This is a genomic window from Micromonospora tarapacensis (genome assembly GCF_019697375.1).
In the GTDB taxonomy this organism is placed as follows: domain Bacteria; phylum Actinomycetota; class Actinomycetes; order Mycobacteriales; family Micromonosporaceae; genus Micromonospora; species Micromonospora tarapacensis.
The window spans coordinates 5,598,988-5,641,280 of record NZ_JAHCDI010000004.1; the positions used below are offsets into that span (position 1 = coordinate 5,598,988).

Here is a 42,293-nt window from a genome sequence, read left to right on the forward strand (position 1 = left end):
GCCCGTTGTACTCGCTCGCGGTGCCGCTGACCCGGATCCGGTCGCCGATCGCGACGGACGGGTGGTTGGCGGTGTTGGTGGTCAGGTAGACGAAGATGCCGTCCGAGGCGGTACCGCCCGCGACGGCGCGGTCCCCGCCGCTGCCCGCCGTCTGCACGTACACCCCGTTGTAGCCACCGGTGCGGTGGTCGGCGGTGACGATGCCCTCGACGGTCACCCGGGTGCCCGCCACCGGTGTGGCGTTGCCGGTGCCCTGGACCTCGGCGATGGTGTGGTCCACAGTGACCGTGCAGCCGGTCGGGTCGGGATCGGGATCGGGATCGGGGGTGCCGTTGCGGACACCGAAGCTGTGCGGCGCCGCGGTCTGCCAGTTGCCGTCGACCCGTTGCAAAGAGTGGCCAACCGGAGTCGAGGCGGTTTCCTGCGCGCCCAGGGCGGCGCCGGTCCGGCCGTTCGCCGGCCCGCCGACCGCGGTGAAGGTCCCCTCGTAGCTGAGGAACTCCGCGACGTCGCCGCCGGGCGCGACGAGCGCGATGCCGTCGGGCGCACCGTTCTGGATGCCGTTCGTCGGGTACGACTCGACGACCACGCCCGCCGCCGGAACCACGCCGCTCAGCGTCCTGGTGCTGTAGGCCGTGCCGTTGGCGCCGTTGTAGAGGACGATCTGCCAGCCGGTCAGGTCGTACCCGGCCGGCGCCTCGACCTCGACCGCCTCACCCGTGTCCGTGCCGGCGTTGTCGTAGTGGATCTCACTGATGAACGGCGTCGTCGACGCCGGCTCGGCGACGGCGGCGGTGCCGCTGGACAGGGTCAGCGCGGCGGCGGTGACCAGTACGCCCGGGATCGTGACTAGTCGTGTGCTTCTTGTTCGCAACATGTAAGCGGCCTCCGAGGGAGTAGACCGCTGGAGGATAAGCGGCAGCGGTGTCCAGGCGGGAGCCACCGGGTGTACCTAAACCGGCATTCGTCGCGACGAGCGGATGTCCGGCCGGCGGTTCAGCTGCCCCGGGCCACCGGGCCGATCAGGTGCCGCTCGGTGCCGGTCATGCTGAGCATCACCCACTGCACCTTGCCCTTGGTGATCAGACCGACCATCTCCGGGTGCAGCTGGGTGAACCAGTTCTGCACGCTGACCAGCCCGAGGGCGGTCGCGGCCGTGGCCGCCTCGGCGGCGGTGAGCCGCTGGAGCAGCACGATGTCGCTGCGTACCAGCACCTCGACGTCCCAGCCGGCCAGATCGTCGCGGACGACCAGGGTGGCCCGCCAGGGTGCGCTGAGACTGGTGTCCGCGCCGGCCACCGGGCCGGTGTCGATCACCACGAGCTGAGGTTCGGTCGGGGTGGCCGGGACCGGGGGAGCGACCCCGGGCGGCAGGAAGGAGGCGATCTCCCGGCCGATGACGCAGCGCCGCAGGTAGGCGTCCCACTCCTGTTCCCGGGCGGTCTGGATGAACAGCCGGGTGCCCAGCGCCAGGGACCGGAAGGCGAGCAGTTCGGCCGCGCGTACCCCGCCGGTCAGCATCAGCCGGGTCGGCTCGGCCCGGAACATCCGCAGCCCCACCGGCTCCTGCTGCCGGTTGCGGCCGACCACCAGGCCGCCACCCCCGGCGACCAGGTTCAGCCCGGCGACGGTGGCCCCGTCGGCGACGTGCAAGCCCATCCGGCTGGCGGGAAAACCGACGCTGTTCACCGCAGGAAGCCTCCGAACGGCAGGGTGGCGGCCACACCGTGGGCGTGCTCGCCGTCGAGTCGTTGCAGGCGACCGCCGTGACCGCGGATCGCCTCGTCGAGCGCCCGATCGGCGGCGGCGAGTGCGGCGGCGTCGGCTCCGATGAGCCGGAACGCCACCTCCACCACGGCGTCGTCGACACCGGGCCGATCGTTCTCCCGCGCGACCGCGATGGACACCACGCCGGCCGCGGCGGGCAACCCGCGCAGCAGTGGGTCCACCTCCCACGGCTGACCGGGCCAGGCGCGCAGGCGGTAGCAGCTCTGTGGGGTGCCCTGGGCCGACCAGCTCCGCCAGTTCTCCCGGGCCAGCGGCCGATCCGCACCCATCACCGGGCCCAAGGTGAGGTGGGCCAGGTGTGCGACGGCCGCGAGCACCTCGTCCCGGTTGAGCAGGCGGGCGGACGCCCGATCCTGGCGTAGTTGACGGCGGGTCCGGCGGATCGCCGCGGTGAGCGCCGGACGCAGGTCGCGGTCGGCGTGGAAGTCCGTCGTACGCGGAGCCTGGAGCACCACCCACGCCTGCCGGCTCGCGGGCACCACCCCGTTGGTCAGTTCGCGGTATGCCCGGTCCACGGCCGCCGAGCGGGCGCGCGGCGCCGGGGTGACCTGGACCAGCACCTGCACCGTCACGGCCGGCGTCTTCGCGTCGGCGGCGGGCAGCAGCGACACCGCCGACGGCAGGGCCTGCGGCGCGCCCATCAACAGGGCGCCCTCGGTCGGGTCGACCTCCAGCACCGCGCTGAGCCCGCTCCGGTGGGTCAGCAGCACGGCCGGCTGGTCGTCGATCTCGACCTGATCCAGCTCGACGCTGCTCTCCAGATGGGTCAGCAGTTGCCAGGCGGCATCGGGCCCCGTTGCGGCAAGCTGGCGGCGTCGCCCCCGGTAGGCCCACCAGACGGCCAGCCACTGGTGGAGCCACCGCCCCCGGTGTCGCAGCGCCGTCGGTGCGAGCAGCAGCACCACGCCGACGGCCACGGCGACCGTCAGCGGCGCGCCGTGCGGGGTGGCCGCCAGGACCGCTGCCGCGCCGGCCTGCCAGGCCACGAGTTGGGCGACGTGGATGCCGGCGATCCGGAGCTGCCGCCGGTGCGGGCGTACGGCCGGGTTCGCCGCGGCGGCCTCCGCCGCGGGCTGGGCCTGAGCCGCGGGTTGCGCCTGCGGCGCGGGCCGGACCTGCGCGGCACGGGCGACGGGCACCGGTGCTGCGCTCGGTGCCGCGGCGGCGACCTGGCTGGTGTACGCGGTGCCGACGGTGGCCCGTCCCGGTCCGCGCTGGGCAGCCCAGCTGTGCCCCGGCCCGGTCCCGCCCAGCGTCGGAGCCGGCACGCCGGCCTGCTGCGGTGGCTGCACCGTCCGTTGCTGCGGCGCGGGTGCCGTCCCCTGGTGCTGCTGCCAAGCCGGCTCGCCCGGCTGGGCCGCACCCGGATGCGTCACCGTACGTCCCTCTCTGACCGGCGCGGCATCGTCAACGTCCGATCGCCGCACGCACGTCGGCGACGGTCACCGTACGCAGCTCGTCGAGGCTGGGGCGCTGGCCGGACTGCCGTAGCCGCTGTGCCTGCGCCTTGCGGACACCCTCGAACAGCTTGCGGGCCTCGCGGGCGTTGCCGAAGTTCTGGTCCCGCTCGACGGTGCCGAAATGCTCCCGGAGCACCTCGGAGACGCCGTCGGCGAGCAGATACTCGTCACCGCCGGCCATCCGCTCCACGATGACGACAAGTTGCTCGGGCGAGTAGTTGCCGAACTCGACGGTCTTGGCGAATCGGGAGGCCAGACCGGGATTGGCGTCGAGGAACTGCACCATCTCGCCGGTGTAGCCGGCGGCGATCACCGCGACCTCGTCACGGTGGTCCTCCATCAGCTTGACAAGCGTGTCGATGGCTTCCTGGCCGAAGTCCCCCCCGCTGCCGGAGGCGCGCGACAGGGTGTACGCCTCGTCGACGAAGAGGACGCCACCGCGCGCCTGCTCGAACGCTGCCGCGGTCTTCTCGGCGGTGTGGCCGATGTACTGGCCGACCAGGTCACGCCGGGACACCTCGCGAAACGCGCCGCCGGGCAGCGCGCCCAACGCCGCCAGCAGGTCACCGTAGACGCGCGCCACGGTGGTCTTACCGGTGCCGGGGGCGCCCGCGAAGATCAGGTGGTGGCTGACCGTGCCGACCGGCAGGCCGGCAGTGCGCCGCCACTCGTTGACCTGGATCTCGTCGATGAGGGCCCGGACCTCGTCCTTCACCGACTCCAGGCCGACCATCGCGTCCAGCTCGGCAAGCAGCTTCTCCACCCGGGCGGTGTCCTGAACGGTGGCGGCGCGGGCGGCGTCGGCCCCGAAGGCGGCCTTCCGGTTGGCGGTGCCCGCCACGACGGTCGGGTTGGCGCCCTCGGCGACCTCGATCGCCGGCTGGGCGGTGTTCTCGGTGGTGCACTCCTCGACCGTGCCGTGGCAGCCACGGGCGAAGGAGACCGCGGGGCCACCGGTGTCGCGGATCCGGCAGCGGCGGAGCACCGGTGCGCTCTGGTGCACCACCGCCACCCCGGCGTGGGTGGTCTGGGAGATGTCGCAGGCTTCGATGATGGGCCGGCCGTACTGATAGACGTAGATGCCACGGTTGCCGCAGCGGGCCACCGTGCTCGTCCGGATCGTCGGTGCGGCACCGATCCGCACGATGATGCCGTCCTCGCTGAGATCGGTGAACTCGCACCCCTCGACGCTGCCCTCGGAATCCTCCACCACCAGGCCGTAGCGCCCACCAGCCACCCGGCAGCGAGTCAGCACGAACTCCGAGCGGCCGGTCACCTGGATCGCCGCGCCGAAGCCGGCGGTCAGCCCGCACCCGGTCATCGTGAGCTTCGCCCGGTCGGCCACCACGACCGGCGCGTCACCCGCCTTGAGGGCGAGGTCGCGCAGCTCCAGCCGCCCCGAGTTGCAGGAAACCGTCGGATACGTTCCGGCGGAGGCGTCGATGGTGACCGTGCCCGTGCCCTGCGCGGCGACCACGGTGACGTCGCGGTCGTTGACGAACAGCGCCTCGTGGTAGGTGCCGGGGCTGACCGACACGACGGTGCCGTCGCCGGCCACCGCCAGCGCGTCCCCGATGGACGGGAAGGCGCCGGGCTGGTCCGGGGAGACGAGAAGGGTGCGCGTCATGGCTCCGGCTCTGAACGGCAAAGAGGGCTGGACCCCGACGATATCCCAGCCCGACCACCCCACGTGAGCCCCAAAATGCGCCCCACCCCAAACTCGCCGATCATGCAGTTGTGGTAGGCGCCATCACCGCATTCGCGGCCTTTGTGGGGTGCCACAACTTCATGATCGGCGCAATGGGGACGGGGCCCGGTTCGCGGGGCGGATTGGTTAGGCTCGTCGGGGGAGCTTCGGCATTTGGGAGGACGGATGGCGCAGCTGCGGGTGCTGCCGCTGGCGGCCGGTGCGATGCTGGCCGAGGGCACCGTCCACACGCACACCTCGGTACGCGGCGACGTGGCACCGGACCTGCACCCGGTGATCCGGCGCTTCCTGCACGGGCTGCCCACCGCCCAACGCGAACGCTTCACCGGCTGGTGTGCCGAGCCGGTGCTGATCTCCGACCGGTTGTACGCCGCCGAAGCCGATGGCCCGCCGCTCGATCCCGCCCGCGCCCGCGCGTTGCTGTGGGGCGCAAAGATCCGGGTGACCGGAGTGCGCGAGGAGGGCGATCCGCGCCACGGCGCGGTCCAGGCACCCTGCCGCTCCTGCGCGGCCCTGCTCGACTGGTTCGGCATGGAGGCGCTGACGTGAGCGAACGCTTTCCACGCCCGGTGGCCGACGCCCTCGCCGCCGCCGGCTGGTCGCCCGGACGGCGCGACGAAGGCCGGGGCCGCGAGTGGGCGCTGCGGATCGCCGCCCACGCCGCGCCGGACGGCAGCCAGCACACCGTGACGGCCGCGGCGATCGAGGCGTACGCCGAGTTCGGTGGGTTGCGGATCCGCCCGCAGGACGAGGGCGAGCAGATCGCGCCGAGCGACGTCCACCTCGATCCGTTCCTGGTGCGACATTCCGTGGCGACGCTCGCCGAGCTGGCCGAGGCGACCGGAGCGCCACTCAGCCCGCTGGGCGAGGAGGGGAGCGGACGCGGCATCCTCGCCGTCGACGAGCAGGGCCGGGTGTTCGTGCTGGACCACACCGGGGACTGGTTCCTCGGCGGGAGTCTCGACGAGGCGCTCAGCACGCTGGTCCTCGGTCGCCATCCCCGGCGGGTACGCGCGGACGGCACCTGGTGACCGGCTGGCAGCCGAGCACGGCCACGGAACGCGCTCTGCTGACCGCCGTCGACGCCGACGACCGGGAGGGCTTCCTCACCGAACTCGCCAGCGGTCCACTGCTGGTGCCGGTGTCGGCCGGTGCGGCGGCGGGACGGGAACCGGCGGCCTGGCCGACGGGCAACCACGACGGGGTGACGCACGTGGTCGCGTACACCTCACCCGCGGCGATCGCCGCCGGCCTGCCCGGACAGTCGGTCAGCTACCGGGTGTCGGGGCTGGCCGACCTGGCCGTCGACTGGCCCGACGACGACTGGGTGCTGGCGATCGACGCCGGGCTGCCGATCGGCGTCCGGCTCACCGCCGACGAACTGCGCACGCTCGCCGCGCCGACCGTGGAGGCCGAGCGGCCACTGCGCGAGGCCATCCTGCGGCAGGACCCGGACGTCCTGATGTCCGTGCTGCTACGGGCCGAACTGGTGCTGCCGCTGAGGCCGGGCGGTCCGGCGACACGGGACCTGTCCGACCCGGAGTTCCCGTGGTGGACCCTCCCCGACGAGCAGGGCCGGGTCAGCCTGCCCGTGTTCACCTCGGAGGCGCGGCTGCGGCAGTCGCTCGGCGAACGGGATCTGGTGCTGGTCAGCAGCCTGCAGTTGACCGATCGCTGGCCGGACCTCTCCTGGCAGTTGCTGCTCAACCCGGAGACGCCGCTGGCCGCGGCGCTGCCCGGCGAGGCGCTGTTGACGTTGCGCGACTGGCTGGGCGAGCTGCGCGAGGTGGTCACCGAGGCGGCCGAGCAGGAGCAGCGCCGCCGCGAGACGGCCGCCTACGCCGACCCGTCGACGGTGGGCGTACCGGCGCAACGGCCGGCAACGGAACCCGCCGACGACGACGGACCCGACCCCGGCGTGCCGCTGCTGCTGCAACTGGTCATCCCGCACCGCTACCTGCCGTCCTACCTGGACGACGGCTACGACCGGGCGGCCGGGCTGGTGCACTCCTGGCACGGCCCGGGGCGGGACACCCCGATCCGGCTCTACCGGCGACTGGGACTGCTCGGTGCGGGCTCACCCTTCGAGGAGTCCGACGAGTGGGTGGCGGTGCTGCGCTGGCCGCCCGGCGAGGCCACGCCCGAACAGTGGGGCCAGGGTCGACCCCGGATGGAGTCGCTGGTCGTACCGGACGGCACCGAGCTGCGCTGCCTGCACCAGGACGGCCGCGACGAGTTGCTGGCCCGCTTCGACGCGACCGCCCGCCACTGGTCCCCGGCCTGACCGGCGGCACCGGCCTTGCGGACCGCGCCGCGCGGCGGCGGCCGGGCGGGTCAGCGGCGGCGGCCGGCGAACCAGGCGCGGGCCGGTGGGCTCTTGATCAGAGCGAGCGACATACCGGCGAGCCCACCCACGACCAGTGGCGTCACCATGGTCGGGTGGTAGCCCAGCTTGCCCTGCGCCAGCAGCGTGACGATGACGACGACGAAGAGTCCGAAGGTGAAACCCGCCGGCACGGCCAGTCCTGCCGCGCTGTCACCGGTCCAGGCCATGAGGATCCCGAGCGATGCGAGCAGGGCCACAAGCAGGGCGATCGCGAGCGCCCCCGCGCCGATGCCGACCACCAGGATCTTGCCGAGCCCGTCGCCCTCGGTGTGCAGCATCGCCCGGAAGAAGGCGATCCCGGCGATCAACCAGATGACGATCGCGGGCAGCATCAGCAGGATGGCGAGGGTTACGACGACCGGTCGCCGCCGCGGCGCCGGTGAGGATACGGCAGTCGGTGCCGTGGGCTGCATGGATCTCCTTCGACCGCGTTGGTCACTCCGCCGGGCGGCGCCAGGCCGCGTCGTCGGTCGGAGCGGGAGCGGCCGGCCCGTCAGGCGCGATCCGAGCTGGCTGTCCCGCGGCACCGGCGTTGGTGAACGCGGGCTCCGCCGCGGTGCTTGCCAGCCGGCGCCGACGTGCGCGACGGCGGAGCTTGACCACGGCCACCACCCCGCCGACGAGGATGGCGAGGATCGCGGCCCACACCAGCACCACGATCACGATTTCCTCGATATCAGGGCCGTCGCGCCCCGCGGCGCGGGCGGCGGCGAGCGGGTCGTCCAGGTCGGGCTCGCCGGTGGCCGCGGTGCGACTGCCGCGACCGTCGGGCTCGCCGGTCAGCGCCTCGCGCAGGTCGAGTACGCCCCAGCCGTAGTAGTCGTCGTGGCCGGGATCGCCGGCGTCTCTGCTCGTTTCGAGCAGGCGCTGGAACATCTGGTACGCGCTCAGGTCGGGGTACTCGGCCTTGATCAGGGCCATCGCACCGGAGACGATGGCGCTGCTCGTGCTGCTGCCGGTCGCGGTCCGGTACCGGCCGCCGGGGGCGGCTATCACGATGTCCTGGCCGGGCGCGGCGATGCTGACCGGTAGGTCCGGAGTCCCCGGCACGGACGCCTTCTCGCTGATGACGCCCTTGCGATCGATGCCGTTGACGGCGATGCTGCCGGGATGCGAGGCCGGGCTGCCGACCAGGATCTGATCCTCGTTGCCGGCGGAGGCGACCACGATCACGTCGTTCTGGTAGGCGCGCTCGACCGCCCGGTTCAACTCCTCGTTGAAGCTGCTGGACAGCGACACGTTGATCACGTCGGCGCCGGCGTCGATCGCCCAGTTGATGCCGGCGGCGAGCGCCGTCGGCGCGGTCACGGCGCTGCGTTCGCTCTTGATGGTCACCGGCAGGATCTTGGCCTTCGGCGCGATGCCGAGCACCCCGTCGCGGCCTGCGGGGCCGTGCCCGTGACCGGCGATCAGCGAGGCCATTCCGGTGCCGTGTCCCTGCCGGTCGACGCGGCCCTCGGTGTCGTCGTCGTAGAGGTCCATGCCGGGCAGGACATTTCCCCGCAGGTCGGGATGCGTCGCGTCGACCCCGGTGTCCACCACCGCCACGATGACGCCGTCACCCTGGGTGATCTTATGGAGTTCGGTCAGCTCCAGGGCCTTCACGTGCCACGAGTCGTCGCGGACGGCATCCGCCAGGGCGGGTGCGGCGGGCAGGGTGAGGGCGGCCAGCACGCTCGCGGTGACGAGCGCGGCAGCGGTAGCCGATCGGGTGAGGACACGCATGCCCGTCAACCTTCCTCTGTGGGTTGTCGCGTCGGACGGCCGGGGATGAACGGTAACCGCATGGTACGGACCGGACACCCAAGGTGGGGTGACCGGCCCGCTCCTGGTCAGGCTTGGCCGAGCGTTCTGCCCTGCTCGCCGGGCCGGTGTTCCGCGGGTGCCTCGACCACACCGGCGGCGGACGACTCGGTGACCCACAATTCGTCGTCACCGTCGCCGTACTCCCAGGTCTCCTGCTCCCCGTCGCGCGGGGCGCCCTTGCGCGGGACCGGCGTGGCCGGTCCGCCGCGTCGGCCGCCCAGCGACGGGGCCGGCCCGGTGGTGGGCGCCGGGCGGCCGGCGCCGGCTCCGGCACGCCCGCTCAGATCGGGTCGCGCACCGGCGGCCCTGGGCTTGGCGGCCGGCGGCTGGCCGGACCGGCCGGTCACCGGGGAACCCGCCCGGGGCGGGCCGCCCGGCGCGGCACCGCGCTGGCCGCCGAGGCTCGGCGGTGGCGCGGCCGGACGACGTCCCGGTGCGGCACCGGGGCGGGGTCCGGCGGTGGAGCCCGGCAGTCGCGGGCTCGACGGTGGCGGGTGGCCGGGGTGCCCGGCCGGGTTCCGGTGCCCGGCCGGCCCCGGCCGCCGCCAGGCGTCCCGGTGCCGGTGTTGCCGGGCAGGGTCGGGCGGTTCGGCGCGGAGCCGCGGCGGCCGCCGCCCGGCGCTCCGGACCCGCTGCCCGGGCCGCCGGCGCCGGGGAGCGTGGGACGGTTCGGCGCCGGGCCGCGCGGACCGCCGGAGCCCGGCAGGGTCGTCCGTGGCGCGTTCGGCCGCGCTCCCGGGTTCGGTGCGCTCCGGCCAGGGTGACCGGCCGTGGCCCGGGCCTGGTCACCGGCGGCACGGCCGGACCGGGCGTCGCCGGGGCGTTCGGTGCCGTGCTGACGGGCGGGGCGGTCGGCGGTGGGGCGACCGGCGCGGCAGCGCCGCCAGCGAGACCGACGCCCTCCGGGAGGTTGGCTGGCGGCGGGGCCGTCGGTCCGGGCGGTGTGGCGTCCAGGTCAGGTCGGGTTGGCAAATCCGCGCGGGGCGGCATGCTCGGCCGGTTCGGCCCGGCGACGGCCCCGGGTGCGCCCGGTGGGGGTGCTCCCGGAACGCCGGGGCCCGGCACGTTCCCGGGGGTGTTGATGACCGCGTCCGTCGGGCCCTTGAACTTGCCGCCGCGGGAGATGTTGGAGATGTACACGTCGATGTAGAGGTCGGCCAGCGGCTTGGCGATGTTCTTGGCGCGCTGGTGGAACTCGCTCTGCACGTCCTCGTACGACCTGCCGTCGTTCCCGTTGATGCCGGGCATCCAGTCGACGAGGTCGGGCGCCTGGAAGCCCTCGTCGTCCGACCGGCGCTCCCCCTGCCGGGTCTGTTCGGCCTGGTACTCCTGCCAGAGCGTCTTCATCTCCCGCTGGGCGGTCTCGATCTTGCTGGCGACCTGGTCCAGCCCGGTGGCGTTGTTGGTGGCCACGTCCTTCCACTCGTCGAGCGAGTGCAGCGTCGCGCCCACGCGGGACATGAAGACGCGTGCCGCGGGCGACTGCCACCGGGCGTCCAGCGAGTCGGCGTGCCGTTTGAGGTTGTCCCGGGTGGCCTGTAGCAGGCTGGCCGCCCGCCGCCACATGTCGGCGAGCGCCGTGGTCCGTTCGTCGCTCTCCTTGCGGACGTACTCCCACATCTGCTCGATGTTGACCGAGTCCCACGCCGTCGGCTCGTACGGCGTGGCCTGGGCGGCCCGCTCAGCCGCGTAGTCGTCCGACACGCCCGAGTACATCTGGTAGCTGTTCGGCTGCCAGCCGTAGTAGTCGCCGGTCATCCCCGCTCCTCAGTCCCGCCCGTGCCGCCCGTCAGCGAAGATCCGACTGGTCGAGCCGTAGCCCATCGCCGTGCATGTGCTCACCGTCGCCGTGGATCAGATAGGCCCCGGAGCCCTCGCCCACGACCTCGGCGCCGGCCCACTCGGGAGCCTCCTCGCTCTGGTCGCCGGTCGGGCACGAGTCCATGCCGTAGTAGGGGTTCATCGGCTCGGGGTTCAGCGCCGCCTCGGGCACCGCGTCCGTCGGGCTCTCCCCACTCTGCTCCCACTGCCCGCTCAGGGTGTCCTGGCCGTCGACGGCGAAGAACGCGTTGTACACGTCCTCGTTGGTGGCCTGGGCCAGCGCGTCTCCGGTGAGGTACTCGGCCGAGATGGACGTGGCGGCCACGCTCAACGTGGCGAGGCCCTTCATCACGTCGCCCATCAGGTGGGACACCGCCATGCGGCTCTCGTCGTGTCGGCCCCGGAAGAACGCGGCCTCCTTCAGCCCGCCGCCGCCGAACGGTGTCTGCACGGTCAGCATGGGCCGCAGGCCGTTGTCGAAGCTGGGCCGGAAGTTGGTCTCCAGCTCCTTCTGGATGGCCAGCGCGAAGTCCTTCAGCTGCTGGATGTCGACGTCGACCTGTTCGTCGACGAGCCACTCGTCACCCATGTCCGTCCCCCGATCGCTCACACGATGCCGGCGCGGCTGGTTCCTTCCTCGACGGGTCGGCGTCCGTGGCCGCGCAGCGTGAGTCCACTCTGGCCGACGGTAGCCGCATCGGGCAACCCCGAACCGCCTCACGAGCGCTGCGGAAGGTGCACCAACTGCACCAGCCGGGTGCCACCACGCCGGGACACCAGCCAGCCCCGGCCCGGTGGCAGCGGCCCGGGCCGGACGGTGCCGAGCAGCACCCCCTCGTCCCGGTTGCCGGACATCACGATGCCCGGCGTGCTGATCTCACGCAGCCGCATGAGCACCGGCTCGTACAGCGCCCGGCTCGCACCGCCGGTCCGCCGGGCGATGACCAGGTGCAGGCCGATGTCCCGGGCCTGGGGGAGGAATTCCAGCAACGGGGTCAGCGGGTTGCTGCCGGCGCCGGCCACCAGGTCGTAATCGTCGACCAGTACGTAGAGGTCCGGGCCCTTCCACCAGTCACGCGCCCGCAGCCGCTCGGCACTGATGTCGGGCGGCGGTAGCCGGTCCCGCATCACCGTGGCCACCTCGGTCACGATGCTCTCGGTGACCTGCGCCGTCGAGCCGTACCCGATCAGGTGCGGCGTGTCGATGTCGCCGAGCAGGCTACGCCGGTAGTCCACCAGGACCAGCCGCGCCTCGGTCAGCTCATGGCCGTCGACGATGGCCTGGGCCAGCGCCCGCAGGAAGGTGCTCTTGCCCGACTCACCGTCGCCGAACAGGATGAAGTGCGGGTCGGCGGCGAAGTCCAGGTGCACCGGCTGGAGGTCCACCTCGGCAATGCCGATCGGCACGCCGGGGCGTCCGGTGCTCGGCAGACTGCCGTACGGCACCACCGGCGGCAGCAGCCGGATCGGCGGGGCCCCGGGGCCCTGCCAGGCGGCGGCCAGATCGGTGACCAGCTTGCGCGCCCCCTCGGACAGGCTCTCCGCCTCCTGCGCGCCGTCCGCCCGTGGCAGCGCCGCCAGGAACTGCTGACCGGCCGGCGTGATGCCGCGACCCGGCGACTTCTCCGGCACGTTCATCGCGGCCCGGCGGTCCAGGTTGGAATCGCCGGCGTCGGCCAGCCGCAGTTCCAACCGGGTGCCGAAGACGTCCCGGACGGCCGGGCGCAGGTCCATCCAGCGGCCGGCGGTGACGATCAGGTGGATGCCGAAGGAGAGTCCCCGGTTGGCGATGTCGTTGACGGTGGGTTCGAGGTCTTCGAACTCGCTCCGCAGCGTCGCCCAGCCGTCGATGACCAGGAAGATGTCGCCGAACGGATCGTCATTGTGCTGGCCGTGCCGCCGAGCCCGCCGGTACTCGGTCATCGAGTCGACGCCGCGCTCGGCGAACCGCCGTTCCCGTTCGCCCATCAGCAGTTGCAGCTCGGCGACCGTACGCCGGACCAGGCCGGCGTCGAGGCGGGTCGCCACCGAGCCGACGTGCGGCAGGTCGCGCAGCGAGGAGAGCGCGCTGCTGCCCAGGTCGAGGCAGTACACCTGGGCCTCCCTGGGGGTGTGGGTCAGCGCCAGCGACGTGACGACCGTCCGCAGTACGGTGCTCTTGCCGCTCTGCGGGCCGCCGACGATGACCGCGTGGCCGGCCGAGCCGGCCAGGTCGAACCAGAGCACGTCCCGGCGTTGCTCGAAGGGCTTGTCGACGATGCCGACCGCCACCTGCAACTCGCCCAGCAGCCCGGCGTGCGCCACGGTCACCCCCCGGCTGGGATCCGCGGTCATCGGGGGCAGCAACTGGTCGAGCGTGGGCGGCTCGGCCAGCGGCGGCAGCCACACCTGGTGCGCCGGCTTGCCCCGACCCGCGAGCCGGCCGACGAGAATGTCCAGCACACTCTCGCCGATCCCGTCGACGGGCTCGGGCGCCTCCTCCTGCTTCGGTGCGCGGGTCACCGGCGGCGCGACGTAGGTGGTGCTGTACTCGCGTACCCGGTCCTCGCCGTCGCCGGCCGCGACCGCGGCGGCGGTCCTGCTGCGGTAGGTGCCGGAGACGTAGGCGGCCTTGAACCGCACCAGCGGCTCGGTGCCGAAGCGCAGGTAGCCGTGCCCCGGTGAGCGGGGCAGCTCGTACGCGTCGGTGGCACCGAGCACCACCCGGGACTCCATCGCGGAGAACGTCCGCAGGCCGATCCGGTACGACAGGTGGGTGTCGAGTCCCCGCAGTCGCCCCTCCTCCAGGCGCTGGCTCGCCAGCAGCAGATGCACGCCGAGCGACCGGCCGACCCGACCGATCTGGACGAACATGTCGATGAAGTCGGGCTTCGCGGTGAGCAGCTCGGAGAATTCGTCACAGATGATGAGCAGGCTCGGCAGCGGAGTCAGCGGGGCACCGGCCGCCCGGGCCTTCTCGTAGTCGCGCTGCGAGGCGTAGTTGCCCGCCGCGCGCAGCAACTCCTGCCGGCGCACCAGCTCGCCGTTTATGGAGTCGGTCATCCGGTCCACCAGGGGCAACTCGTCGGCCAGGTTTGTGATCACCGCGCTGGTGTGCGGCAGGCCGTCCAACCGGGTGAACGTGGCACCACCCTTGAAGTCGACCAGGACGAAGTTGAGGCTCTCCGACGAGTGCGAGGCCGCCAGCGCGAGCACCAGCGTGCGCAACAGCTCCGACTTGCCGGAACCGGTCGCGCCGATGAGCAGCCCGTGCGGGCCCATGCCGTCCTGCGCCGACTCCTTCAGATCCAGTTCCACCGGCCCGCCGTCGGTGCCCACCCCGATCGGCACCCGCAGCCGGTCGCGATTGGGGCGCGGTTGCCACGCCCGGTCGACGTCGAACTCGTACGGATCGCCGAGGTCGAGCAACTCGGCGAGGCCCAGCTCGGTGGTGAGCGGGGTGTCGCCGCTGCCCCGGGAGGCGGCCGACAGGCGCAGCGGGGCCAACTGCATGGCCATCGCCTCGATCTCCGCCACCTGGCACCCGTCGGCCCGACCGATCTCCGCCGGTCCGTCCACAGTGGTACTGCGCAGCCGGCGGTCCGTCGTGACGTCCAGCACCAGCCGCGCCCGGTCGAGTACGCGGGGCGCCGGGGTGGACAGGTCGAGCAGGGTGACACCCTCCACTCCGCCGTCGGTCATCAGATGGTCCGAACCGGCGGTGTCGCCACCGTCGATGACCACCAGCACGTGCGGCCCGCCGACGTGCGGTGCCCCACCTGAGGCGTTGAACCGGGGCCGGCTGGCCAGCACGTCGTCGAGCATTGCTTCCAGGCCGGTCACCGAGGGCGCCACCAGGCGCAGCTGACCGAGCGCGTCGGTGCGCGACGGGTGCAGGGCGTGCGGCAGCCACTTCGTCCACTCCCACTCGGCCCGCCGGTCCGGCGCCACGCAGATCGCGACGAGCATGTCGTCCGGCGCGTGGAACGCCGTGGCCTGGGCGAGAACCGCGCGGATCATCCCCCGGGCGGCGTCGGCGTCGCCGCGCAGGTGCACCCGGGCGAATCCGTTCAATGCCATGGTCACCGGCAGGTCCGGCACCTCGCCGTAGGTGGTCAGGAACCGGCGCAGCGCCAGCGCGCACATCGGCTCCAGCTTTTCCAGCGACGTGGCCGGCGGCGGCACCAGCGGCGTGGCCAGCTCCTGCGGCCCCAGCCCGATCCGCACGGTGGCGAAGTCCACGTCACCGCGTCGGCGCTCCCACAGCCGTGGGCCCAGCGGCAGCGACCAGAGACTGTCCGGATCGGGGTGCCGGTAGAAAGCGGCCTCGCGCTGCTTGCGGACCGTCTTGAGCACCCGGCGGCGCTGGCGGGACAGGTGGGACATGTACTCGCGGCGTTTCTGGAGCATCTCCTGCTTGCCCGGGCCGCCGGAGTTGTTGGTCAGCTGGGAGCCGAGCATGCCGATGGCAGAGAGCCCGAACAGCCCACCGGTGACGTAGCCGAGGGTCGAGCCGCCCCGGCCGGCGAACATCAGTGCCATCGCGAAGGATCCGGCGAGCATCGGCAGCATCATCATCATCTGCCCCCAGGCCTTGCCGCTGGGTGCGGGCACCTCGGGCGGTGCCTCCAGCAGGACCTCGCCGGAGGGATACTCCGGTTCCGGCTGCCGGGCGGGTCGTTTGACGACCACCGTGCTCACGTGACAGACCTCCGTCGCCTTTCGCGGGTCTGGTGCGCGCCGCGGTGAACCGCCCCCGCGTCACCGGCACATGGTAGGTAGCCTTTGCCCGTCAGGACAGTGGCGGGCCGCCGGCCCGCTCCTCGTACCGAGGGGTCGTCAGTGGTCACCCAGGCCGGAACCGGACTCGCGCGTATCGCCGTCGTCGCACCCAGCCGCCGGCTGGATCTCGCCCTGCCCGAGCATCTGCCGCTCGTCGGGCTGCTCCCCGCTGTGCTTCGTCAGGCCGACGAGGAACCGTCGGACGGCACCAGCCACGGCGGCTGGATGCTGCGGCGCGGCGACGGCAGTGCCATCGACCTGGCCCGTACGCTCGCCGCCCAGAACGTCCGCGACGGCGAGACGCTGCACCTGGTGCCGCGGCGCACCGAGTGGCCGGAGCTGACGTACGACGACCTGATGGAGGCCGTCGCCGACGGCGCCCGGCGGCGCGGCGTGACCTGGACTCCCTTCGCGACCCGGCTGACCGGCCTGATCGTGGCCGGGGTGCTGTTGCTGCTCGGCCTCGTCGTGATCGTCACCTCCAGCGAGCCCGGCTGGCTCGGTGGGGTGGTCGCCCTTGGCGCGGCCGGGATGCTGCTGATCTGCGGGATCGTGCTGTCCCGGGCGATGGCCGACTCCCTTGCCGGCGCCGTCGTCGCCGCCGCCGGCCTGCCCTACGCCTTCGTCGGCGGCGTGCTGGTGATCGGCACGGGCGAGTCCGTGTGGGCACTGGGCGCCCCGCACGTGCTGCTCGGGTCCGCCGTACTGCTGCTCTCCGGGCTGTTCGGTCTGCTCGGCGTGGGCGATGCGACGCGGGTCTTCGTAGCCGCCGTCTTCGTCGGGTGCTGGGGCATGGTGGGCGGGCTGCTCGCCCTCGGCACCATGGACGCCGCACAGGGCACCGCGATCGTGGTCGGCGCGGTGACTCTCCTGCTGCCGGCCATGCCGCTGCTCTCCGTCCGGCTCGGGAAGATGCCGATGCCGGCGTTGCCGCGTACCGCCGAGGACCTGCTGCGCGACGAGCCGCAGCCGAAGCGGGAGGTGGTCTACCAGGCCACCGCCCGTGCCGACGAGGTGTTCACCGGCATGATCTTCGGCTCGTTCGTCGTGGCCATCGGCTGCCTGGTCGTGCTCAGTGCGACCGGCACGCTCTCCGCGCTGCTGCTCGCCGGGATCATCTCGCTGGGCTACCTGCTGCGGGCCCGACTGGTGTCGACGGTCCGGCACCGGGTGCCGATGCTCGCCGTCGGTCTGGTTGGTCTCGGCCTGCTGCCGCTGGTCGGTGCAGCCGATGCGTCGACCGCGACCCGGGTGCTGGCCGTGCTGCCGGTGGCACTGGTCTCGGCCGCGATCTCGGCCGCCGCCGGGCTCGCCTACAGCCGGCGCGCCCCGTCGCCCCGGCTCGCCCGGCTCGGCGACATGCTCGACATCCTGCTCCAACTCGCCGTGGTGCCGGTGGCGTGCAGTGTCCTGGGGCTGTACGCGTTCATGCGCGCCATCAACGGCTGACCGGCCGCGTCACCAGTCGCGGTCGCCGGCTTCGGCCAGCGCGTCGCCACGGATCAGCTTGACGATGGCGGAGTCGATGTCGGCGCCGACGAAGAAGTCTTCGGCCCAGTGCAGCAAGAAGACCCGCCCCTGGGCGTCGGCGACGAGTTCGGACGGGCCGTCCTCGTTGTTGCCGATCGGGTAGACCGGGTTGTCGTACTCCTCGGCGAAGGCCCGGGCCGCCTCGGTCACCACCCCGCCCTCCGTCGGGTGGAGGTAGCTGGAGAAACCACCGCCCAGCCTGCCGTCCCGGCCGAACTGCGGCAACTGCAGGCCGCCGAACTCGACCAGTGCGGCCCGGGCGGCGGGCGGGCACTCCAGGCCGGCCAACTCGTCGGCGAAGCGGACCATCCAGTGTTCGACCGACGCGGTCCGGTCGCGGCCCGGGAACCATCCGGCCTCGTCCAGCACGTACCGCACGTCCGGCGGGAAGCGCCCCTCGGCGGCCTGGCGCTGCGCATACCGCTCGGCGATCAGCTGCCAGGGCAGCGAAGGCCACTGGGACACCTCACCCGAATCCCGGTCGATGACTGCCCGCGGGTATCCCGTCGCCGGCGGCGGAACTGGCGGTCCGTTGCCAGCTGGTGCGGCCGGTTCGGCCAGGCAGGCGACGTAGCCGAGGTCGAACTCGAACAGCGTCACGTCGAGCACGGGTGGCCGGCGCTCGCCGGCCCACCCGCGGGCGATGGCCAGGGCCTCGTCGCGACTGATCATCGAAGGACTCCTCGGCTGCCGTGGTCGGTTCCGCCGGCCGACGCCAGGTGCGGGCACCGGGCGGCTCGACGCCGTGCCTATGGTAGGCACCGCGGTCCGGTGTTCGTGACCGTGCCGGCGTACGCCAGGGGAGGGTGCCATGCCGTCGCGGCGCGACCAGGTCCAGTCGTACCAGTTCTTCGTGCAACGGATGACCTCCGCGCTCGTGGCGCGCGAGCCCGATCCGGAGGCGGCGCCGTTCCGCCGGCTCGGTGGCGCCGGTTTCGCCAGCGTGATGGTGGCGGTGCTCTGCCTGGCGGCGGTCGGGGTGTACGGCCTGCTGCGTCCCGGCGGGGCCACCAAGTGGAAGGAGAGCGGCGGGGTCATCCTGGAGAAGGAGACCGGCACCCGCTACCTGTACCGGGAGGGTCGCCTGCACCCGGTGCTCAACTACGCCTCTGCCCTGCTGGCCATGGAGTCCGCCGCGCCGACGGTCTCGGTCTCCCGCAACTCGCTGGTCGGTACGCCGCGTGGCCCCCGCATCGGCATCCCGTTCGCGCCGGACGCGCTGCCGCCGGCCAACCGGATCCTGGACGGGCCATGGACCCTGTGCACCCAGCCGGCCCGGGACGCCGCCGGTGGGATCGTCGCCACCACGGTGCTCACCGTCGGACGGGCACCGGACGGCGGGCGGGAGCCGGGTGACGCCGGCCTGCTGGTCCGCGACCGTAAGACCAACCGGCTGCACCTGGTCTGGCGGGACCACCGGTACGAGATCCGGGACGAGGAGACGGTGCTGACCGGCCTCACCCTGGGTGCGGAGCCGGTGGTCGAGGTCGGTGGGGCGTGGCTGAACGCGCTGCCCGCCGGCGAGCCGATCGCCGCCCGCCGGGTTACCGACCGGGGCGCACCGTCGACGGCGCTGCCGGACGCCCGGGTCGGCCAGGTCTTCATGGTGGAGAGTCAGAACCGCAGCCGCCAGTACTACCTCGCCGAGCGGGCGCGACTGGTCCCGATCACCCCCGTGCAGGCCGACGTGCTCCTGGCCGACAAGGCGACGGAGGCGGCGTACCCGGACGGGGGGAAGCCGCGCCCGGTCGAGCTCGCCGTCGGCGCCGCCGCTGCCGCGCCCAAGGCCGCCGCCCCGGACCAGGGGCGCTACCGGGCACCGGAACAGCGGCCCGAGATCGCCCGGCTGGCCGGCGACCAGCCGGCGATCTGCGCCGCCTACCGGCCGGGCCAGGATGAGCCGACGGTGCTGCTCGACGCGCAGGTCCAGCCGGTGCGCGAGCCGGTGCGCACCGGTGAGCAGACCGGCGACGGCGTCCCGCTGGCCGACCGGGTGGTCATCGAACCTGGATACGGCGTCCTGGTCGTCGCAGTCTCCTCGCCCGAGCAGGAGACGGGCACCCTCAACCTGGTCACCGATCTGGGTCACCGGTACCCACTTGCCTCGGAGGCGGTGCCGGCGCTGCTCGGCTACTCGGGCGTGGATCCGGTGCGGCTGCCCGCGAGTCTGGTGGTCCGGTTGCCCGCCGGCCCGGCCCTCGACCCGGCGACGGCGAAACTCGCCATCGACCCGGAGTGACCCGACCAGCCACAATGGAAATATGGGTCACGTCACGGTCTAGCGCGGGCTGGACACGACCCGTTACCGTTCGTACGACGGTGGTGCGTGAGCGCCGACTACCAGGCCGCCCCCGGCAAAGCGGGGCGATCGAACGAGGACGGGGGTGACTTCCGCCATGTCGATGAATACCGACACCGGCTTGATGCTGAAGACTGAGGGTGACGTCGATGCCGCCGCCGACCGGCTCACCGGCAACCTCAACTCGCTGATGGACCAGCTCGCGCCACTGTACGACCAGTGGAAGGGCGCTGGTGCGGGTTCCTTCCAGCAGGTGCGTGAGCGGTTCGACCAGGACATGGCCCGGCTCAACGTCGCGCTGCGCGCGATCGCCGAGGCTGTCGGGTCGGCCGGTAAGGACTACGACGTCAGTGACGAGGAGATCCGGTCCGACATGGACAGCGCGGGTGCGACCGCCGGCCAGATCACCGCTGCGCTGAAGCTCTGACGGGGAGGATTCGAAATGGAGATCCGGTACAACTTCGCCGGCCTGAACGCCGCGGCGGACAGCTGCAGCGGCGCGGTCAGGAACCTGAACGGCGAGCTGGACGGGCTCAAGACCGGTATCGCTCCGCTGCTGGCCACCTGGGACGGTGACGCCCGGGAGGCGTACTTCCGTCGGCAGACCGAGTGGGAGTCGGCCGCAAACGACCTTCGTGACCTGCTCGGCCGGATCGAGAGGGCGCTACGCGAGTCGGCCGCCAAGATGCAGGCCCGTGAGGCGGCGAACCGCGCGAAGTTCGGCGACTGAAGCAGACGGCAGCACCCGATGGCCCGGCCCCGCGCCGGGCCATCGCCGCCCGTACGGCATCCTTGTGACCGGCGGCGTCCGGGCCGACCGACGTCCCGGGCGGCGGCTCCCGCCGACTGCGCCGACACGCGGTGTCGTCGTCAGCTGCGCGGCATCGAACTCGGCACCCGGAAGAAGACCGCCTCGGGCTCGTCGATCTCGGGCGCGGCGGGGGGCGGCGCCGACGGGCGGGTGGCACGCCACCGCGTGCGGCGGCCCTGCGGTAGCAGCGTCGCCAGCACCGCGACGCCGACGGCGACCAGGGCCAGTGCCATTCCGATCCAGAGCGCCCATCGGCCGGCGACCGCCCAGCGTTCCGCGCGAGCCTGTGCCACCGCGTCCTGGGGTACGTCGGGCAGCGGCGGTTGGACGACCGGCGCCCCGGTGGTCAGGCGCTCGGTGACCGCCCGGTACGGATTGACCACCCCGCTGCCGTAACCGCGTGAGGCGTCGCCCCGGGCCGGGTCAGCGGTGGCCAGCAACCGTCTGGTGACCTGTGCCGCCGACAGCTCCGGCTCGGCAGAGCGGATCAGCGCGGCGGTCGCACTCACCATCGGAGTGGCGAAGCTGGTCCCGTCCCAGACCTGGTGACCGGCCAGCCGGGTGGCGGCGACCACGGCTCCACCGGGGGCGACGACGTCGACGTACGACCCGATCTGGGATTGCCGGATCCGGCTCCCGTTCTGATCGATGGCGCCCACGCCGATCACGCCGTCGTAGGCGGCGGGGTAGGGAACGGGGTCGGGGCGGGCACCATCCTGGTGTTCGTTACCGGCGGCGGCGACCAGCACGACGTCCTTCTCCACGGCGTACCTGACGGCCTCCCGCACCTCCTGGTCAGGGTAGTAGAGCGTTACCGACATGTTGATCACATCGGCGCCGTCGTCGACCGCGCGCCGGATCGCCGCCGCGAACACCGCCCCGGTGACGGTCTCCCCGTCGGCGCCCTGCGGGTCGTTGGCGTTGCGCTCACTGACCCGGATCGGCACGATCGTGGCATCGGGCGCCAGGCCGTAGAAGCCCACCCCGTCCTGCCGGCCGGCGGCGATGATGCTGGCGACCGCCGTGCCGTGCGAGACGCAGTCCACGTCGCCCCCGGGCGTACCGCGCAGTGCGTCGAAGCCGGTGGTCACCCGTCCGGCCAACTGGGGGTGCCCGCTGTCGGTGCCGGAGTCGACGACCGCGACCCGCACTCCCGCGCCGGTGCTGAACGGCCAGACACGCTGCGGTGCGAGCCACCGCTGGTGCCAGGGAGTCTCGGTGTTGACCTGTCCCGGATCGCTCGGATTCTGGCAAATCGCCGGTGCGGCACGGGCAGGGTTGGCCACGGGAGCCGACAACATCGTGGCCAATGCTGCTCCCACCAGCGCGTACGTCGCTGTAGGACGGTCCCGGACCATTCGTGCGACCTCCCCGCGGAGCCGTGTCCGCTGCATCGTAGCGGCGGGCGACCGCAGATCGGGCGCCCCGACGTCGCACCGATTCAGTATGGTCGAGGCATCACGCCCAGGCGCGGGCGGGACGTGGACGTGCACGGGGAGGACACGCCATGGACGTACAGGCGCTGCGCGCCCGTGCCGACGAGCTGATGGCTCAGTTCGAGCGGATGCGCTCCGGTGTGGGCGACCTTCAGCAGCACCTCAGGGCGGTGAAGGCCACGGTCACCTCCGACGATGGCCTGGTCACTGTCACGGTGGGGGCACGAGGCCAGGTGACGAAAGTCGAGTTCGACCCCCGCATCTACCGCCGGCCGAACTCGAAGGAACTTTCCACCACCGTCACCGAGACGATCCGGCGAGCGACCGAGAAGGCCATGGCCGAGGTCGAGGAGCTGGTCCGGCCGTTCGTGCCCGACAGCCAGTTCCAGGCCTACATCGACCACGACCTGGACGGCATCTTCCGGCAATTGGACAGTGACCTGCCCGGGGAGGACAAGCGATGACCGAGTTGCAGGAAACCTTCGTCAAGCCGGACGCGGCCCTGGAGGGCGCGAACCATCTGGGCGCCGCCGGTGCCCGGTTGGCCACGGCCTGGAGCAACCTCTCGGGCACGATCACGGCCCTCAACGGCGGCAAACCCAGCCCCTGGGGTGACGACGAGCCGGGCAACGCGTTCAACAAGGACTACCTCGGCGGCGAGGACCAGCCGGCGCAGCGGGTCCTGGAGATGGGTGCCGAGCTGATCCCCGTGGTCGAGCTGTTGGGCCCGACCGTGAAGGGTGCGGTGGAAGGCACCGTCGACGTCGACGACATGGTCAAGACCCTGTTCGGCGGCGACGGCCGGTAGCCGTAACCAGCAGCCGGTCGGCTTCGGACGGAGGGGCACTCGGGGTGGCGGTACCCAATCCCAGGAACTCCCTGGGCGAGTACGCCTGGGTCTGGGACGCCATCTGCTGGGTGAGCGCGGGCGAGGCGTGGCCCAGCGGCGACGAAGACAAGATGCGCGAACTCGCCGACGCCTGGCAGGCGCTGGCGAACGCGGTCGGCGACGCGCTGGGCCAGGCCGATCCGGCGGTCATGAAGATCCTGCAGAGCTGGGGAGGCGGTGCCGGCGAGGCTTTCGGTGGGCTGTGGAACCAGATCGGTGTGGACCCGAACGGCGGCCTGCCACTGATCCAGGAGATCGCCGGCGCGTATGCGGTCGGCTGCGACCAGGCCGCGCTCGAGATCGAGTACGCCAAGTTGACGGTGCTGATCGCGGTCATCATCACCGTCATCGCCGTGTTCGTCGCGCTGCTGATGGCCTGGCTGGGCGGAGTGTCGGCCGGCGCGATCCCGGGCATCCTGGCCGGCGGCCGGCAGGCCGTGACGATCGCCTTCCGGCGACTGATCGCTCAGATGGGACGCCAACTGCTCACCCGGGCTGGGGCGCGGGCCGCCCTGCGGATGGCCGGGACGAGGATCGGGCAGCTGGTTACCAGTCAGGGCTTCCGGCGGGGTCTCAACCGACTCGGCCTGGAGTTGCTGGAGGAGATCGGCGAAGAGCTGATCATCGATGTCGGCGCCCAGGCGTACCAGATGAACACGGGCGAGCGCCGCCAGTGGGAGGGCAATCGGACCCTCACCGCCGGTCTGGGCGGTGCCTACGGCGCAGTGCTCGGCACTGGCGTGAGCTGGGCCGGTCGCCGGGTGGCACCGCGGATGCCGTTCTCGTTCAGTCCGTCGCAGCTGTCCTTCCGGGGCAGCGGCATGGTCCGCTGGGGCAGCAGCAGTCTCACCTCCGGCGCCCAGAACGCTGTCGTCTCACCCGCCGCCAGCCTGCTCGCCAACCGCACGGTCACCGGGAAGTGGGACATGCCTGGCGCGGAGGCCTTCCTCGGTGGCTTCGCCAGTGGCGCCGGCCGCACCGGCGCGACTCTCGCCGGGGGGGCCGCCGGCAATCTGGGAGCCAGGGCCACCAACTGGAGCCTGGGCAGGTCGGGCATCGAGCTCGCGCCCGGCGCCGGGCCCGGTGCGGGCGGTATCGACCCGGCGTCCGGCGTCGGGGGTGCGAATGGTCTCGGCGACCTCGGCGGAGCCACCGACGCGGGTGCCGGTTCGACGTCGGGTGCCGGTTCGACGTCGGGTGCCGGCCCGTCCGCCGGCGACGCCGCTGGAGCGGGCCTCGGCGCGCCCGGCTCGGATGGTGCCGGCAGTGCCAACGGAGCGGGTGGCACGTCCGGCGCCGGGGTCACCGGCGGCACGACCGAGAACGGTCCCGGCACGGTACCGGACAGTGGGTCCGGCTCGATCAGCCTCGCACCGCCCACGGCGGAGGCGTCGGTTGTGCCGGAGGCGTCGGTGATGCCGGCGGCGGAGGCGCCGGTAGCGCCGGCGCCGGTAGCGTCGACCGTGGACGGTGGCGCGCCGACCGGCGACCCGACCACGGGCGACGGCACATCCCGCGTCGACGGCACGACCGGATCCCCGGTGGCTCTCCCCGCCGATGGCGTGGCCACTACGCCCACCCCCGCGCGCGGCGACGGCACCGTGACGGGCGTTTCCACCGCCGATGCCGACCAACAGGCGACGCCGGACAACCGCGACGCAGCGGTCACCGCCTCGCCCGGCTTCGACCGACCCACAAGCGACGCGACCGGTCGGACCGACGGCGGGTCGGTGCCGGGCCTGCGAACGGAGGCCGGCCCGGCCGCGCCCGGCGACGGTTCGGCCAGCCCTGGTCGCCCGGTCACGCAGACCCCGCCAGCGACTTCACCGGCGCCGGTCCGGTCGAAAGCCAAGCCGGTCCCGTCGTCGCGGACGCGCCACCGACGGTGCTGCCCGCCGCCCCGGTGGCCACGCCGCCCGCCGCCCCGGTGGTTGGGCCGACGCCGGCCAACGTGACACCCGCCGGCGCCGCGGTTCCGACGAACCCGGCCCCCACGACCGGCACGCCCACGACGACCGGTACGCCCACGACGACCGGCCCCAACGTGTCGACGCCGCCCACGGCCGGCACGAACAGCCCACCAGCGGCCGGCACCCAGCCCACCACCGGCAACACCGCCACGCAACCGGTGCCCGGCCGCACGACGCCGGCCGCACCGGCCGCACCGGTCGTCGATCCCACGGCGGCGAACACGTCCGGGTCGATCTCGCTGGCGCCGGCCGCCGGCACCACCTCGGCCGACCCTGACCAGCCGGCCCGCCCACCGTCCACCGACCGACCGGAGGTGCCTGGACCGGTCGCCCCGGCGGTGCCGGCGGCGACGGCCGGCACCGTGCCGGCGGCGGCCGTCGCCGGCCCTCCATCACCCCCACCGTCGACACCGATCAGGATGCGGACCGGACCGACCCGCCGCAGCGGACCGGCGACGGCGGGCCGGTCGTCGTCCCGGTGCCGGGCAGTACGGGAACCCTGGCCGGTGACCCGACCGCGCCAGGGGTGCCCGGAGGCCCGGTCGATCCACAGACCCTCAGGCGCTCGGCGGGGCCGACCGGACGAGGCACGCACAGCTGGCAGCTCAACCCGACGGCGGTCGACGGCGATCCCTCCGGCCCGGACGCGGAGCGCACCCTGATCGAGGCGTCGCGGACGTTGGCGGAGACCGTCCGGACGGCGGTCAAGGCCACCACCGTCTCCAGGGGCAAGCAGCCCGGCATGGCCGGGGCACTGCTGACGCCCGACGGCGAGATCACGACGCACACCAGCATGACCGGTGACAAGAGCGCCAAGCCGACAACCCAGCCGAGGACGCATCCGCTCGCGCAGGCGGCGTTGGATCGGACGGCGGCGGCACTGGGCGAGGGCAGGGGCAAGGGGCACGGCAAGTGCGCCGAGGTCGCCCTGGTCTCCGACCAGCTCTATCGACTCGAGATGCAGTGGCGGGAGGCTGGCGAGCCCGGCAACTTCGAGCAGTACGCCCTGGACGCCCTGGCCGGGTCCAAGATCGTCACGCATCAGGTCGCGCCAGCGGTCTCGAACAGGGTTCGGTACGAGCTCGGGCACCACCGACCACCGTGCAACTCCTGCGCGCACTTCCTGCCGCAGTTCGACGTGGAGCCGATCACCGATCCGGATCGGGACGTCAGCGTCTACCAGCCGCCCGTGCCGGGCCTGGCCGGCACCGGCCCGCCACTGAGCGACGGCCGGCCGCTCGGGCAGCCGGATGGCCTGGTACCGCCGGCCCGGGCCGACCAGGACGCGCTCGACGCGGCGGTCCCCCAGGATCCGAGCACCGGGCGCCCGCTCGCCCACCCTGATCCGCGTGTCGGCCGCTGGGGAGATCTGGTCAACGACGGTGGGCCGACCGTCACGGGTCGCGACAACAACTGCGCCGACGTCGGCCTCTCCGTCCTGTCGACGTGGTTCGGCCGGCCCGAGGTTGCCGCGCCGACGGCGCCGTCGGCGACGGTGGAGGTGGGCAGTACCGCCCGGCAGGAACAGGCGCTGCGGGCCAGCTTCGCCCACCAGGGCTCCGGCACGACGGGGCTGGACGCGGTCGCCGAAGCGCTCCGGTCGGCTGGTCCCGGATCGGCGGCGCTGATCGTCACAAGCTGGGCTGGCGAGCCCGGCGCGCACACCTGGAACGCGGTCAACCACGACGGCACCATCGTCTGGTTCGACGGCCAGAATCGACTGGTCTCCGATACCGACCCGCTGCACGCGGCGCGGGTCGACGAGGTCTGGTCGATCGTGCTCGACGCCGAGGGCGATCCGGTCGGACGCTCCGCGCCCGAAGTGAGCAGACCGGCACCGGTCCCGCCGGCCTCGACAGCGGACGCAGCGGCGGCGATTCCGCCGGCGGGACGGGACCGGGACGCCGGACCGACCGGCCGGCCCGGCATCGACGCGGACGCGACCCGGCCGGACACGCCGCCCGGCGGCCCGACCACCTCGGACACGCCGCCCGGCGACGCGCGCCCCGGTAGCGATCCCGCGATGGATCCCGAGAGCGATCCTGGGCCGGACGCCGTGGCCAACACCGACCCGGTGGCCTGGCCCGACATGCAGGGCTGGCCGATGCCGGACACCCGCCGGATCGGGCCGGATCAGCTGGCGCCGCTGGAGGACGCCCGCTACCAGGACGATGTCGCGGACAGCCTGCGCACGCCCGAGGGGTACGAGGTCTCCGCGGACCCGTCCACCCACCCGTACGGCCAGCTGATCAACGACGGTGGGCCGGACCAGCCGGGGCGCGGCAACAACTGCGTGGACAACATCCTCGCGGCCCTGGCGAGCTTCCGCGGCGACCCCCAGGTCTCCTACCCGCGCTGGCCGGATCGGCTCGACGACGGATCCCTCGAAACCGAGCTTGGCGAACTGGACGGCTTCGGCCGGATCGAAAGTTGGATCGGCGGGGACTGGACGGGTGACAACGACATCCTGCCGGGTACGCCCGATGAGCGGTCCGCCGCGCTGGCCGACCGGTACGAGCAGCTCTACCAGCGGATCCGTGACGCCGGGCCAGGCTCGGCCGCCGTCGTCGCCGTCGAGTGGCTCCAGTTCGACGAGCACACCGGCGCCCCGCTGGTCGACGCCGACGGATCGACGCGGGGTGCAGCTCAGCACGTCTTCCTGCTCGTCTATCCCGAGGGGGCGGACGGGCCGGTGTGGTGGGATCCCCAGTTCGGCAGCACCACCACCGACCCGTTGCCCGGGGACTATGTTGAACTGACGCACAACCTGTGGTCGATGGAGGTGCAGCCCAGCCATGCCGATGAGCAGGGAGGAAGCCCGAGAGTTGATGACCAGACTGCTCGGGACGGACAACCCGGTGGCGATCTTCCCGTTCGAGTTCGGTTGGGCAGCCCAGGAGACTCTCTCCCCGCAGCAGCGGACCCAGGGCCGGCAGTTGGGCCAGGGGGTCTTCATCATCGACCAGACGGGGGTGGTGACCGCACATCCCAGCCTGCCGCCACCACTGATCATGAAGCGGTACGCGACGGCCCGACGGGAGGGCCGGATAACCGGCCGTCAGGTCTGGCCGGCACCGAATCCGATGGACTGAGTGACGCCGACGCGTCGGCGCCGGACGGTGACCGTGCCGAGACCCGCTACCTTGACGGGCTCTCGGAAACCGACCAGGCCACCCTGCTCGACGCGCTGACCGAGGCCCGGCTGGACGCCGACCAGATCCTGGCCGACCTGCAGAGCGTCAACGCGGAGGTGGCTGCGCGGCTCGGGCTGACCGGTGCGGACGCGCTGAGCGTGCTCGGCGAGCAGCACCGGGTCAAGGGCGCGGAGTCCCTGGCCCGCAAGTTCCGCAGCGAGATGGAACCGCTCGGCTACGACATGGCATCGGCGCTGGACACCGTCAACGACGTCGTGCGGTTCTCGGTGCGTGGGCCGGAGTCCGAGGCGTACGGGCCGGCGGTGGACTCGATCCTCTCGTCATTGGAGGCCCAGGGTTACCAGGTCACCGACCTGAAGAACTTCTGGCATCCCGGAAACCGGTTCTTCGGCCTGAACTGCACGCTGACGGCGCCGTCCGGGCGCACCTTCGAGTTGCAGTTCCCCACCGCCACCAGCTACGCCATCGGCACCCGGACCCACGTGCCGTACGAGGTGATGCGTGACCCGGAGCAGTCTCCCGCCGCCCGCGTGCAAGCATTCCTCGACATCCTCGCCATCAACAAGGCCAACGGCATCGCGGCGAGCATGCCGGGTGGCATGGAGACCACGCGGTTCCCTCCGCCGAAGGACACCAGCTTCGCCAAGTGGATGGCGTCGCCCAAGCAGGCGAAGATGCGCCAGGAGTATCTCGACTGGCTCGCCGGGCAGGGTGCCACGTTCGCCGACGTGCTCGCCGAGCGAGGATTGACGGCGTCAGACCTGCCTGGTCTGGACTTCGACCTGATGGGGGGCCCACATGGCGGCGCTGACGTTCGGCTACTTCCTCCTGCGGAGACCGGACGATCCGACCGGCCCGCCGGTCAACGTGATCGCGGAGGCGAACAGCATGGGGTCGACCCAGGCGGTGATCTGGGACCGGCCGAAGCAGGCCTGGACGTTCCGCCCGGACGTGGCGGCGGCGATCCTGTGGGCGAACCCCGAACGTCACGAGATCGAAGAGGTCGACCGGGCGACGGCAGAGCGCCAGGCGGCGCACTTCACCGCGGTTCCGTTGCCGACCGAGGCCGAGTTGACGGAGATCTGCCGCCGGGCGACCCGGCCGCCGACGCCCGAGGAGTGGAGGCGTGGGCCGGTGACCTGAGCGGTGCCGGCCCGCAGGTGCCGGGTGCGATCGGAGCCGCTCCGTCGGTGCCGATCGACACCGATCACGGGTTGCCGCAGACCCGGCGACTCGGGCCGGGTGAGCTGGCGCCCTTGGAGGATCCGGGCTACCAGTGGGACGTCGAGCAGAGCTTGCGGACCCCGGAGGGGTACGCGCTGTTCGCCGACCCGTCCACGCACCCGTACGGCCGGTTGGTCAACGACGGCGGGCCGGGACAGCCGGGTCGTGGCAACAACTGCCTGGACTCCTCGCTCTCGGCGTTGTCGAGCTTCTACGGCGACCCCCGAGTCTCCTTCCCGCGTTGGGCCGACGTCCGGCCCGACGGGTCGATCGAGGCCGTGACGGGCGAGGCGAGTGGCCTGGACCGCGCCGAGCAATGGCTCGGTGTCGACTGGTCCGGGGGCTCGGCGGGGCTGCCCACGACGCCGGCCGAACACGCGGCGGCCGTGGCCGACCAGTACGCACGGCTTCATCAGCGTGTCGCGGAGGCGGGGCCGGGCTCGGCGGCCCTGGTCGTGGCCGAATGGATCAGGACAGATCCCCGCACCGGCGACGTGGTCCTCGACCGTGGGAGCGTACAGGTCCAGGATTCACACGCCTTCGTTCTGGTCTATCCGGAGGGTGCGGACGGGCCGGTCTGGTGGGATCCGCAACGGGGGATGACGTGGCCGCAGCCCCCGGCCGCGTACGTGGCACAGACATATGCACTGTGGTCGATGACGACCTCGGTCGGAGGGGTTACGGATGACGGAGGACGAGGCGCTGACGCTGATCAAGCGTCTGCTGGGCACGGCGAACGAGATCGAGCTGCATCCGTTCGAGTTCGGGTGGTTGGCGAAGGAACAGCTCTCGACGCAGGAACGGGCGGAGGGCAGGCAACTGGGCCACGGGAGCTACATCATCGACCGGACGGGAGTGATCACGGCGCAGATGAGTCTGCCGGTACCGCTGCTGATCACGGAGTACACACAGGCCCGCCGGGAGGGCCGGATGACGGGTCGGCAGGTCTGGCCGACGGCGGAACCTACGGCCTGACGGCTGCCCCCGAGCCCTCGCTGCCGGAGAGCCGGCGGTACGGGCCGGGCGAACTGGCACCGTTGGAGGACATCCGCTTCCAGGGTGACCTCGCGGCGAGCCTGGCCACCCCGGACGGATATTCGACCTTCGCGGACCCGTCCACCCACCCGTACGGGCAGCTGGTCAACGACGGCGGACCGGACCAGCCGGGTCGGGGCAACAACTGCCTCGACTGCTCGTTGGCGGCACTGGCCAGCTTCCACGGCGACCCCCAGGTGTCCGTGCCGCGCTGGGCGGACCGGTCCGCTGACGGCTCGATCGACCGCGTCTCCGGCGAGCGGGGCGGTCTGGCGCGGGCCGGGGCGTGGATCGGCGGGGAGTGGACCGGAGGGCCCGACAGCCTGCCGGCTGACCCGGCCGCGCGCACGGATGCGGTCGCCCGGCAGTACGCCGACCTCTACCAGCGGGTGGCCGACGCCGGGCCGGGCGCGTCGGCGCTGGTGGTGGCCGACTGGCTGTTCGTCGACGACGCTGGCGACGTCGTTCTCGACGAAACCGGCCGCCCCGAGGTCGACGGCTCGCACGCCTTCGTGATCGTCTTCCCGGCCGACGCCGACGCACCGATGTGGTGGGATCCGCAGACCGGGACGACGTCACCGGACATGCCGGCCGCCGACGTATGGGAAACCCATGCCCTCTGGGCGATGATGATGCCTGACCGAGAGGGGCGAGTTGACCGAGGACGAGGCGCTGACGCTGATCAGCCGACTGCTGGGGACCCGGAACCCGATCGTGCTTCGGGAGTTCGAGTTCGGCTGGCTGGCCCGGGAGAGACTCTCGGCACAGGAACGGGCCTCGGGGATGCACGTGGGTCAGGGGAGCTACATCATCGACCGCTCGGGAGTGATCACGGTCCACTCCAGCCTGCCGCCCCGCCGGGTGATGGAGGAGTACGCGCAGGCACGCCGCGAGGGCCGGACCAAGGGCCGGCAGGTGTGGCCCGAGGCGGAACCGACGGCCTGACGAACCCCGACGGCCCGCCGGGGCCGCCGAGCGACCGCGACTCCACCAGCCACGCCGACGGGCCCGACCTGCGGCAGGCCGCCGCCGGTACCACCTTCGGTGGCGCGCTGCTCGATGCCGATCCGGCACGTACCGGGGAGGCCGTGCAGGCCGCCCTGACCGGCGGGCTGCTGCCCGACGGGGCGAGCGTCGAACTGGCCACCGGCATCGTCACCCTGGACACACTGAACGGCCCCTACCAGGTGCGCATCGAGCTGACCGACCCTCCGGCAGACACGCCGATCGTGCCCGTCGCCACCATCCAGCACACCGCCGACGGTGCGGTGGTGCAGATGTCGACCGGGGCGCACCCGGATCACGTCCGCCGCGCGGTGGCCTCGACCCTGGCCGAGGTGGACACCGTGGCCCAGGATCGGGCTGCCGGCCTGCGGTTCGACGCGACCACGGCGCTCGCCGAGGGCGCTCGGCCGGAGGGCAGCGGTGTTCGGGTCCTCACCGCGCGGGACATCGGCCACCTTGCCGAACTTCGGGTGGTGCTCACTGACAGCTCCGCCGCGTCCGGTCCGGCCCGCGTCGGTCAACTGCGGGCCGAGGCGTTGAGCCTGCTCGTCTCCTCCGGCCTGCTGGAGCAGGCGCCTGCGCATTCCGTACATGGACACGAACGCAGCGGCAACAGACCGGTGGTCGGCTCGTCGGCGGCCCAGGCCCGCCTCGACGTGATCCGGAACCGGCTGGGGAGCCTCGCGCCAGAGGTCGAGAGCCTGATCGGGATCGCCCGGAGCGACGGGCAACAGCTCGTCGCGGACCTCAGAGCGGCCCAGTCGGCTGTCCGTGCCGAGGCCCGGGCCTGGGCCCAGCAGGCCACCGCCCTGCGCAACGAGGCCGACCTCGCCCTCACCGCCACGGTGGACGCCGCCCTGGACGCGGCACCCGACCACGTCTTCGGCCGGCTGGTGATCGGTGGCGGCTGGGCCGCCACCGCCGACTTCGTCACCATCGGCGCCCCCGCCGACACCGGGAGCGGCCTGCCGCCGGTGCTCTGCGTCTCGCAGGGACACGACCCGTGGGCCGAGCGGCAGACGTTACTGATGGGGCAGGTCCCCTCGGAGCTGGAACTTCCCGGGCTGCCGTTCCAACCGGCCGATCTGGCCGAGGAAGGCACCCAGTTCACCCCGTCTGACGTCTTCGCCGACGCGGTGGGCGCGGCCCGGGCGCTCAGCGGGATGCCCACCTACCAGGGTTTGGCGACGTCGGTCACGCCTCGCCCGGTCGACGCCGTCGGGTGGCCTGACGGTGCCAACTATCGGGTCACCATCGGCGGGCGGGCGGTCTTCACCGCGTCGGTCGACATCGCGACCGGTCCAGGCCCCTCCCGGGTGCCGAGCGCGCCGACCACCACCAGCGGTCGGTACGTCGACCCGGCCACCGGCTACCGCGTGGACCGCTCCGGCCGGGCGCCGGTGTTCCGAGATCCGGCCGGCGTCGCCGTCGACCCGGCCAGCCTGCCCCCGACCGTACGAGCCGTCCTCGGCGGCCCTGGCAACGGTCGGGCTGATCTGCCGCTGCTCACCGACCTCACCGGCCGTCCAACGGATCCGCTGGTGGTCGAGCCGACCACCGGATACGCCGTCGACACCGTGACCGGGCAGCTCCACGACCCGGCGGGTGGGCCGGTGGATCCACGGACGCTGCCCGAGGAGGTGGCCGCCCGTCTCGGCCATGCCCCGGACGGCTCGTTCACCGACCCCCGACCGACCGCGCCGCCGGTCGACTTCGGCGGGCAGAACCTGGCCGACGCCTACCAGCCGGGCGACCGGGTGCTGGTCTACGGCGCGGGCCCGTCCGGGGCGTGGGACATCGAGCAGGCCGCAGCCTCCACGGCGGGGCGTGTCGACTGGTCGGCCCAGGCCAGGCCCCTACCGCCAGACCGGGTGACGGGCGACCCGGTGGTCGACGCGCAGAGGCAACTGGAGTACAGCTTCAGCGGCGGTGACAACCGACGCAACAACCTGCCCGGCCTTGGTGCGTACTCCGACGCCGCCCAGGCGCGGGTGGCGGACATGTCCCTGCGCGAGGTCGTCGGCATCCGGCACACCGTTGACGGGGCGTACCTCGTCAGGTTCAGCGACGGCACCGAGCAGGTCTATGACCGGGTGGTGCTCTCCATCGGGCAGGAGCCCCGGCTGCCCGGTGGCGTACACACCCTGCTGTCCGAGGTGGAGCTGTCAGTGCTTGAGGGGCCGTCCCTCGATGCAGACAACCCGGTTCCGGACGTGCTGGGCCTACGAGACGGCAGTGGCCAGCTCAGAGTCCTCGGCGGTGCCAGCGTGGCCGGGGCGCTGATGGCCGAGGCCGGCACCGCCGTCAGAAGGGCGGTGGCGCTTCAGGCCGCGGCGCTGCCGGACGACTCGCGGGGCATCCCGCCCAGCATCCGTTTCCATGCCCAGCGGATCGCCGAGGCGAACCGCGGCACGCCGCCCGTGCCGTCGCCCGACGGCGGCGGCTCCGCACCACTGGACTCGCCGTCAGACCTCCTCCCAGAGGGCGGTGCTGTACAACTTCCAGCCCCATTGGATGTCGAGCCAGGGCAGCGGGCCGTACCGCTCGATCAGCTCCTGCCCGAGCGGGGGCATCTCGACCCAGACGGGCGATCCGTCGATGTGCTCCCCGTGACCCTGGGCGGTGACCTCAACGAGGTTGTCGGACAGGTCGACGTAGCGCAGGGCAGGGAGATTCTGGCTGGCGGCGAGGGCCTCGGCTCCGGTCTGGCCGATGCCGCAGCCCGACAGGCCCAGCCAGCGCAACCGGCGCAGGTGCGGGGAGTCGACGAGCGCGGCAAGCCCGTCGTCGCCGATCGGGTTGCCGCTCAGGTCGAGGGCGACCAGACGGTCGAGGCAGGCGATCTCGGCGATCCGCGGCATCAGCCCGGCGGCGTCGACCAGGACCAGGTGGCGGACGGGGTGGTGGGCCCAGACCTCGGGTCCATGGTCGATGAAGGTGCGAGCGGTCATGGTGACCGACTCGATCAGGCCGTTACGCAGCTGCCATCTGTTGAGCAGATGACTGACCGGGTCAGCGAGCCGGGGACGGATCCGCCGGTGCAGGTACACCGATTCTCGGGTGCCGTAAGCGTTGGCCAGGTAGAGATGGATCAGCTCGGCGCGCTCGGGGTCGGTGGCCTCGATGGCGTCGGCGTAGCGCCGTCTCAGGTCGAGGTCGTCGGGGTCGGCGAGGATGGCGGCGTAGAGGTCGGCGGGCGTGGCCATGACGCCAGCGTATCGACGGACGGCTCGATCACCGCCGGTGCCGTTCCGGGCTCCACCTTCCACGGTCTGGGTCGACCGGTCGCCGACCCGGCGGCGGTGCTGGACCTGGCCCGGGTCGCGCTCCCACAGGTCGCCCCGTACGCCCAGGTGGACGCGGTGGTCCCGGTCGGGCCGAACCTGTTCGAGATCCGCACGGTCGGGCAGCACCCGCTGACCGTGCGGCTGGCCACCGGCCCGTTGACCGAGGGCACGGTGGCCCGGGCGACCCGTGACCCGGACGGCACCTTCACCGTCACCGTGTCGGACCGGGCCGCCGACCCGGTGGTGGCGCGGGCGCTCGCACACGAGGTCGCCGAGCTGGTGGCGCTGCACGAGTCCGGTCGGGCGCTGGTCGGCCCGCTGGACCCGGGCAACGTGCAGGGCCCGATCGACCCGGCCGGGCTCACCGCCCACGACCGGGGGCGGATGGCGGAGCTCCGGCTGCTCGCCGCCGGCTACGCCGATGCCGACCCGGCCACCCGGTTGGCCGTACGCGGCGAGATCGACTCCCTCGCCGGCCACCTCGGCCTGCGGGTCGGTGACCCGGATGTCCGGGCCCGGTGGGCGCTGCTTCCGCGGGACGTGCTGGCCCACCTGATGCAGCTCAGCGTGCCGTCGATCACGCCGGACGCGGTCTCCGGGGTACTGGCGGGCGCGGCGACCCTCACCGAGGTCGAGCGGGTCAGGATGATCGACTATCGGGCCCGGCTGGCCCCCGACTTCCAGGTGCCACCGCAGGCCGACCTGGACGCCCGGCTGCGTGAACTGGCCACGACGGCCGAGCACGCGCAGTCCGGGATGCCGCGGATGCCCGCCTTCGCCGGGCAGATCGTCGCCCTACCCGCCAGGCATCTCGACCGGATCCGGACGGCGGACCCGCAACTGGCCGACCGGTTGGCCGTCGAGGGGGTCTACGTCGACCTGACCGGCCGCTACGATCTGCGCCCGTACATGGTGGCGGCGGTCCCGGCGATCGACCTCGGCGCGGCCCGGCCGACGTTCGACCTGACCACCGAGGACGGGCGGCGGGCCCAACTGCACGAGGACCGCCAGCGGGCCCGGGCAGCGCTGCGCGGACTACCCGGCGACCAGGCGGCAACACTGCTCGCCGGCCACGACTTCCACTACCAGGGGACGGCCCGGTGGATGGGCCTGGTACCCGACGCCCTGACCGAGGCGCTGCGCGGCATCACTCCCGCACCGGCACCCGCCGCCACGGCGGAGACCGCCGCGACCGGCGAACCGTCCGGAAACGTCAGGATCGTGGCAGACCGGGTGACCCTGCCGCCGGACAGCCCGAAGAAGCCTGGCCCGGTCTACGGGCCGGCACTGGACGCGCGGACCGGCCAACCGCCGCCACTGTTCGACGGTCCGCCGAAGCGGACGGACGTACAGCAGGGCGCGCTGGGTGACTGCGGCATGATCGCCGTGATCGGCTCGGTCGCCGGTCACCTACCGGACACCATCGCGCAGATGTTCCACCCGAACCCGGACGGCTCGGTGGACGTGGTGCTGCACGAGACCAGCGGGCCCGGCCATGCGGTCACCCCGACCGGCCGCCAGCTGCGGGTGACCGTCTGGCCCGACGTGCCGTTGTACCCGAACTCGAACGGGCGCAGCGCGTACGCCGACCAGTCGACGGTCGGTGCGGCCTGGGCGTCGCTGCTGGAGAAGGCGATCGCCGCCGTCGACCGCACCTGGACCCAGCAGCGCCACGACCAGTGGCAACAGCAGTGGACCGCCCGCCCGGGTACGGACGCGGCGCAGGCCGCCCCGCTCGGTTACGCCCGGCTGGACAACGGCAGCAGTCGCCTGGTGCAGGCGGAGCTGCTCAGCCAGCTCACCGGGCTGCCGATCGGGGTGAGCCAGCTCGACCCGACGCCGGGCCGGGAGGCCGACGCCGAGACGCGACTGGCGACGCTGCTGGCCGCCGGCAGCCCGCTGGTCACCGGCACCCGGCCGGCCGACGCCTACTCGGCCCACCCCGGCGGCAAACCGCCGTACGGGTTGGTCGCCGGGCACGCGTACGAGATCGTGGCGGTGGTGAACGGCGAGGTGCAGCTGCGCAACCCGTGGAACTCGCAGCACCCGTCGCGGATGCCGGTGCGCGCCTTCCTCGACCTGATGAGCCCCTGGTACGCGCACGTCGAGCTGGCGCGCAGCACCGTGCCGGCGCTGCCGGGCTCCGAATTCCATGGTCACGGTCGGCCGGCGGCGGATGCCCCGGCGGTGGTCGACCGGGCCCGGACGGTCCTGCCCGCCCTGGCCGAGCCGATCGGCGCGGATCAGGTCGTCGCGGTCGGCCCCGACGTCTTCGAGGTCCGCTCGACCGGACTCGATCCACTGCGCGTCCGGGTCACCGCCGGCACCCTCGCCGACGGCGTGGTGGCGCAGACCACCCGCAACCTCGACGGCACCTTCACCCTCACCGTCTCCGACCGTGCCTCGGACGCGGTGGTCGACCGCGCGGTGGCCCACGAGGCCGCCGAGCTGCTGGCCCGGCACGAGACCGGTGAGGCGCAGGTCGGGCTCTTCGACCAGGGCGCCGCGGAGGGTCCGATCGACCCGGCCCGCCTCTCCGCCCGGGATCGCGGTCGTCTGGCGGAGCTGCGCCTGATGGCCGCCGGCTACCCGCAGGCCGACCCGACCGCCCGGCTGGCCCTGCGCGCCGAGATCGACACGCTCGTCGACCGGCTGGGCCTGCGCTGGGGTACGCCGGAGGCAGCCGCCCGCCTCGCCGTCCTCCCCGCCGACGTGTGGACCCAGGTGATGCAGCTGAGCCTGCCGGTGATCACGCCCGACGCGGTGTCCGGAGTGTTGGCTTACAACCCCAACCCGACGATGGTCGAGCGGTTCCGCGCGATCGACTATCGCTCCCGGCTCGCTCCCGACTTCCTGCCACCGCCCGCCGCCGAGTTGGACGCGAAGCTGCGGGAACTGGCCGTGCACGGGGAGCAGAGCCAGTCCTCGATACCCCGGATGCCCGCCCTGGCAGGGCAGCTCATCGGCCTGCCACCTGCCCTGCTGGACCCGATCCGCCAGGTCGACCCACAACTGGCCGACCGGATCGCCGCCGAGGGCATCTACGTCGACCTGACCGGCCGCTTCGACCTGCGCCCGTACACCCTCGACGGCGCCCCGGAGTTCACCCTGGACACGTCGGCGCCCGCGTACGACCTGAACACCGGCGCTGGCCGGAACGCGTTGCTGGTCGAGGACCGGTCCCGGATCGAGGCCGCCTTCAACGTCGAGTACGGGGCGAATCCCGCCGCCGTGGCCGTGCTCACCACGCACACCTTCCACTACCTGTCCGACGCCCGGCGGATGGGGCTGGTGCCGAAGGCGCTGACCAAGGCGCTGCAGGCGATGATGCCGCCGGAGCCGGACGTCGAGGTCGAGGTCACCCCGACCGTGACCACCAGCGAGATTGCGGTGGTCGCCGACCGGGTGACCCTGCCCGACCCAAACCCCAAGTATCCGATCGAGTACGGTCGCGCCCTGCAACCGGCAACGGGTCAGCCGGCGCCACTCCTGGACGGCCCGCCCCGGCGGACGCAGGTGCAGCAGGGCATGCTGGGGGACTGCGGGATGCTGGCCACGATGGCGGCCCTCGCCGGGCACCGACCGGAGAGCATTCCCCAGCTGTTCCAGCCGAGACCGGACGGCACGGTGGACGTCCTGCTGCACGAGAGTGTCTTGCGTGGAGACGGGTCGACGGCGACCGGGCGGCGCATCCGGATCAACGTGCGGCCCGACGTCCCGGTGCGCGCCGGCAGTTCATGGGCCGCGTATGCGAACCAGGCGCAGGCGGGTACCAGCTGGGCATCGGTGTTGGAGAAGGCGCTCGCTGCGGTCGACAGAACCTGGACCGGTGCGCGGCACGAGCAGTGGCAGCGTGAGTGGCGGGGATGGCATAGCAAGGATGACCCGCACCGTGCCGCACCGACCGGCTACGCGCGGCTCAATGTCGGGAGCACCGCACTGATGCAGGCCGAGTTGCTTACCCAGCTCACCGGCCTGCCGGCCCGGCAGACGCTGCTCGATGTCACGCCGGGTCGGGAGTCGGAGGTCGAGCGTCAACTGGCGGCGCTGCTCGGTGCCGGCAGCCCGATCACCATCGCGACCTGGCCGAAGGAGAGCTATGCCGGGCGATTGCCGGACGGGCTCAAGGCGAAGCACGTCTACGAGATCGTCACGGTGCAGGACGGCCAGGTGCAGCTACATAACCCCTGGAACACGGAGCATCCGTCACCGATGCCGGTACGGGCGCTTCTCGACCTGATGCAGCCATGGTGCGCGCACCTGGAACAGGCGCCGGCCGCCGTTTCGCCGCCGGCGGGTGGTGGCTCCGCAGCGATCGGCCACTCACCCATCCCGTCGCCTCGGACGTCCGCCGAGCGGACCGTCAACCGCCCGCTGGCTGTCCCGAGCCCGCCGCTGGTCGGTGAGCCCGGTCCGCTGGCAGAGCCCGCGTCGTCACCCCGCACTCGCGGTCGCGCTCACCTTGACGACGAGCGGCATGCGATCAGCTACTTCGCCTTGCTCGCCACCGACGGTACCGTGATCGGCCTGATGGTGTCGGAGGTCGGTGGCCCGGGGCGCTCGCTGCACTGGACGGCCGGCGGCGTGGCGCCGGGGCAGGCGACGCCGGCACCGGTGGAGCGTGCGGAGGCCGAACGGATCGCCCGTGACGTGCTCGGTTTCCTACTTCCCGCCGAGCCGGCGTTGTACGACATGCTGGACACCTGATCGTGCTTGAGGGAGCCGGGAGAGAACTGGTGCGCTCGTTTACTCATGTGGCCGTCGTCCAGAACAACACGACGACGGAGGTCGGGCTGGCGCGGTTCGGGGTGCGCTGGGTCGATGTCGGGCCGCCGGTGCGAGCCGCGATCATCGTGATGCCCTTCCGGAGCGACGAAAGTTTCGCCCATGAGGTCACACTCGGCGAGACCTTTCCGGTGGACGGCGAAACCTGGCGCTTTGCCGACCTCGACATGTCCAGCGCGGACGACTGGGAGGTCACCGTCCGCCGGGTGGACGAGGACGAGGTGATGGAGCCGCCGACCGGTCGGCTCTGGAAACGGGCTCGGCTACTGCCCTACGGGGAGCTGGACGAGAACCAGCTCCAGTCGTTGGAGGCCGCGCTCGGGGCCCCGCTGCCGCGGGGGTATCGCATCTGGCTGGGTCGGAACAACGGCGCGAAGCCGGAGGTGGCGCACCATATCCCTGGCGTGCCGTTCGCTCTGCTTCCGTCGGGTCCGCTGTTCGGCGTCCACCCGGAATATCCCCCGTTCGACCTGGTGCACGCCCAGCGTCAACACCGGGACCTCTGGCTCTCGCCGGCCTGGCTGGTCATCGCCGAACCGGCTGGTGGTCTGCTGGTCGTGTCGGCGGAACTGGGCAACGAGAGCGTCTACTTCGTGCACGACTTCGACCTGGTCGGCCCGCATGGCTTGGCCGGCTCGGCCGCTCGGGAACGGAAACTGAAGGCGGTGGCCTGGTCGATGTTCGAGTTCATCGGCCGGTTGACCCCGATGAAACTGGACCATCTTCCCCCGGTCCAGATCCACCCGCCGGGGACTTTCACGGACCCCAGCAACTACGAGAGTGGGCAGCTATGAGCAGGGCGCGGGCGGGCACGGTCCCGCTGCCGGTGGCGATGACTGGCAGGAGGTAGCGCCGTTGCGCTCGTTCACCGCTGTGGCGTCGATCCCCAACAACGTGCCCGTCGACGTGGGCCAGGCCCGCCTTGGGGTCCGGTGGGTCGACGTGGGGCCACCGGTCCGCGCCGAAATGATCGTCATGCCGCACCGGAGCGAGGAGTCTCCGCATCACGAGGTGACGCTCGGTGAGACCTTCCCGGTGGGCGAGGAGACCTGGCGCTTTGCGGATCTCGACATGGGCAGCGCCGATGAGTGGGAGGTGACGGTCCGCCGGGTAGACGAGAACGAGGTGATGGAGCCGCCCACCGGCAACCTCTGGAAGCCGGCCCGGCTGCGCCCCTACGGGCAGCTGGACGAGGCGCAGCTTCAGTCGGTCGAAGCCGCGCTCGGGGTCCGGCTGCCACCGAGCTACCGCGACTGGCTGCGCCGGAACAACGGCGTACAGCCCGAGGTGGAGCACCAGATTCCCGGCGTGCCGTTCACCCTGATGCCGGAGCGCCCGCTGTTCGGAGTGCATCCCGACTACCCGCCGTTCGACCTGGTGCAGGCCCAGCACGTACATCGAGATCCTTGGCTGTCGTCAGCCTGGCTGGTGATCGCGAACCCTTCGGGCGGCCTTCTGGTCATCTCGACGCGGTCGAGTGACGAGAGCATCTACTTCATGCACGAGTTCGACCTGGTCGGCCCGCCTGGCCCGCACGCCTCAGCGGCCCGGGAACGGAAGCTGCACGGGATAGCTCGGTCGATGGGATACCTCATCGGCCAGTTGACCCCGATGGAACTGGACCGTCTCCCTCCAGCCCAGATCGTCCCGCCGGGGGCTACCACGGGCCCCGGCAACTACGAGGCCGGGCCGGAGTAACCCAGCCCGGATGGCCTGATCTGGGGCTCAGCCGAGCCGCGAGAACAGGCCGGCGTACGCGTCGCGGATCGCGGCCAGTCGGTCCCGCCGGAACCGGCCGGGCTCGCGTTGGTGCAGCTGACGCCCCCGGTCACTGGTGAAGGCGTCCGGGGGGACGGCGTCCGCACCGGTCGGGATGAACTTGCCCACCTCGTCCAGCGCGGCCACTGCCCGGCTCAGCGCGGCGCGTGCCCGTTGCCCGGCCTCGCCGGCCGAGGGCTGCGCCGGCACCTGACCGGCGTACGCGTCGGAAACCAGCAGCCACTCACCCGGGTCGAGCAGTTGCGATGGCTCGTCGCCGCCGTAGCGGAAGCCGCCGCCCGCCGGAGCGACCAGGGGCGGCAGCCGGAAGACGAACTCCCGCTCCTGACCGCACCCCACGCAGGCCCCGGTGTAACGGCTGGCCAGGTCTCCGTCGTCGAGGGTGACGACCGTGCTCTGCCGGGGGAACCCCGTCGCCCCGCAAGAGCAGGGGTGCAGATCCATGTAGAGGTGCGCCTCCGCGTTGGTACGGCTCAGCAGCGGGGTCATGCGGACCACGGTACCGATCGGACGCCTCCGGCAACGCCCCGGCGGGGGACCGGTGGCATACTCGCCGGTCATGGTGTTGGCGCGCGGCTGGGCGATCTTCCTCACCGCGGTCGGAGTCTGGACCTGGGTGATCTGGCCACGGTTCGCCGTAGCCATCTGGAAAGACCCGAGATCCTGGTCCGCCGGCGTCGTCGGGGAATGGCCGCCGACGGGCTTCCTCTGGGTGCACGCACTGCTCATCGTGGCATCGCTGGCGGCCGGCACGGCCGTGGGCGTGCTCGGTGTGCTCGGCTGGCGGGCGTCCCGACGAGGTACGCGTTGAGCACACCGAGGCCGGCCGCCCAGCACTCCGCAAGGCGAATGTCGGTGTTGGTCCCGGCACGAACCGTGACCGTCGACCTGGGTGTGACGGGCGCCGCGTCCACCGGATTTGACGATCAATCCGGTGGACGCGTAACTTTCTCTCTGCCAGCGCGGAACGGGCAAACAGGGCGAAAGTCCTGTACCCCCGGAAAGCGACGGCACCGAGTCTGCGAAGGTTCCTCCCTTGTGGACACGGCCGGCTGGAGCTCGACAAGCCGCCCCAGGGGCGGATTTGGCCGAGCGAAACCGACCGGGTAGGGTTGACGACCGGCAGGGCACCGGGCGAGCTTGCGGGAAACCGCGGCGGCCGGTCTGCCGAATCCGACGAACAAGCGGAGCGGGCTACCGCTGCGCTGGTTCGCGGCGCCGAACCAGCGCAAGCGTGACGGACCGGGACACACGGTTTGACTCGCTCCAGATGGTAAGGTAACGTGGTAAAAGTGCCCGCTGTGAGGTGGGTGTGGTGTGGCCCCGGAGGGGTGCCTGCTGTTGGTGGGTGTTCTGAT

26 protein-coding genes and 2 pseudogenes (1 of these 28 running past the window's edge) are annotated in these 42,293 nt (G+C 72.5%); 15 read left to right on the plus strand and 13 right to left on the minus strand.

Annotated features, from left to right (window positions below):
* From KIF24_RS31845 to KIF24_RS31860, 4 genes are all read right to left on the minus strand, one after another.
* Nucleotides 1–877: the 5' portion of an ExeM/NucH family extracellular endonuclease gene (locus KIF24_RS31845; RefSeq protein WP_230416021.1), read on the minus strand. It extends 3,491 nt beyond the left edge of the window; the window shows 877 of its 4,368 coding nt (coding positions 1–877); the start codon lies at nt 875–877; the stop codon falls past the left edge of the window.
* Between the two features lie 119 nt (nt 878–996).
* The gene (locus KIF24_RS31850) at nt 997–1,689 is read right to left on the minus strand and encodes a hypothetical protein (RefSeq protein ID WP_221087179.1); all 693 of its coding nucleotides are present in this window, start codon (nt 1,687–1,689) and stop codon (nt 997–999) included.
* Nucleotides 1,686–3,164 (minus strand): type VII secretion protein EccE, encoded by a 1,479-nt coding sequence (eccE, locus tag KIF24_RS31855; protein WP_221087180.1) that lies wholly within the window; start codon nt 3,162–3,164, stop codon nt 1,686–1,688. The genes KIF24_RS31850 and eccE overlap by 4 nt, the downstream gene beginning before the upstream one ends.
* Before the next feature lie 31 nt (nt 3,165–3,195).
* On the minus strand, nt 3,196–4,875 hold the full coding sequence (locus tag KIF24_RS31860; RefSeq protein WP_221087181.1) for a right-handed parallel beta-helix repeat-containing protein: 1,680 nt from the start codon (nt 4,873–4,875) through the stop codon (nt 3,196–3,198).
* A 246-nt stretch (nt 4,876–5,121) separates the two neighbouring features.
* On the opposite strand from KIF24_RS31860, the gene KIF24_RS31865 reads away from it, so the two are divergent.
* Genes KIF24_RS31865 through KIF24_RS31875 form a run of 3 tightly spaced genes read left to right on the plus strand, consistent with a single transcriptional unit; the run spans nt 5,122 to nt 7,240 of the window.
* Nucleotides 5,122–5,505 carry a YwqJ-related putative deaminase gene (locus KIF24_RS31865; RefSeq protein WP_221087182.1) on the plus strand — a complete coding sequence of 128 codons (384 nt, stop codon included), beginning with the start codon at nt 5,122–5,124 and terminating at the stop codon, nt 5,503–5,505.
* Nucleotides 5,502–5,987 (plus strand): SUKH-3 domain-containing protein, encoded by a 486-nt coding sequence (locus KIF24_RS31870; protein WP_221087183.1) that lies wholly within the window; start codon nt 5,502–5,504, stop codon nt 5,985–5,987. The genes KIF24_RS31865 and KIF24_RS31870 overlap by 4 nt, the downstream gene beginning before the upstream one ends.
* Nucleotides 5,981–7,240 (plus strand): SseB family protein, encoded by a 1,260-nt coding sequence (locus tag KIF24_RS31875; protein ID WP_221087657.1) that lies wholly within the window; start codon nt 5,981–5,983, stop codon nt 7,238–7,240. Before KIF24_RS31870 ends, KIF24_RS31875 begins: the two co-directional genes overlap by 7 nt.
* 50 nt (nt 7,241–7,290) lie before the next feature.
* Here the strand turns inward: KIF24_RS31875 and KIF24_RS31880 are convergent, their stop codons facing one another.
* The 5 genes from KIF24_RS31880 to eccCa form a co-directional block, all read right to left on the minus strand.
* On the minus strand, nt 7,291–7,755 hold the full coding sequence (locus KIF24_RS31880; RefSeq protein WP_221087184.1) for a hypothetical protein: 465 nt from the start codon (nt 7,753–7,755) through the stop codon (nt 7,291–7,293).
* Nucleotides 7,756–7,777: 22 nt separating this feature from the next.
* Entirely contained in the window at nt 7,778–9,067 is a 1,290-nt protein-coding gene (mycP, locus tag KIF24_RS31885) for a type VII secretion-associated serine protease mycosin (RefSeq protein WP_221087185.1), read from the minus strand.
* Between the two features lie 207 nt (nt 9,068–9,274).
* On the minus strand, nt 9,275–10,906 hold the full coding sequence (locus KIF24_RS31890; protein ID WP_221087186.1) for a WXG100-like domain-containing protein: 1,632 nt from the start codon (nt 10,904–10,906) through the stop codon (nt 9,275–9,277).
* A gap of 31 nt (nt 10,907–10,937) precedes the next feature.
* Nucleotides 10,938–11,558, minus strand: coding sequence for a hypothetical protein (locus KIF24_RS31895; RefSeq protein WP_221087187.1), 621 nt, complete (start codon nt 11,556–11,558; stop codon nt 10,938–10,940).
* A gap of 128 nt (nt 11,559–11,686) precedes the next feature.
* A complete protein-coding gene (eccCa, locus tag KIF24_RS31900; RefSeq protein WP_221087188.1) occupies nt 11,687–15,649 on the minus strand; it encodes a type VII secretion protein EccCa in 3,963 nt (1,320 codons plus the stop codon).
* Nucleotides 15,650–15,790: 141 nt separating this feature from the next.
* Between eccCa and eccD the strand changes: the two genes are divergently transcribed.
* Nucleotides 15,791–17,179, plus strand: coding sequence for a type VII secretion integral membrane protein EccD (gene eccD, locus KIF24_RS31905; protein ID WP_221087189.1), 1,389 nt, complete (start codon nt 15,791–15,793; stop codon nt 17,177–17,179).
* Between the two features lie 9 nt (nt 17,180–17,188).
* On the opposite strand, the gene KIF24_RS31910 is transcribed toward eccD, so the two are convergent.
* The gene (locus KIF24_RS31910; RefSeq protein WP_221087190.1) at nt 17,189–17,932 is read right to left on the minus strand and encodes an SUKH-3 domain-containing protein; all 744 of its coding nucleotides are present in this window, start codon (nt 17,930–17,932) and stop codon (nt 17,189–17,191) included.
* A gap of 139 nt (nt 17,933–18,071) precedes the next feature.
* Between KIF24_RS31910 and eccB the strand changes: the two genes are divergently transcribed.
* The 3 genes from eccB to KIF24_RS31925 all read left to right on the plus strand — a co-directional run bounded on the left by eccB (nt 18,072) and on the right by KIF24_RS31925 (nt 20,289).
* Entirely contained in the window at nt 18,072–19,499 is a 1,428-nt protein-coding gene (eccB, locus tag KIF24_RS31915; RefSeq protein ID WP_221087191.1) for a type VII secretion protein EccB, read from the plus strand.
* Nucleotides 19,500–19,656: 157 nt separating this feature from the next.
* Nucleotides 19,657–19,986, plus strand: coding sequence for a WXG100 family type VII secretion target (locus KIF24_RS31920; RefSeq protein ID WP_221087192.1), 330 nt, complete (start codon nt 19,657–19,659; stop codon nt 19,984–19,986).
* A 15-nt stretch (nt 19,987–20,001) separates the two neighbouring features.
* The gene (locus KIF24_RS31925) at nt 20,002–20,289 is read left to right on the plus strand and encodes a WXG100 family type VII secretion target (RefSeq protein WP_221087193.1); all 288 of its coding nucleotides are present in this window, start codon (nt 20,002–20,004) and stop codon (nt 20,287–20,289) included.
* A 140-nt stretch (nt 20,290–20,429) separates the two neighbouring features.
* Here the strand turns inward: KIF24_RS31925 and mycP (KIF24_RS31930) are convergent, their stop codons facing one another.
* Nucleotides 20,430–21,728 (minus strand): type VII secretion-associated serine protease mycosin, encoded by a 1,299-nt coding sequence (gene mycP / locus KIF24_RS31930; protein WP_230416022.1) that lies wholly within the window; start codon nt 21,726–21,728, stop codon nt 20,430–20,432.
* 149 nt (nt 21,729–21,877) lie between these two features.
* Here mycP (KIF24_RS31930) and KIF24_RS31935 point away from each other — a divergent pair, with 149 nt between their 5' ends.
* The 4 genes and pseudogenes from KIF24_RS31935 to KIF24_RS35280 all read left to right on the plus strand — a co-directional run.
* Nucleotides 21,878–22,270, plus strand: a complete 393-nt coding sequence (locus tag KIF24_RS31935; RefSeq protein ID WP_221087195.1) for a YbaB/EbfC family nucleoid-associated protein — start codon at nt 21,878–21,880, stop codon at nt 22,268–22,270.
* A complete protein-coding gene (locus KIF24_RS31940; protein ID WP_221087196.1) occupies nt 22,267–22,614 on the plus strand; it encodes a hypothetical protein in 348 nt (115 codons plus the stop codon). Before KIF24_RS31935 ends, KIF24_RS31940 begins: the two co-directional genes overlap by 4 nt.
* Nucleotides 22,615–22,658: 44 nt before the next feature.
* Complete coding sequence (locus KIF24_RS31945; protein WP_221087197.1) at nt 22,659–24,650, plus strand: WXG100-like domain-containing protein; 1,992 nt, start codon at nt 22,659–22,661, stop codon at nt 24,648–24,650.
* A 541-nt stretch (nt 24,651–25,191) separates the two neighbouring features.
* Nucleotides 25,192–30,636: pseudogene (locus tag KIF24_RS35280) on the plus strand (toxin glutamine deamidase domain-containing protein); the annotation flags it as partial.
* A gap of 2,913 nt (nt 30,637–33,549) precedes the next feature.
* Here KIF24_RS35280 and KIF24_RS35285 read toward each other — a convergent pair.
* Nucleotides 33,550–34,290 carry a hypothetical protein gene (locus KIF24_RS35285; RefSeq protein ID WP_407940022.1) on the minus strand — a complete coding sequence of 247 codons (741 nt, stop codon included), beginning with the start codon at nt 34,288–34,290 and terminating at the stop codon, nt 33,550–33,552.
* 1,410 nt (nt 34,291–35,700) lie between these two features.
* Between KIF24_RS35285 and KIF24_RS35290 the strand changes: the two are divergent.
* The 3 genes and pseudogenes from KIF24_RS35290 to KIF24_RS31960 form a co-directional block, all read left to right on the plus strand.
* Nucleotides 35,701–39,078: pseudogene (locus KIF24_RS35290) on the plus strand (C2 family cysteine protease); the annotation flags it as partial.
* Nucleotides 39,079–39,107: 29 nt separating this feature from the next.
* Nucleotides 39,108–39,950, plus strand: coding sequence for a DUF6406 domain-containing protein (locus KIF24_RS31955; RefSeq protein ID WP_221087199.1), 843 nt, complete (start codon nt 39,108–39,110; stop codon nt 39,948–39,950).
* A complete protein-coding gene (locus tag KIF24_RS31960; RefSeq protein WP_331461350.1) occupies nt 39,937–40,854 on the plus strand; it encodes a DUF6406 domain-containing protein in 918 nt (305 codons plus the stop codon). Before KIF24_RS31955 ends, KIF24_RS31960 begins: the two co-directional genes overlap by 14 nt.
* Nucleotides 40,855–40,881: 27 nt before the next feature.
* Here KIF24_RS31960 and KIF24_RS31965 read toward each other — a convergent pair whose 3' ends face one another.
* Nucleotides 40,882–41,424, minus strand: coding sequence for a hypothetical protein (locus KIF24_RS31965; RefSeq protein ID WP_221087200.1), 543 nt, complete (start codon nt 41,422–41,424; stop codon nt 40,882–40,884).
* A 70-nt stretch (nt 41,425–41,494) separates the two neighbouring features.
* Here KIF24_RS31965 and KIF24_RS31970 point away from each other — a divergent pair, with 70 nt between their 5' ends.
* Nucleotides 41,495–41,746 (plus strand): SCO4848 family membrane protein, encoded by a 252-nt coding sequence (locus KIF24_RS31970; RefSeq protein ID WP_221087201.1) that lies wholly within the window; start codon nt 41,495–41,497, stop codon nt 41,744–41,746.
* Nucleotides 41,747–42,293 lie beyond the last annotated feature (547 nt).

Coding starts and splice junctions, on each gene's coding strand:
- KIF24_RS31860 (WP_221087181.1), bottom strand. CDS start 4,875: ATGACGCGCACCCTTCTCGTCTCCCCGGACCAGCCCGGCGCCTTCCCG.
- KIF24_RS31865 (WP_221087182.1), top strand. CDS start 5,122: ATGGCGCAGCTGCGGGTGCTGCCGCTGGCGGCCGGTGCGATGCTGGCC.
- KIF24_RS31880 (WP_221087184.1), bottom strand. CDS start 7,755: ATGCAGCCCACGGCACCGACTGCCGTATCCTCACCGGCGCCGCGGCGG.
- mycP (WP_221087185.1), bottom strand. CDS start 9,067: ATGCGTGTCCTCACCCGATCGGCTACCGCTGCCGCGCTCGTCACCGCG.
- KIF24_RS31890 (WP_221087186.1), bottom strand. CDS start 10,906: ATGACCGGCGACTACTACGGCTGGCAGCCGAACAGCTACCAGATGTAC.
- KIF24_RS31895 (WP_221087187.1), bottom strand. CDS start 11,558: ATGGGTGACGAGTGGCTCGTCGACGAACAGGTCGACGTCGACATCCAG.
- KIF24_RS31910 (WP_221087190.1), bottom strand. CDS start 17,932: ATGATCAGTCGCGACGAGGCCCTGGCCATCGCCCGCGGGTGGGCCGGC.
- eccB (WP_221087191.1), top strand. CDS start 18,072: ATGCCGTCGCGGCGCGACCAGGTCCAGTCGTACCAGTTCTTCGTGCAA.
- KIF24_RS31920 (WP_221087192.1), top strand. CDS start 19,657: ATGTCGATGAATACCGACACCGGCTTGATGCTGAAGACTGAGGGTGAC.
- KIF24_RS31925 (WP_221087193.1), top strand. CDS start 20,002: ATGGAGATCCGGTACAACTTCGCCGGCCTGAACGCCGCGGCGGACAGC.
- mycP (WP_230416022.1), bottom strand. CDS start 21,728: ATGGTCCGGGACCGTCCTACAGCGACGTACGCGCTGGTGGGAGCAGCA.
- KIF24_RS31935 (WP_221087195.1), top strand. CDS start 21,878: ATGGACGTACAGGCGCTGCGCGCCCGTGCCGACGAGCTGATGGCTCAG.
- KIF24_RS31940 (WP_221087196.1), top strand. CDS start 22,267: ATGACCGAGTTGCAGGAAACCTTCGTCAAGCCGGACGCGGCCCTGGAG.
- KIF24_RS35285 (WP_407940022.1), bottom strand. CDS start 34,290: ATGGCCACGCCCGCCGACCTCTACGCCGCCATCCTCGCCGACCCCGAC.
- KIF24_RS31965 (WP_221087200.1), bottom strand. CDS start 41,424: ATGACCCCGCTGCTGAGCCGTACCAACGCGGAGGCGCACCTCTACATG.
- KIF24_RS31970 (WP_221087201.1), top strand. CDS start 41,495: ATGGTGTTGGCGCGCGGCTGGGCGATCTTCCTCACCGCGGTCGGAGTC.